The following is a 54,791-nucleotide window of genomic DNA, read 5'->3' on the forward strand; positions in this document are numbered from 1 at the left end:
GGAACACGCGGCAGCTCTATGAGCTGCATCCTTACGAATATCTCTATTACAACCGGCTGGTTGGCGGCGTGCACGGCGCGGCGCGGCGCTATGTGATGGATTATTGGGTCGAGACGATGCCGGCCTCGGTCGCGCAACTGGCCGCGTTCCTCAACCGCACCGAGGGCAACCGCAAGCCGGTGCCGCCGGTCTACAATGTCGATGTCTGCGGTGACCGTCACGCCTTTGAGCGCGAACTCAGGGTGCAGCATTTGACCCAGCGTCTGCGCTGGACCGACGACTGGGACCACGCCGACTTCTTCATCGCTCCGACCCACGGCAATTGCGACGAGCTTCTCAAGGGCCGGACCATCGCCACCATCGAGCGAGACAACACGCTGATCGGCTTGGTGAAGGACCGCCGCCGCATCACCCGGCCCGCTTTGGTGGAAGCCGAATAATAGCCTCCATTGGAGGCCAACACAGAAAGGCCCGCAAACCGGGCCTTTTCCACTTCCGATATTGAATGCTTCTTAGCCGCCGCTTTCGAGGCGGCGCAAAATCTCGTCCAGCTGGTCGAGGTCGCGATAGGCGATATGCACGCTGCCGCCGGGATTACGGTGATCGACGCTGACCTTGAGCCCGAGCACGTCGCTGATGCGCTTTTCCAGCGCCAGCGTGTCGGCGTCTTTCTTCGCAGCACCTGACGATTTGCCGCGCGCCTTCTGCGCCCCGCGCGAGGGTACGCCCTCCTCATGCGACAGCGCCTCGACCTGACGCACCGACAGGCCCTGCTCGACCGCCTGCTTCGCGGCGGCCGCCGGGTCTTTGGCGTTGATCAGCGCGCGGGCATGGCCGGCCGAGAGCTTGCCTTCCGAGATCAGCGCCTGCACGCTATCCGGCAGCTTCGTGAGCCGCATAGTGTTGGCGACATGGCTGCGGCTCTTGCCGACAAGCTTGGCGATGTCGTCGGCGCTGTGATTGTAGGTGGTGGCGAGGGCGTGATAGCCGAGGGCCTCTTCCATCGCGTTCAGGTCTGAACGCTGTACGTTCTCGATGATCGCGATCTCGAGTGCGGCACTGTCGCTGGCCTCGACGGTGACGATCGGCACCTCATGCAGACCTGCGCGCTGCGAGGCGCGCCAGCGCCGCTCGCCGGCGATGATCTCGAACCGGTCCGTCGCGCCCTTTACCGTGCGCACCACGATGGGCTGGATCACGCCGTGCTGCCTGATCGAAGCCGACAGCTCATCGAGCTCGGCATCGGCAAACGTCCGGCGCGGATTGTTCGGATTGGCCTTGATGAATTCGATCGGCACCTTGCGCGCGGCGCGCGAGGGACGCTCGACATGCGCGGCTTCCCCGCCGACATCGCCGATCAGGCTTGCCAGACCGCGACCCAGTCGCGAACGCTCCTCGGCCATCGCTGCCTCCCTCGGACTCATCTCACGCACTCCTTGCACCGTCATTACGGACAATCCGCACCCTTGCGGATCAATCCGGAATCTCGCGGCGACATCAACGCTTCCAAATTCACTTTCGAGTTTCCGGGTTCGCTCGCGCAGCTCGCGCCCCGGAATGACGTCGCATTGTCGCTCAATGCACCCGCAGCGCGCGCTCGCGCTGGATCACCTCGGTCGCGAGCTTGAGATACGCATCGCTGCCGACGCATTTCAGATCGTAGACCAGCACCGGCTTGCCGTAGGACGGTGCTTCGGAAATGCGCACGTTGCGCGGGATCATGGTGTCGTAGACCTTGTCGCCCATGAACTGCCGCACGTCGGCGACAACCTGATTGGACAAATTGTTGCGCGAGTCGAACATGGTCAACACGATGCCATGGATCGACAGCGTCGGATTCAGCGTTGAGCGTACCTGCTCCACGGTCTGCAGCAACTGCGACAGACCTTCGAGCGCGAAGAACTCGCACTGAAGAGGAACCAGGATCGCGTGCGACGCCGCCATCGCGTTGACGGTGATGAGGTTCAGCGACGGCGGGCAATCGACCAGCACATAGGTGTAGTCGGCTCCCTCAGGCGCATCGGTGTTGAGATCGGAGATCGCATCGCGCAGGCGGAAGGCGCGGTCGCGCGCGGTGCCGAGTTCAAGCTCGAGGCCGGACAGATCCATCGTCGAGGCGGCGATATGCAGGCGAGGAACGGCGGTCGGCACGATGGCCTCGCGGAGCCTCGCTTCGCCGATCAGCACGTCATAGGTCGAGCAGTTGCGGTTGCGGCGATCGATGCCGAGGCCGGTCGAGGCGTTGCCCTGCGGATCGAGATCGACGATCAGCACCCGCTCGCCGATCGCGGCGAGGGCGGTGCCGAGGTTGATCGCGGTCGTGGTCTTGCCGACGCCACCCTTCTGGTTGGCGAGGGCGATGATTCGCGGCTGCCCGGCGCGATCCGATGGCGTGTCCTGAAAAATCCCGTCGATCCCGTTCATCTCGCCCCTCCCGTCGCAGCTATGTTGCGACGCACAATTCCCGTCACCTCGACCACACACCCATCGCCGCCGGTGCGGCTTGGGTGCAAGGCACTTTTAATTGTCCAATATTTAGTGGCTTCAGTCAATTCGCTCTCTACATCTTGACCCTTGAGAAACAAGGCTTTGGCACCGTTCCGGACCAAGGGTTCCGCGAAGCCGAGCAACTGATGTAGCGGGGCCAGCGCCCGTGCGGTGACGCAATCGACAGGGGCGGTGCGGCTATCCACGTAATCCACGATGTCCCTGTGGTGAACTTCACCGGCACCGCCGGTGATTCGCAACGCCTCCCGCAGGAAGGCCGCCTTCTTGGCGTTGCGCTCGACGAGATCGATCCGGGCACCAGGCCGGTCCGCCAGCACGCAGGCCAGCACGATGCCGGGAAAGCCGCCGCCGCTGCCGAGATCGGCGAAGGTTTTGGCGTTGGGAGCAAGATCGAGAAGCTGCAGCGAATCGGCGATGTGCCGGGTCCACAGGGTCGGCAGCGTGGAGGGCGCAACCAGATTGGTCACGGCCTGCCATTGCAGCAGCAGATCGACATAGGCTTCCAGCCGCGCCTGTGTTTCACGTGAAACAGGCATCAAAGCCAGCGCGGCAGCCTTGTCGGCGGGATCGGACATCGGGAGCCTGGCCTTGCTCACGGCAAACCCCTATCCGGCTTTGGCGTCACGCCGATGACGGGACTGCCGCCGCAGATAGGCGGCGAGAATGCCCAGCGCCGCCGGGGTCATCGCCTCGATGCGCGCGGCCTGCCCGATGGTGCGCGGTTGCGCGGTTTGCAGCTTCTGCCTCGCCTCGTTGGATAGCCCCGGCACCTCGGCGTAATCGACGCCAGTCAGGACAAGCGCCTCATCGCGGCGGAAGGCGCTGACATCGGCCGCCTGGCGGGCCAGATACACGTCATATTTCGCATCGATTTCAACATGTTCGGCGATGGCGGGCGGCACTTCGGCCAACTGCGGCCAGATCCGCGCGACATCTGCCCAGCCGATCTCGGGATAGGCCAGCAATTCAAAGGCACTGCGGCGCTGGCCGTCGCGGTTGAGCGAAAGACCATGGCGGATGCCTTCGGTCGGCGTCAGCGAGAGCGACTTCGCGGCGTCCTTGGCGGCGTTGAGCGCCTGCATCTTGGCAGCAAAGCTGGTTTCTCGTCTTGAACCGACGATGCCGAGCGCGATACCGCGCTCCGTCAGGCGGCGGTCGGCATTATCGGCCCGCAATGTCAGGCGATATTCGGCCCGCGAGGTGAACATCCGGTACGGCTCGGTGATGCCGCGCGAGGTCAGGTCGTCGATCATCACCCCGAGATAGCCATCGGCCCGGTCGAACACCGCGCCCTCGCCGCCTCCGGCCATCCGCGCCGCATTCAGGCCCGCAACAAGGCCCTGCGCTCCCGCTTCCTCATAACCCGTGGTGCCGTTAATCTGCCCGGCCAGGAAAAGGCCCGGCACGCGTTTTGTCTCCAGCGTCGGTGCGAGTTCACGTGGATCGACGTGGTCGTATTCGATGGCGTAACCCGGACGGATCATCCGCGTCCGTTCAAGCCCCGGAATCGTCGTCAGAATAGCCTTCTGCACCTCTTCCGGCAGCGAGGTCGAGATTCCGTTCGGATAGACCGTGGAATCCGTAAGCCCCTCAGGCTCCAGGAAAACCTGGTGGCTGTCGCGGTCGCCGAAGCGGACGATCTTGTCCTCGATCGACGGGCAATAACGTGGGCCCGTGCTCTTGATCTGGCCGGAATACATCGGCGAGCGGTGCACATTGGCCCGGATCAGCTCATGGGTCGCTTCCGTGGTGCGGGTGATGCCGCACTCGACCTGCGGGATCGTGATCTTGTCGGTCAGGGTTGAGAACGGCTCGGCCGGATCGTCGCCGGGCTGCCGCTCCACCGCGTCCCAGTCGATGGTCGTGCCGTCGAGCCGCGCCGGGGTGCCGGTCTTCAGCCGCCCGAGCGTAAAGCCGATCCGCTCGAACGACCCCGAAAGCCCCACTGCCGGGGCCTCGTCGATACGCCCAGCCGGCCAGTTCTTTTCGCCGAGGTGGATGATTCCGCGCAAAAACGTGCCGGTGGTGATGACGACCGCCCTGCAGGCGAATTCCCGGCCGTCGGCCAGTTTCAAGCCAGCAATCCGGCCATTCTCCAGCAAAAGCTCGTCCGCCTCACCCTCGATCACTGTGAGATTGGGCGTTTCGCGGATTTCCCCCTGCATCGCAGTCGCATAGAGCGCGCGGTCGATCTGGGCGCGGGGGCCGCGCACCGCCGGACCCTTCCTGCGGTTCAAAACCCTGAACTGGATACCGCCTCTGTCCGCCATCCGCCCCATCAGGCCGTCCAGCGCATCGATTTCCCGGACCAGATGGCCCTTGCCGAGCCCGCCGATCGCCGGATTGCACGACATCGCCCCGATGGTCGCGAAACGATGGGTCAAAAGCGCAGTTTTGGCGCCAAAGCGCGCGGAAGCCGCCGCCGCCTCGCAGCCGGCATGCCCCCCTCCCACCACAATGACGTCGAGTGTCGCGCGCATGGCGCCCTTCTACAGCGAGAGCGGAAAACCGTCCAAAACAATATTGATTTCAGGAGATAGAAGCCTGTTTCACGTGAAACGAGGGTCCGGTTCCATCTGTTTCACGTGAAACAGGGGGCAGTTCCCACTTGTCACGCATGAATCAGCCCCAGGACCTTATATCGTTTCACGTGAAACAACCCTTCATTTACCAATGCAGAACTCCCGAAAGATCGAATCCAGAATCTCCTCGACGTCAACGCGGCCCAAAAGCCGTCCCAGTGCATGAATCGCGATTCGGAGCTCCTCCGCGACGATCTCATCGCCCTCGCCCCCCCGCTGGCCCGCCCGCTCCAACGCCTCGACCGTTTCCGTCAGCAAGGCGCGGTGCCGGGCGCGGCTGACCAGCGCCGCCTCACCGCCGCCGAAAGTATCCCGCGCAAAATCGACCAGCGATCCGACCACCGCATCGACGCCCTGCCCGGTCGCCGCCGAAATAGCAAAGCCGCCCTCGCCCTTGGTTGGCGTTGCCGCCAGGTCGATCTTGTTGCGGACCACCCAAAGCGGCGCACCGTCCGCAAGCGGCGGCGGCGCGTCGTCGCCCGCCTCGCACATCCACAAAACAAGATCGGCAGATTCCGCGCGCGCCCGCGCACGGCGCACGCCTTCCTGCTCAACCGGATCGTTGGTCTCGCGCAGGCCTGCGGTGTCGATCAGCGTCACCGGATAGCCGTCGAGATCGAGATGGACCTCGATCACGTCGCGCGTCGTGCCCGCGTACGGCGAAACAATCGCGGCCTCGCGCCGCGCTAAGCGATTGAGCAGAGTCGATTTCCCCGCGTTCGGCGGACCCGCGATAGCGACCTGCAAGCCTTCGCGCAGGCGTTCACTTTGCGCCGATGCCGCAAGTATTTCTTGAATTTCACTTTTCAGCGCAGCAACACGTTGCATGGCTGGCGCCATCAACTCCGCCGACACATCGCCTTCGTCGGAGAAATCGATGCCCGCTTCAACGAGCGCCATCGCCTCGATGATCTGCTTGCGCCAGGTCTGCGCGCGATGGCCAAGCAGTCCTTGCAGATGACGCAACGCCTGCCGCCGCTGCCGGTCGGTGTCGGCGTGAATGAGATCATCGAGGCCTTCGGCTTCGGTCAGATCGAGCTTGCCGTTCTCGAATGCGCGGCGCGTGAACTCGCCGGGCTCCGCCGGACGCAAGCCTTCGATTTTTCCCAGTGCCGCGAACAGCGCCGCGATCACAGCGCGGCCGCCATGCAACTGGAATTCGGCGACGTCTTCGCCGGTCGCGCTGTGAGGCGCGGGAAACCACAGCGCGACGGCCTGATCAATCGGCCCGGTCTCGGGCGAGGTCAGGGTCGTGAGGGTCGCCGTGCGCGGCCGGGGCAGGCGGCCGCACAAACTCTCAAGTGTCGCCGCAGCACGCGGACCCGACACGCGGACGATGGCGATGGCCGAGGGCGGACGGCCCGAGGCCAGCGCGTAAATGGTTGGTAGTTGGAACGGCATGGCTTATTTGTTCGACAGGGCGGAGGAGGGCAACCAAAAACCGCGTTTCGAGGGGTTTCGCCGTATTGCTGCGGCGCAACATATTGCTGAGGGAGCCGCAGCATGAGTGATGTTGCATTGCACACAAACCGTTTGGCCGGTGAAACCAGCCCTTATCTGCTTCAGCACCAGCACAACCCTGTCGATTGGTGGCCATGGGGGCCAGAAGCCCTGGCCGAGGCCCAGAGGACCGGCAAACCCATCCTGCTCTCCGTCGGCTACGCTGCCTGCCATTGGTGCCACGTCATGGCGCATGAGAGCTTCGAGGACGAAACCACCGCGGCGGTGATGAACGAGCTGTTCGTCCCGATCAAGGTCGACCGCGAGGAACGGCCCGACATCGACCAGATCTACATGAACGCGCTGCATCTGTTGGGCGAGCAGGGCGGCTGGCCGCTGACGATGTTTCTCACACCCGATGGCGCACCGGTGTGGGGCGGAACTTATTTTCCGAAAACCGCGCAATATGGCCGCGCTGCTTTCGTTGAGGTCTTGCGCGAACTCGCCCGGATTTTCCGCGACGAGCCCGACAAGATCGCCGCCAACAAGGCCGCGATCGAAAAAAGCCTGAGCCAGCGCAGCAGCGCCGATGCCGCGTCCATCGGCCTCAACGAACTCGACAACGCCGCGGGATCGATCGCGCGTGCAACCGACCCGACCAATGGCGGGCTGCGCGGCGCACCGAAATTTCCGCAATGTTCGATGCTCGAATTTCTCTGGCGTGCCGGGGCGCGCACCGGCGACGAGCGCTATTTCATCACCACCAATCTCGCTCTCACGCAGATGAGCCAGGGCGGCATCTACGATCATCTTGGCGGCGGCTATGCACGCTATTCGGTCGATGCGCGCTGGCTGGTGCCGCATTTCGAGAAGATGCTGTACGACAACGCGCAGATCCTCGACATGCTGGCGCTGGAGCACGCGCGCGCGCCCAATGAACTTTATCGCCAGCGCGCCGAAGAGACCGTCGGCTGGCTCAAGCGCGAGATGCTGACGAAAGAGGGCGGCTTCGCATCCTCGCTCGACGCCGACAGCGAAGGCGAGGAAGGAAAATTCTACGTCTGGTCACAGGCGGACATCGCGCATCTGCTGGGCCCGGATGACGCGACATTCTTCGCCGCGAAATACGGCGTCAGCGCCGAGGGCAATTTCGAGGGCCACAACATTCTCAATCGGCTCGATGACGGAAGCGAGACCGCGACGGAAGCCGAACAATTGGCCGCGTTGCGTGCGATCCTGTTCCGTGCGCGCGAGAAGCGCGTCCACCCCGGCCTCGACGACAAGGTGCTGGCCGACTGGAACGGACTAACCATCGCCGCGCTGGCGCACGCCGCCAACGCCTTCAATCGGCCCGACTGGCTGACGCTGGCCACGACCGCGTTCGGGTTCGTCACCACCACCATGAGCCGGCGCGATCGTCTCGGTCACTCATGGCGCGCGGGAAAATTGCTGCAGCCGGCATTGGCATCCGACCACGCGGCGATGATCCGCGCCGCACTGGCGTTGTATGAAGCCACCGGCGACCATCTGTTTCTCGATCAGGCGATCCTGTGGCAGGCCGATCTCGACACACACTATGGCGACCCGCAGCATGGCGGTTATTTTCTCACCTCGGACGATGCGGAGGGTTTGATCCTGCGTCCGCATTCCACCGTGGACGACGCCATCCCCAACCACGTTGGCCTCACCGCGCAGAATCTCGCGCGCCTCGCCGTGCTCACCGGGGATGAGCGCTGGCGGCGACAACTCGACATGTTGTTCAAGCACATGCTGCCGGTCGCGGCCGCCAACATGTTCGGGCACTTGTCGCTGCTCAATGCGCTCGATCTGTATCTCGCAGGCAGCGAGATCGTGGTGACAGGACAGGGGGAGGGCGTTGAGGCGCTCTTAAAAGCCGCGCGCGCCTTGCCGCATGCCACCACCATCGTCCTGCGTGTGCCCGATCCCGCAAAGCTGCCGCCGCATCATCCGGCAGCCGACAAGGTTGCGCCGGGCGGCGGCGCTGCCTTTGTCTGCCGTGGACAAACCTGCTCCCTGCCAGTGACGGAGCCGGATGCATTGACCGCGCTCGTTCTTCGCGAGGACGCGTCTTCCGCAAATCGTCGTCTGCAATAATCCAAAAACAAAAGGCCCGGCGCGAGGCCGGGCCTTGAGAGCGAACAGCCAGATGCTGTTCAGGTGTTCATTGAATCGAAGAACTCTGCGTTGTTCTTGGTCGAGCGCAGTTTGTCGAGCAGGAACTCGATTGCATCCATCGTGCCCATCGGGTTGAGGATACGCCGCAGCACGTACATCTTCTTGAGAAGCTGCGGATCAGTGATGAGCTCTTCCTTGCGCGTGCCGGAGCGCGCGATGTCGATCGCCGGGAAGGTACGCTTGTCGGACACCTTGCGGTCGAGGATAAGCTCGGAGTTGCCGGTGCCCTTGAACTCTTCAAAAATCACTTCGTCCATACGGCTGCCGGTATCGACCAGCGCGGTCGCGATGATGGTCAGCGAGCCGCCTTCCTCGATGTTACGCGCGGCGCCGAAGAAGCGCTTCGGCCGCTGCAGCGCGTTGGCATCCACACCGCCGGTCAACACCTTGCCGGATGACGGCACCACCGTGTTGTAGGCACGGCCCAGACGCGTGATGGAATCAAGAAGGATCACCACGTCGCGGCCATGTTCCACCAGACGCTTGGCCTTCTCGATCACCATTTCGGCGACCTGAACGTGACGCACCGCCGGTTCGTCGAAGGTCGATGACACAACCTCACCCTTCACCGAGCGCTGCATATCTGTGACTTCTTCCGGACGCTCGTCGATCAGAAGCACGATCAGGTAGCATTCCGGGTGGTTGGTGGTGATGGCGTGGGCGATGTTCTGCATCAGCACCGTTTTGCCGGTGCGCGGCGGCGCCACTATCAGCGCGCGCTGGCCCTTGCCGATGGGGGCGACGATGTCGATCACGCGCGGCGACAGATCCTTGCGGGTCGGATCGTCAAGCTCGAGCTTGAATCGCTCGTCCGGGAACAGCGGCGTCAAATTGTCGAAATTGACCTTGTGCTTGGACTTTTCTGGGTCTTCGAAATTGAGGGTGTTGACTTTGAGCAGCGCGAAGTAGCGTTCACCTTCCTTCGGCGAGCGAATCTGGCCCTCGATGGTGTCGCCGGTACGCAGGCCGAAACGACGGATCTGCGATGGCGAGACATAGATGTCGTCCGGGCCGGGCAGATAGTTGGCGTCGGAGGACCGAAGGAAACCGAAGCCGTCGGAGAGAATTTCGACGACGCCTTCGCCGATGATGTCGGTTTCCTGGCTCGCCAGCAGCTTGAGAATGGCGAACATCAGCTCCTGCTTGCGCATTGTGCTGGCGTTTTCGACCCCAAGTTCTTCGGCGAACGAGACGAGTTCAGCCGGCGTCTTGGCCTTGAGGTCCTGAAGTTTCATTTCCCGCATGGGAGTATCCTGATGAAGAAGTAGAGAGAAGAAGGGGGTTTTCGCCTGCGAAATGCGAAAGGAAAGGTCTCGGTTAGCGCAGGGCCTGTCTGAAAGACTTGGGCTGAGAAAGGTGCCGGGCGGCTTCGAGCTTGATGTGGCGGCCGGCGAGAACCGGAGCGCGTCACATCCGCCTGCGTTCGGAAGGATGGGACGAATATAGAAAATCAGTCCCCGCCGCGCAAGAACATCCTTGAGGCAACAGAGCCACGGATTTGCGCAGGATGAAGGCGAAAAGGCGGAGAAAACCTTAAAATGGCTTCACCACCACTAGAATGACGATAGCAATCATCAAGGCGGCCGGCACTTCGTTGATTATCCGGAAATATCTGGCGCTGCGCGTATTGCGGTCGGCGGCGAAATCCTTCACCCGGCGCACCAGAATGCCGTGGATCGCCGACATCACGATGACGAGAGCGAATTTAACCTGAAACCATCCCGACATGTACCAGCTCCCTTGCCAGACCAGCCATAATCCAGCGAGCCAGGTGACCACCATCGCGGGGTTGATGATGATCTTTAGAAGCCGCCACTCCATGACCTTGAAGGTTTCGGACTGCTTCGAGCCGATCTCGGCAGCACAATGATAGACCATCAGCCGGGGCAGATAGAGCATCCCGGCCATCCAGGAAATCACCGCAAGGATATGCAGCGCCTTGATCCACTCATACATCGGGACAGCCTTCGTCGGGAGAGCAGGGTTTGATATCGCCAAAAATCCGATGCCCTGCAACCGCTCATCGTGATTTTCCAGGATGATCCCATCGCAAGACCGTTACGGAGGGAGCCGCAAAACAGCTCTTTCCGTATCCACCCCTTCCTCTATCAATCTTTTAGATTCTTAAGGTTTGAGTCTGCGTAACAGTGGATTGCGACGGTTCAAAACCGTCCCGTGTTTCTTGGTCTGTTTTCAACACCCGCAAATATTATCCCCGATTCCAGCGTTATCGGTAGCGGTTGATAAAACAGTATTCATCGCAAGGCTTTGCGAGATTATTCCAACCGCATTGTTCGAGACAAATCCACATAACCCCGTTACACTTTTTCAGGCCGGCCGGTTACATCCCGAAAACAGTGGTGTGAACAACCGGCAGGGTTTTACGCAGGCCCTCTCGGGTGACCAACCAACAGGCCGATCTGCCCACACGGATTCACAGCAATGCACAGAGCGAAAACCGCGAACAGGGTGGGGGCCTGAAACACGATGCCGGCGACCGCCAATAATTATTTTCATCTTCATATGATCTCGGACTCCACCGGCGAGACGATCATCATGGTGGCGCGTGCGGTGGCTGCTCAATATTCCAACGTCACGCCGGTGGAGCATGTCTACCCCTTGGTGCGCAGCCAGAAGCAGCTCGACCGTGTGCTCGCCGAGATCGAGGAAGCGCCGGGCATCGTGCTGTTTACGCTCCTGGAAAAGGATCTGGTGGAGCGGCTGGAAGCCAAGTGCAAGGAAATCAACATTCCAAGCTTGTCCATCATCGGGCCGGTGATGGAATTGTTCCGCGCCTACCTTGGACGCGAAACGTCCCAGCGCGTCGGCGCGCAGCACATGCTCAATGCGGATTATTTCAAGCGCATCGACGCCTTGAACTACACCATGATGCATGATGACGGACAGCACGTCGAAGGCCTGGAGGAGGCCGATGTCGTGCTGGTTGGCGTGTCGCGCACGTCGAAGACGCCGACCTCGATCTATCTCGCCAACCGCGGTATCCGCACGGCCAATGTGCCGCTGGTGCCCGGCATTCCGATTCCGCCGCAGCTCGAGACGCTGGTAAAGCCGCTGGTGGTCAGTCTGCACGCCACGCCGGAGCGGCTGGTGCAGGTCCGGCAGAACCGACTGCTCGGCATGGGCGCGGCGGGCGGCCTCGGCCGGATCGGCGAGGATGCCTATGTCGAGCGTCAGTCGGTGGCAGAGGAGGTTGCGTTCGCACGCAAGCTCAGCGCCAAATACGATTGGCCGCTGCTCGATGTCACCCGCCGCTCCATCGAAGAGACGGCCGCCGCGGTGATGAAGCTTCACGCCGACCGGCAGCGTCAGCGCATATAAGACATGAGTGCACGTAAGATATGGCGGACAATCCATCATCCCGGCTGATCCTCGCCTCGCAGAGTGCCGCGCGACAGGCCTTGTTGCGCCGCGCGAAAGTCGAATTCGAGGCGCTGCCCGCGAACATCGATGAGCGCGCAATCGAGCAATCGTCCCGACTTGCCGATGCGCCCGCCGTTGCCGCATTGCTTGCAAGAGAAAAGGCGCTCCATATCAGCCGCGCGAATCCTGGCGCTTACGTGATCGGAGCCGATCAGACGCTGGCGCTTGGGTCACAGATTTTTGCCAAGGCCGAAGATCGGGCGCAGGCGCGCGCGCAGTTGAAATCCATGTGCAGCCGCACGCACGATCTGCATTCGGCGGTGGCTGTCGCGAAAGGCGATCAGATCCTGTTCGAATCCATCTCGACCGCGCGCATGACCATGCGGCCCCTGAGCGATGCGCAGGTGGAAGCCTATCTCGATCTTGCGGGCGAAGCGGTCACCGCCAGCGTCGGCGGCTATCAGCTTGAGGGTGCAGGCGTGCATCTATTCGAGCGGATCGAAGGCGATTACTTCACCATCCTCGGCCTGCCGCTGCTGCCATTGCTCGGTTTTCTGCGCGGGCTTGGCCTCGCGCCGCTGCCCTGAGGTTCACCGATGTTCGTGCTCGGATTGACCGGATCGATCGGAATGGGCAAGTCCACCACGGCGCAGTTGTTCACTGAGCTGGGCGTGCCAGTCTATGACGCGGATGCGACCGTGCATCGCCTGTATGAACGTGAAGCAGTTGCGGCGATCGAACAGGCTTTTCCAGGCACGACGGGGGCAGGCGGTGTCGATCGCGAGAAACTGTCGGCGTATGTTGTCGGCAACGCACCGGCGATGAAACAGCTCGAATCGATCGTGCATCCGATGCTGCGCGCGCACGAAAAAGAGTTCCTGACCGGTGCAGAACAGGCCGGCGCGCCGGTTGCGGTGCTGGATATTCCGCTGCTGTTCGAGACCGGTGCCGAAAATCGCGTCGATGCGGTGCTGGTCGTGAGCGCGCCGGAAGAGGTGCAGCATGCGCGCATTCTTGCGCGGCCGAACATGACGGCTGCCAAGCTCGAGACGATTCTAGCACGGCAGATGCACGATGCCGACAAGCGGGCGCGTGCGGATTTTGTGGTGGATACGTCGAACGGGCTTGAGTCCGCGCGCGAACAAATCCGCCATGTGCTTGCGAAAGTCGCTACCATGCCGCGACGGCGTTCCTGATTCCAAGAGATATTGAGAGATGCGCGAAATCGTTCTCGATACCGAAACCACCGGCCTCGATGCGCTGCGCGGCGACCGGCTGGTCGAGATCGGCTGTGTCGAGATGTTCAACCACATGCCGACCGGGCAGACCTATCACGTCTACATCAATCCCGAGCGCGACATGCCGCAGGAAGCTTTTGCGGTGCATGGCCTGTCCTCCGAGTTTTTGTCGGACAAGCCGTTGTTCGCCGCCGTGGCGGAAGACTTTCTGACTTTTATCGGCGACGCGCCGCTCATCATTCACAACGCGTCATTCGATATCGGTTTCATCAACATGGAACTGGAGCGCGTCAAGCGCGCGGCCATTCCGCGTGAGCGTCTGGTCGATACGCTCCTGCTGGCGCGCCGCAAGCATCCCGGCGTCTCCAACAGGCTCGATGATCTTTGCTCGCGCTATGCGATCGACAATTCGCGGCGCACCAAGCACGGCGCGTTGCTCGACGCCGAACTGCTTGCCGAAGTCTATATCGATCTGATCGGCGCGCGGCAGTCCTCGCTCATTCTCGCGGAAACGCGAACCACATCGATCCGCGTGGTCGAGGTCGAACGGCGTGTTCGTGAGGTACCGCTGCCGCCGCGCATGACGCCGGAAGAGATCGAAGCGCATCGCGCCTTCGTTGCCACGCTGGGCGATAATCCGATCTGGCGGGAATTTTCCGACGCGGAATAAAAAAGCGGGCCATGTGGCCCGCTTTTCTTCAGCCTGGTTAGGCTTAGTTCGGTTTGGCCTGCTCGGCCTGCCGCGCCATGTTCTGGCGATAGAGGCCGACGAAATCCACCGGATCGAGCATCAGAGGCGGGAAACCGCCATTGCGGGTTGCGGTCGCGACGATTTCGCGGGCGAACGGGAACAAAAGCCGGGGGCATTCGATCATTACAAACGGATGCAGGCTGTCCTGCGGCACGTTCTCGATCCGGAACACGCCGGCATAGGCCAGCTCGAATGCGAACAGCACCTTGTCGCCATTCATGGCCTTGCCTTCGATGGCGAGCAGAACCTCGAAATCGGTGCCGCCGAGATTGGTGGCGCCGACATTGATCTGAATCGAGATTTCCGGCTGCTTGTCCTGCTGCGACAATGATGCAGGTGCATTCGGATTCTCGAAGGAGAGATCCTTGATATATTGCGTCAGAACGCCAAGCTGCGGAGGACCGGCGGCCTCGGCCGGAGCGGCATTGGTGTCAGTCATCGATCTCTCCTGCAATCTCGTTTGGGAAGCTGGTTTGGGCGCAGTGGCTATCATAGGGCTGCCGCTCTCGACAAGGACGGCTGTCCGAATCAGGGCCAAAAGCTTGGCTGGGAGCAAGGGATTGGGCTAGAATCGCAACAATTACCGCAATCGGGAGCCGGACGGCCGCCACGTTAAGGGTTTAAGACACGGTGGCGCGGCTATCTTTCGTGCTTACATAACCCCGTACCGGACGGGAACACGCCAGATCGGAAGTGACGTAACGTGGACATTTACACCATCATCTTTTTGGCCTTGGCCGTCTTTATTTTCCTGCGGCTGCGCAACGTTCTTGGACAGCGCACCGGCAGCGAGCGGCCGCCTTATGATCGCGTGACGCGCGATGTCGCACCGACGGGCAACGACAATAATGTGGTCCGCATGCCCGGCACCGCCGTCGATCAAGCGACCCTGGCACCTTCCGCCGATCCGGTTTCGCCCCGCGAGCGCTGGAAGGGCATCGCCGCTCCCGATTCGGAGCTGGCCAGCGGCCTCGATCAGGTTGCCGCCGCCGATCCGTCCTTCAATGCGCAACATTTCATTTCCGGCGCAAAAAGCGCCTATGAGATGATCGTGCTGGCCTTCGCCAATGGCGACCGCCGCACGCTGAAGGACCTGCTGTCCTCCGATGTCTATGATGGGTTTGAAGCCGTCATCAAGGGCCGCGAACAGCAGGGTGAAAAGGTCGAGACCAAGTTTGCTTCGATCGACAAGGCCGAACTCGTCAGCGCCGGCGTCCGGGACAAGCTCGCGCACCTCACCGTTCGGTTTGTTTCGCAGATGATCACCGCCACGCGCGACAAGGACGGTGCGGTCATCGATGGCAACCCTGAAAAACTCACCGATGTCACCGATGTCTGGACGTTCTCACGTGACGTTTCCTCCCGCGATCCGAATTGGAAGCTGGTTGGAACGGAAAGCGGACACTGACGGACGCTTCCCTTACGGCTCCGCCGCGGCACTGGTATTCGCGGCGGCGGTTCTGACATGCAGCGCGGTCGCGGATGCCCGCAGCCACCGTCGCGCTTCCCGGCCAGAGGTCGAGGCCACGCACCATGTGCGACTGCGGCCCGAAAACATCCACTGGCCGCTTGCCATTCCGGGCGTGCAATATAGTCCCGTCGCCTGGAGCGATCTGCGCGGCTGGGCGGATGACGACCAGTTCAAGGCGTTCAAGACATTCAAGGCAAGCTGCGCGCCTGTCCTCGCGCGCAAGACGAAGAAGCCGGAAGATATCCCCGACAAATTTCTGGGCGATGCGCTGCGCGAGCCTTGCCTTGCCGCACGCGGAGCGAAGGCTCATGATGCCGCATCCGCGCGCGCATTTTTCGAGGAGCAGTTCGCGCCGGTGACGATCTCGCGTCTTGGCGAGGATGCAGGCTTCGTCACCGGCTATTACGAACCCATCGTCGAAGGCTCGCGTACCAAGACCGATGTCTACGCGGTGCCGGTCTATCGCCGTCCCTCGAATCTGTTCGTGCGCGGATACAGTCAGGCCTCGCCGAGCCTGCCAAACAAGGGCGATGTGTTCCGCAAGATCGGCCGCCGCAAGCTGGTGCCGTATTATGACCGCGCCCAGATCGAGGATGGCGCGATTGCTGGCCGCGGGCTGGAGATCGTTTGGCTGAAGAGCCAGACCGATCTTCTGTTCATCCAGATTCAGGGCTCGGCCCGGATCAAGTTGCCGGATGGTTCGATGGTGCGGATCAATTACGATTCGCATAATGGTTTTCCCTATACGCCGATCGGGCGCGTGCTGATCGAGCGCAACATCATTCCCAAAGACCAGATGTCGATGCAGCGCATCCGTGAATACATGGAGCAGAATCCCGGCGCGGCGGATGAATTGCGGCGGCAGAACCGCTCCTACATTTTTTTCCACGAAGTGCCGCTGAAGGCGGATGATGAGGCGATCGGCGCGCAGGGCGTACCGCTGACGGCAGGCCGCTCGATTGCGGTCGACAAGGCGCTGCATGTCTATGGCACGCCGTTCTTCATCGACGGCGATCTGCCGATCGAAAGCGACACCTCGAATACGCCGTTCCGCCGGCTGATGATCGCGCAGGATACCGGCTCGGCGATTGTCGGCCCCGCGCGCGCCGATCTCTATTTCGGCGCGGGCACGGAGGCGGGCAAGATCGCGGGTCGCATCAAGAACGCGGCGCGTTTCACCATCCTGTTGCCGAAGTCTCTGGACCCGGTCGCGCACGGCAGAACCGTGCCGCTGCCGGATGCCCGCCCGGCCGAGGAGAAGCCCAGGCCCAAACGGCGCGTCCGCCGCCAGGCGGACAACTCATGAAGCGCTCTCGCCCGCCGGACTTGTCGCCACCGCCCTCGCGCCGCCGCCGCGCTCTCGATTCCGAAGAGCGCGAATTGTGGGAGACGGTGACAAAACAGATCAAGCCGCTGCGCCGGCCGCCCAAAGTCGAAAAGTCCGAGAGTAGTGCGCAGGGCGAAGAAGACGCCGTCACAAAAGAAGTCGCGGGTCGCCCGTCAGGGCCTGCTGCTTCACCGAAACAAACCACAGTCGCGCCTCGGCCGAAGAATTCACCGCCGCCGCTGGCTCCGTTCGGCCGCCGCGAGCGATCGCATCTCGCGCGTGGCCGCAAGGAAATCGAGGCGCGGCTCGATCTGCACGGTATGACGCAAGCGCGCGCGCATCGCGCGCTGATTGCGTTTCTGTCGCGCGCCAGCGAGGATGGGCTGACCTTCGTGCTCGTGATTACCGGCAAGGGCCGCAGCGGCGCGCTTGATTCCGAGCGCGGCGTGTTGCGGCGTCAGGTGCCGGAATGGCTGGGCCTGCCGGAATTCCGCAGTCTCGTCGTCGGCTTTGAAGAAGCCTCCATCGGCCATGGCGGCGCAGGCGCGCTCTATGTCCGGTTGCGGCGGGCAAGGTAGGCTGCCAACGCAGGCGTCATTCCGGACATCCCGCGGAGCGGGATGATCCGGAACTTTGTATTGTTCGGGAGAGATTCCGGGTTCGCACGTTTTACGCGCGCCCCGGAATGACGTGCCTCACAAAATAAATCTTGAAAGATCCGCGTTCTTCGCGAGGTCCCCGATGTACTTCTGCACGTAAGCGGCATCGATGGTGACGGTCTGGCCGTGCATGTCGGGCGCGTGGAACGAGGTCTCGTCGAGCACCCGTTCCAATACGGTCTGTAACCTGCGTGCGCCGATATTCTCCACGCTCGCGTTCACCGCGACCGCGACATCGGCCAGCGCGTCGATGGCATCGTCGGTGATATCGAGCGTCACGCCCTCGGTGGCCATCAGCGCCACATATTGCTTGATGAGCGAACTTTCCGGCTCGGTGAGGATACGGCGGAGATCGTCCCGCACCAGCGCCTGCAACTCGACGCGGATCGGCAGGCGGCCCTGCAATTCCGGCAGCAGGTCGGACGGCTTGGCGATGTGGAACGCACCCGAGGCGATGAACAGGATGTGGTCGGTTTTCACCGGGCCGTGCTTGGTGGACACCGTGGTGCCTTCGATCAGCGGCAGCAGGTCGCGCTGCACGCCTTCGCGCGACACGTCACCGGTGCGCGCACCCTCGCGCACGCAGATCTTGTCGATCTCGTCGAGGAACACGATGCCATTGTTCTCGACCGCATGGATGGCGTCGCGCGTCAGCGCTTCGTCATCCAGCAATTTATCGGACTCTTCGTTGACGAGCACTTCATAGGAATCGGCGACCGTCAGCTTCCGCATCTTGGTGCGCCCACCCATCTTGCCGAAAATATCGCCGAGCGAGATCGCGCCCATCTGCGCGCCGGGCATGCCAGGAATCTCGAACATCGAAGGCCCGCCGCCGGCCTGCGTCTCGACTTCGATTTCCTTGTCGTTGAGTTCGCCCGCGCGCAGCCTGCGGCGGAACGAATCCCGCGTGCTCGCGGAGGCATTGGCGCCGACCAGCGCATCGAGCACGCGTTCCTCGGCGGCCAGTTCGGCACGCGCCTCGACATCCTTGCGCTTCTTCTCGCGGGTTTGCGCGATGGCGACATCGACAAGGTCGCGCACGATCTGTTCGACATCGCGGCCGACATAGCCGACCTCGGTGAATTTCGTAGCTTCCACCTTGATGAACGGCGCGCCTGCGAGTTTCGCGAGCCGCCGCGCGATCTCGGTCTTCCCCACGCCGGTCGGGCCGATCATCAGGATGTTTTTCGGCAGCACCTCCTCGCGCAGGCTTCCGGTGAGTTGCAGCCGCCGCCAGCGGTTGCGCAGCGCGATGGCGACCGCGCGCTTGGCGTCGTGCTGGCCGACGATGAAGCGGTCGAGTTCGGAGACGATTTCGCGAGGAGAGAAGTCGGTCATGGCATTTCAGTTAGGTTGAATGATCGGTTTCGCAAGCGAGCTAGATAATCGGCGGGCCGCCCTGCCACTGTTTGATTACCTCAAACGGGTGAGTCAGCATGATGATATTCAGCGTCAGGTTGTCGCGAATGTGCAGGCCGACCGCGATTTCGAACAAGATGGCAATGGCGACTGTCGCCATGAGAGGCATTGTCCGTGCGGCCACAAAGCCCAGAACCATCGCCAGCGTGTCCGACACCGAATTGACGATGCTATCGCCATAGTAGTCCAGTGAAATCGTGCCTGCGCGGTAGCGCTCGATGATGATCGGCGAGTTTTCCAGAAGTTCCCAGCCGCCTTCAACGACCATTGCGATCAGAAGCCGCGCGATCCAGGGTGTCTTTGGCAGCATCAACCATGTCAGGGCATAAAACAGGAAGCCATGAATGAGGTGCGAGAAGGTGTACCAGTCGGCGATGTGCTGGGAGTTCTCCGAACTCTGCACCACGCCGTGCCACAGCTTGACATAACCGCAGGTGCAGATCGGCACGCGGCCCATCGCGTAAAGTCCTGCCGCCTGCAGAGCGAGTAGAAGCGCGCCGAGAAGGAGTCCCTGACGTATCGACAATCCGACTGTCGCAGACGTCGTTGCGACTTTCGCCGCGCTCATGCGAGGAGTGTTTCGATGGTCAGGTTACGGTTGGTGTAGACGCAGATGTCGGCTGCAATCTCGAGCGAGCGGCGCACGATGGCTTCGGCATCATGTGAGGAGTCGGACAATGCCCGCGCGGCGGCAAGCGCATAATTGCCGCCGGAGCCGATCGCGATGATGCCGTCTTCGGGCTCCAGCACATCGCCGGTGCCGGTGAGCACCAGCGAGACATCCTTGTCGGCGACGATCATCATCGCCTCCAGTCGCCGCAGGTAACGATCCGTGCGCCAGTCCTTTGCGAGTTCGACGCAGGCGCGCGTCAGTTGTCCCGGATATTGTTCGAGCTTGCTCTCCAGCCGCTCGAACAGCGTGAAGGCGTCGGCGGTGGCGCCGGCGAAGCCGCCGATCACGTCGCCCTTGCCGAGCCTGCGCACCTTCTTGGCATTGGATTTGATGACGGTCTGGCCGATCGAGACCTGGCCGTCGCCGCCCACCACCACCTTTCCGCCTTTGCGGACGGTGAGGATCGTGGTGCCGTGCCAGCTCTCGGCTTGCGAATTCTGCATATGATCTATCCCCTGACAGGCTCCCATTTAGGAAGCTCCAGCCTTGGATGCAAACGGCGGCCAGGGAAGCCCGGAATCCGGAAAAATCCGGTCACCATAGACGCGATTGGGAGGCCTCCTGGCCACTGTTGCAGTAGCGAAGGCGTCATCTGCCTGTTAAAAGGCGCTCAAAATTGGGTTCTGGAGCGAATTTCATGCGCACGGCCACGATCAAGCGCAAGACCAAGGAGACCGATATCGCCGTCAGCGTCAATCTTGACGGCAAGGGCGTCTCCGATGTTGCGACCGGCATTGGTTTCTTCGACCACATGCTGGATCTCTTGGCGCGCCATTCGGGCATCGACATCTCGGTGAAGGCGCAGGGGGACTTGCATGTCGATCACCACCACACCACCGAGGATGTCGGCATCGCGCTCGGCCAGGCGGTGAAGCAGGCGCTGGGCGACATGGCGGGCATCACCCGTTATGCCGGCGTGCACCTGCCGATGGACGAGACGCTGTCGCGCGTCGTGATCGATATTTCCGGCCGCCCGGTACTGGTGTTCAGGGTGGAGTTTCCGCGCGACAAGATCGGCGAGTTCGACACCGAGCTGGTGCGCGAGTGGTTCCACGCGTTCGCGATGAATGCGGGCATCACGCTGCATGTCGAGACCTTGTATGGCGAGAACAGCCATCACATCTCGGAGTCCTGTTTCAAAGGGCTTGCGCGCGCGCTGCGCGCCGCGGTCGCGATCGATCCGCGCGCCAACGGCGCGGTGCCCTCGACCAAGGGTCAGTTGGGCGGCTAGCGCGACAAGCGCGCCGCCGGAGAGGTGAGATGCCGGTCTACACAGTTCACGCCCCGAAAAGCCTCGGCAACGATGTCCGTGCCGCGCCGGAAAAGGTCGTGTTCGTGCGCGACGGCTTTCACGTCTGGGCTTTCCTGCTCGGTTTCATCTGGCTGATCTATCGCAGGCTGTGGCTGGTGCTGCTCGGCTACATCGTGGTGCAGATCGCGGCCGAGATCATGCTGCGTCTCGCGCATGCTTCCAGCTTCGCGCATTTCGTGGTGATGCTGGTGATCGCGCTGTTCCTGGGCAGCGAAGCAGGCTCGCTGCGCCGCTGGACGCTGTCGCGCCGCAAGTGGCAGCAGATCGGTCTTGTCGCGGCGGATGACGAGGAAGCCGCCGAGCGGCGGTTCTTCGAGCAAATTTCGCAGGATGGCTTTGCCTATCCCGCAAAGACATCCTCCGCCGTCCCGATGCCACGCTCGTCCATCGTCGCGCAGGACGCGGCGGGATTCTTTCCGATGCCGGATGGTTCACGGTGAGCGTCGCTCTGATCGATTACGGTTCCGGCAACCTGCACTCGGCGGCGAAGGCTTTCGAGCGGGCCGCGCGTGCGCTTGAATTGCCGGAGAAGGTCGTCGTCACCCGCGATCCGGAAACGGTCTATCGTGCGGATCGTATTGTTCTCCCCGGCGTTGGTGCTTTCGCCGATTGCCGCAAGGGGCTCGATGCGCTCGATGGTATGGTCGATGCGATGACGGAAGCGGTGCGCAGCAAGGCGCGGCCGTTCTTCGGTATCTGCGTCGGCATGCAGTTGATGGCGACACAGGGCAAGGAGCATGTCACCACGCCGGGCCTCGACTGGATTTCCGGCGATGTCGAAAAAATCGCGCCACGGGATGAGAACCTGAAGATCCCGCACATGGGCTGGAACACGCTCGACCTTATCCGCGAACACCCGGTGATGGAAAACTTGCCGCTCGGCGACAAAGGCCGCCACGCCTATTTCGTGCACTCCTATCACCTCAACGCCACGAGCGAGGGCGATGTGATCGCGCGCGCCGATTACGGCGGGCCGCTCACCGCGATCGTCGCCAAGGACACCATGTTCGGCACGCAGTTTCATCCCGAGAAGAGCCAGCGATTCGGGCTCGCTCTGATCGCCAATTTTCTGAAGTGGAAGCCGTGATCCTTTTTCCCGCCATCGATCTGAAGAACGGCCAGTGCGTGCGCCTGCAGCAGGGCGACATGGCGCGCGCCACCGTGTTCAACCTCGATCCGGCCGCGCAGGCGGCGACGTTCGAGCGGCAGGGTTTCGCGTATCTGCATATCGTCGATCTCGACGGCGCGTTCGCGGGCAAGCCGCAGAACGCTCAGGCGGTCGAGGCGATCCTGAAGGTCGTGAAAATGCCGGTGCAGCTTGGCGGGGGCATTCGCGACATGGCGACTCTTGAGGCCTGGCTCGGCAAGGGTATCGCGCGCGTGATCATCGGTACCGCGGCGGTGCGTGATCCTTCCTTTGTGAAGGAAGCTGCGAAAAAATATCCCGGCCGCGTCGCGGTCGGGCTCGACGCGCGCGATGGCAAGGTCGCGGTGGAGGGTTGGGCGGAAACCTCGACCGTCACCGCGCTCGAGATCGCGCAGCGGTTCGAGGATGCGGGCGTTGCCGCGATCATCTTCACCGACATTGCGCGCGATGGCCTGCTCAAGGGCCTCAACCTCGATGCGACGATTGCGCTCGCGGAAGCCATTTCAATTCCGGTGATTGCCTCCGGCGGTCTCGCTTCGATTGATGACGTGAAGGCTTTGCTCACGCTGCGCGCCAAAAAGCTCGAAGGCGCGATTTCCGGTCGTGCGCTTTATGACGGGCGGATCGATCCGGCGGAGGCGTTGGCGTTGATCGCGGCAGCAAAGGCGGCCTAGATGTTCAAGGCCCGCGTCATTCCCTGTCTCGACGTCAAGGACGGCCGTGTCGTCAAGGGCGTCAACTTCGTCGATCTGCGCGACGCCGGCGATCCGGTGGAAGCGGCGATCGCCTATGACGCGGCGGGTGCGGACGAGCTTTGCTTTCTCGACATTACCGCGACGCATGAGAACCGTGGCACAATTCTCGACGTCGTGAAGCGCACGGCGGAAGCCTGCTTCATGCCGGTGACCGTCGGCGGCGGCGTGCGCACGGTGGATGACATCCGTACGCTGCTCAATCACGGCGCCGATAAAGTGTCGATCAATTCCGCCGCCGTCAGCCGTCGCGAATTCGTAAAAGAGGCGGCGGAGAAGTTCGGCAATCAATGTATCGTGGTCGCCATCGACGCCAAGCGCGTGCCGCGCGCGGGCAATTCCGACCGCTGGGAAATCTTCACCCATGGCGGGCGCAAGGCGACCGGCATCGACGCCATCGAATACGCGCAGGAAGTGGTTTCGCTTGGTGCTGGCGAAATCCTGCTGACCTCGATGGACCGCGATGGCACGCGGCAGGGCTTCGATATTCCGCTGACACGGCAGATCGCCGACAGCATTTCCGTGCCGGTGATTGCCTCGGGCGGCGTCGGCAATCTCGATCATCTGGTGGAAGGCGTCCGCTCGGGTCACGCCACCGCCGTGCTCGCCGCTTCGATTTTCCATTTTGGTGAGTTCACCATCCGGCAGGCCAAGGAGCACATGGCTCGCGCCGGGCTGCCGATGCGGCTTGACCCATGAGCGCCGTCGGGTCTTTGCTAGGATGGCAGACGGTAAAATGAGATTGGCTGGCCGGTCGGACACCGGGAAAGCCCCAGGGATAATGCGATGAGCGGTTTCACCATTCACGATCTGGCTGGCGTCATTGATGCCCGCGCCGCCTCCAGCGGAGACGTGTCCTATACGCGCAAGCTCTTGGACAAGGGGCCCGAGCACTGCGCCAAGAAGCTCGGCGAGGAGGCGATCGAGGTGGTGATCGCGTCGGTCGAGAGTGGCGGTACGCGCGAACATATCGTGGCGGAGAGCGCCGATCTGCTTTTCCATCTTCTGGTGCTGCTGAAGTCGCGCGGCATCGCGCTGTCCGAAGTCGAGGCTGAGCTTGCCCGCCGCACACAGATGTCGGGGCTGGAAGAAAAGGCGTCGCGCAAGCCGGACCGATAAGGCTGAGTGAAGCGCGCCAAACTTGTTTGCGTATCCGTCGCGGCTCGCCGTTCCGGAATGAGAGAGAAAAGAGACCGGGGCCATGACGACGGGGGCCGAACTACAGAAATACGATCCTTATCGGTCGTTCACGCGCGCGCAATGGGCGAAACTGCGTGACGATACGCCGATGACGTTGAAGGCGGCGGAGATCGAGCGGATGCACTCGATGCTCGACCGCCTCGACATCAAGGAGGTCGAGGAAATCTACCTGCCGCTGTCGCGGCTGTTGTCCTATTACGTCAGCTCGGCCCAGCGGCTATTTGAATCCGAACGCCGCTTCCTGCGCATCCGCGATCGCAAGATGCCCTACATTATCGGCGTTGCGGGCTCGGTTGCGGTCGGCAAGTCCACCACCTCACGTGTGCTGCAGGCGCTGCTGGCGCGCTGGTCGCCGAAGCCGAAGGTCGATCTCATCACCACCGACGGCTTCCTTCATTCCAACGCGTATCTTGAGCGCGAAGGCTTGATGGACAAGAAGGGCTTTCCCGAAAGCTACAATCTCGGCGCACTGCTGGCGTTTTTGTCCGACATCAAGGCCGGCCGCCCCAACGTGCGCGCGCCGGTCTATTCGCATCTGACTTATGACATCGTGCCGAACAAGACCGTCGAGATCGACCAGCCGGATATCCTGATCGTCGAGGGACTGAACGTGCTGCAGACCGGCCGGCTGCCCGCGGACGGCCAAGCGATTCCGTTCGTGTCCGACTTCTTCGACTTCTCGGTGTTTATCGATGCCGACGAGGACATGCTGCGCGAGTGGTACGTCACGCGCTTCCTGAGGTTGCGCGACACCGCGTTCAACGATCCGCGATCCTATTTCCACCGCTACGCGGGACTGAACGACGAGGAGGCGCGCAAGAAGGCGCTCTCGATCTGGAATACGATCAACCGCGTCAACCTGCATGAAAACGTGTTGCCGACACGGCCGCGCGCGACGCTGATCCTCAAGAAGGGCAGCGATCATGTGGTGGAGAAAGTCTCGCTGCGGCGGCTTTAAGCCTCAGGCCGCGTGACGGCTCGCATCCATGCCGAAATGGCCGATGTAGCGCGAGGCGATCGCGGCGACCGGCATCACCACCAGCACGTCAGTGGTGCCGAACTGATGATCGATCACGGCGCCGTCGCCGATAAAGGCGCCGAGCCGCAGATAGCCCTTGATGAGCGGCGGCAGTTCGCGCAACGCCGCCTTGGCGTCGATCGCATCCTTCGCCATCCGGTTCATCGCGACATAGCGCGAAGCATGCGCCCGCGCGCGCCATTCCTCGGGTGCTGCCGCATGGTGATGCAGGAACGACAGCGGCAGCGCCAGACGGTTCGGATCGGTGCCGGGCAGGCTCGCGCAGCCGATCATCACATCCATGCGGTGGCGGCGGACATAGGTCCAGATGCCGTGCCACAACAATTCCACCGTGCGCTTGGTGCGATAGGGCGGCAGCACGCAGGAGCGGCCGAGTTCAAGAAAGCGCAGCCCCGCATGGCGTTCCATCAAAGCGGAGATGTCGAATTCCTCGTCGGTGTAGAAGCCGCCATGGGGCCGCGCGATCTCCTGGCGCAGTAGGCGATAGGTGCCGACCACCTGCTGTTTACCGCGCCGCGTCAGCGGCGCGTCGTGATCGATAACAAGGACATGGTCGCAGATCTTGTCGAACATATCCTTGTCACGTCGGGCCAGCAGCGTCGGTGCATCCGCGATCGCGGTGCCGTCCCGGTAGAAAACCTTGTAGCGCAGTTTCTGTGCGCGCTTGATGTCGTCCCGCGATGTGGCGAGCCGGACCTCAAGCGAGCCGAGGCGCCCGAGCGTATCGAAGTGTGGTGCCGCGAAATCGGGGCGGAGGATGTCGATGCTGCGGCGGGCGGGTTTCAGCCAGTTCGCAGCGGCTAGCGCCGCAGTGCGCGCGAGTTCAGGCTTGAGCCAGTTTTGCACCGCGCCGGGTATCAACCCGGCATCATTGTCGCCACGCATCCTTCTTCCCCGCGACGCTTCGAATCGGTCAGAAGCGGTTTCGCGGCGGATTAAGCACGCCTAGCCCAATGGTTTTATGACAGCGGCGGGCAAGTCCGCATGCGACGTTTCGATGACGTTTCAGGCCGCGAGATGTGCGGGTGATATATCGCTTAGTGCCTGCGCAAGTTTCTCGCGATCCAGCGGCTTGACGAGGAAGCCGTCCATTCCCGCCTCGAAGCAGGCATAGCGATCCTCGACCAGCGTGTTGGCGGTCAGAGCCAGGACTTTCGTGCGCGACAGGCCGCGCTCTGATTCGCGGGCGCGGATCATCCGCGTCGCCGTGATGCCGCTCATCTCGGGCATCTGCACGTCCATCAGCACGACGTCGTAACGCGCGCCCGCCGTCTCCGCCGCGATCCAGGATTCCAGCGCCTCGCGGCCGTTAATGCAGATCACCGGCTGATGACCGAGCTTGGTCAGCAGCGAGCGCATCAGCAGCGCGTTGATCTCGTTGTCCTCGGCGACGAGAATCGAAAGTTTCTTGGCCGCGGCAGGCGTGCGAGTCACGTCGGAATCGTCCGGCAGCTCCGGCGCAAGCGGTGCTTCCGGCAAGAGCCGCGCCGCCAGCGAGGCCGCGCGCACCGGCTTGACGAGATAGCCTGTGAAGGCCGCCATTTCGGCGGGCCGCAGATCGTGGCGCTCCGCGGGCGTGAACATCGCAAGGCGGTGCGTGGCGTGGGGGATCGCGCGTTCGCCGAAAGCCTGCACGGCGTCTGCGCCCAAGGCATGATCGATGATCACGGCGTGCCAGGCGCGCTCGGGCAGCAGCGCTTCGGCGACGGTGAGATCGGATGTTTCGCAGGTCTGTGCGCCCCAGCGCCCGAGCCGCCGCGTCACCAGCGATGCGCCGATTGTCTGCGGCATCACCACCATCACCGCCTTGCCGGTGAGGTCCGGCGTGCGCCATGTGGTTATCGCCGAGGTGTCGGAAGCCTGCAATGGAATCGAGACCTCGAATGTCGTACCTTCGCCGGGCACGCTTTCCAGCGCAATGCGGCCGCCCATCCGGCGCACGATGCGTTCGCTGATGGCGAGGCCGAGCCCCGAGCCGCCATATTGGCGGGCGATGTGTTCGTCGGCCTGCTCGAATTCGCGGAAAATCCGTTGCTGCGCATCCGGCGCGATGCCGATGCCGGTATCGCGCACCATGAAGCTGATTTCGTTCGGCCAGATTCCCGGTTCGACGATCAAGGCGACCCCGCCGCGCGAGGTGAACTTCACGGCGTTGCTGGCGAGGTTCAGCAGCACCTGCCGCAGCCGCGCTGCATCACCCGCCACTTCGAGCGGCAGGCGTTCGTCGATATAGCAGGCAATCTCGATCTGCCGTGCCTGTGCGCGCGGCGCCAGCAATTCGGTGATCTCCTCGATCATGCCGGCGAGATGGAAGGGGCGATGTTCGAGATTGATCTTGCCCGCCTCGATCTTGGAGAAATCCAGTAGCTCCTCGACGAGCGACATCAGCGCTTCACCAGAGGTCTTCACCGCCTTGGCGTAGGCGGCCTGCTCGGGGTTGAGCGGGGTGTCGAGCAGCAAGGTGCTCATGCCGAGAATGCCGTTGAGCGGCGTGCGGATTTCGTGCGAGGCGACCGCGAGGAATTTCGACTTGGCGCGGTTGGCCGAGACCGCATGATCGCGGGCAAGGCCGAGTGCGTGCTCACTCTCGGTGCGGTCGGTGACGTCGCGGCCGACGCACTGGAATTCCGCGGGCTCGTTGGCATGAGGGCGGACGAGAGTCTCGCGCCAGGCGATCCAGCGCGGGCCGAACGCGGTCTGCGCTTTCTGGTCGTGGATGCGGGTGCCGCCCGACTCGGTGGCGTCGTCGCCCTGTTCGATCACTGGCAGAAGATAGGGGGTGCCGATCAACTCCGCGCGCGGCTTGCCGGCATAGTCGCAGAAGGTATCGTTGACGAAAGTGAGACGCTGGCTCGCGTCGCGCAGCACGACAAGATCGCTTTGCGATTCGAACAGGCTGCGTGCGCGCTCTTCGGCTTCCTTCAGTTCCCAGTTGCGGTCGATCAGCGCTTCGTTGTGAAGCGCGACTTTGCGCATGCTCTTCTTCAGCCAGCGCATCCGCATGCTCAAGGTGGCGAGCGCGAGGCAGGCGAGCGCGAACAGAAAACTGATGCCGACAGCGAACGTCTGTGGGTCGTAATTCGCCGATGGCGAGAGGCTGCCGCGCACGAAGCCGTAACCGCCGCCGAAAGTCGCAGAGAAGATCAGGAATGAGCGGATGGCGCTCACGATCCGGCGGTGGCGGCGGGAAAACCGGCGCAGCCGCGCTTTCAAACGCTTCATCCCGCCCATCGCAGTGTTCATGGCAGCATCCCCGTTTTGTCACCCCGATCACCCGGTGAAAGACTGCCGCTCCTCTCTTGCGAATGGCTTGAGGCGGCAGACTCCCGCTACGCGAGATGAGAAGATGGCTAATGAAGTCTTAAAGCTGGGACAGGACCAGCTTGCCGGGGCGCGGCGCGGCTCCGACCAGAAGAGCGGCGGCATCACGGACCGAGATCTTGGCCGAGTTCACGTAGAGGCGATAATCGCCGGGCTGTTCCGACAGATAGATGACCGGATCGGATGATTTTTCATGGGCTGCGATGGTGACGTAACGCGTCGCCGCCGTGATCGGGCAGCCCTTCCGTGTTGGTGCGGCATCATCGGAGGCGTCGACATCGTCGGCCACCGTGAAATCCGCAAGCTCGGGGCGGTCGACAAGCTGCACGCGCACGGTGGCGCGGCTTGCATCGTCGGTGAAGGAGACATGCTGCGGTGACTGCCATGGCCCGGTGGCGAGCTGCACGGAGGAACGGCCGAGCGCGATACAGGGCTGCGAGGCGGAGGTGAACTGCCCGCCAGCCAGAATGCCGACGGCAAGAAGGGGAATGGCTGACGCCAGCATCCGGAAGTGCAACATGACGCTACTCAACGCTTACAAAACAACAGGCCGGACTGCGGCCATGGTTGGCAAACTGTAAAGAGCGATCGTTACTTTCGCGTTATCAGGCGGCGCGCTGCAGATCTTCGGCCAGCATGCGGTACGACAACGCTTCGGCGAGATGCACGCGGCCGATTTTGTCCGCGCCGTCGAGGTCGGCGAGCGTGCGCGCCACCCGCAGCACGCGATGATAGCCGCGCGCGGACAACCGCATGCTGTCGGCGGCTTCGCGCAGCAGCGTGCTACCCTGTGTATCGAGCGTCGCGATCTCCTCCAGCACGGACGCGGGCGCTTCCGAATTGGTGCGGATGTGCGGCAGGCCGAGCGCCGCATAGCGCTTGAGTTGAATGTCGCGCGCGGCGGCGACGCGGGCCGCGACCTCGCGCGATCCCTCCGCAGGCGGCGGCAAAATCAGATCGGCGGCGGTCACCGCAGGCACTTCGATGCGCAGATCGATGCGGTCGAGCAGCGGCCCCGACAGACGTGCCTGATAATCGGCGCTGCAACGGTCGACGCGCCCGCGCTTGCAGGAATAACCCGGCTCATAGGCATGGCCGCAGCGGCACGGATTCATTGCCGCCACCAGCATGAAGCGGGCGGGATAGGTCAGGCGATGATTGGCGCGCGACACCGAGACTTCGCCGTTTTCCAGCGGCTGACGCAGCGAGTCGAGCACGCGCGCGTCGAATTCCGGCAACTCGTCGAGAAACAGCACGCCGTGATGGGCGAGCGAAATCTCGCCGGGCTTCGCGCGCATGCCGCCGCCGGTGAGGGCTGCCATGCTCGCGGAGTGATGCGGCGTGCGAAATGGCCGTTTTGAGGTCAGCGCGCCGCCGTTGATCTGTCCGGCGACGGAAGCGATCATCGAAATTTCCAGAAGCTCGGATGGCGACAGCGGCGGCAGGATCGAGGGCAGACGCGCGGCGAGCATCGACTTGCCCGCACCGGCGGCGCCGATCATCAGCAGGTGATGGACAAATAATCCGAGAGTTATTGGGCATCATATCAATATATGTTGGATGATTAATCCAACTTTATAACGTGGAAACAATCGCTTATAATAATACAATGAAATTCAAGGCCTACAGCTATATCCGCATGTCCACGGAGACTCAGCTCCAAGGGGACAGTCTTCGGCGGCAGACCGAAGCTTCCCGACGCTATGCTGAGGCTCATGGGCTGGAGCTGGTCACCGACGTTGATCTGCATGACATCGGTGTTTCCGCGTATTCCGGCGACAATGTCACCCACGGAAAGTTTGGACGCTTTCTTGGGGCTGTCCGGGCAGGGCAGATCGAGAAGGGCTCGTACCTGCTCGTCGAATCATTTGACCGAATCAGCCGCCAAACGCCCCTGACAGCACTGGAATCCTTCAAGGCGATCGTCGAGGCGGGACTGGTGCTGGTGACGCTCGACGATGGGCAGGTCTACCGAGACAACATCCGTACAGACCAGTTGCTGCTGTCCATCCTCAAGATGGTGCGGGCGAATGAAGAGTCTTCGCTAAAGGGAGAACGCGTCGCGAAGGCGTGGGCGAATAAGCGCGCTAACGCCGATTCAAAGAAGCTGACCGCTCGTTGTCCGAGTTGGCTGCGATTGACGGCCGACCGCTCGAAGTTCGAGATCATTGAAGAACGGGCGCAGATCGTTCGACGCATCTTCAACGAGGTCAACTCGGGTCTTGGCGTATATACGATTGTTCGCCGATTGAACGCTGAAAAGGTACCAACTTTCACTAGCCGGGCAAAAGGATGGGCGCATTCGACGGTCAATAAGGTCGTCAACAGTCCTGCTGTCATCGGTAATTTCCAGCCGAACAGGTTGGTCAACGGCAAACGTGTACCCGATGGTGAGATTAAGGTCGGATACTATCCCCGGATCATTTCGGACGCGACGTATGAGGCGGCCCAGCGAATTCGCTTCAGCAGGCTGACGCGACCATCGGATGGTCAGAAGGGGAGCGGCGGCAGGAAGGGTAAGCACTATGCAAACCTGTTCTCCAAGCTCGCCGTCTGCTCTCATTGCGGACAGGCAATGACGTATCTGAATAAGGGAAGGCCACCAAAAGGTCAGGCATACCTCACATGCTCCGATGCGCTACACAACCGTGGTTGCTCGATTAATGGGCGGTGGCGCTATGACCATTTTGAAGATGCATTCCTGAAGTTCGTTGAGCGCCTTGACCTGGCGTCAATCGTGTCGTCCGAGGAACATCAGAGCAAGCGCACGGAACTTGTTAGGCAGCTTGATGCACTGGAAGGTCGTCAGAAAATTCTTGAGAACGAAATCAAGACACTGCTCGATACCAGCCTAAGGATGTCGGGTGCGAGTGATATTCTTGCGCGCGAACTGACTAAGCGTGAACCCGCGCTCGCGGAAGCCAAAGCGAATCAAGCAGGAATCCGCCAGCAGATTGCGCAACTCGATGAGGCTGCGCTCGCCTATTATTCGAACCCGGACCAGATGTCGGAGCTCATCGGAAGGGTACGCGCAACGCGTGGCGAAAACGTCTTCAAAGTTCGGGCGCTGATTGCATCGAGACTACAGGCATTGATTAAACATGTCGTCTTGACACTCAACTATAATAAGGACGAGCGAGCATTTGAGGTCGATTTTCGGGATGGAGCAAACCTGATGGCATTCGTAAGTCAGGATGATCCGACGAAAATCACACGCGTCGTTCGAAGTTATGCGGACGAATTCACGGTAAAGGATGCCGATGGAAATCTACTCGACACGGTCTCTATGGACGAGTGGGAGTGATCTGCGGCCGAGCACTATTCGAATAGTGCTGACGCGTAGGGAAATATCCACGACCTCAATGCGTCATTTTTCGATCTTTTATTTCCCAGCGGCGAAATCACGAGGCTGGATCAGATGATGTACTGCAGGGTCTGCTTTGATCGCGATGGCAGCTTCAATAGCAAGACCGTGCAAGTGATGTGCACTAACGAGAAGACTGGCGTTCAGTTTAAGGCGTGGATTTGCGAGGGGTGTCAATCGCTAGGATACGAGACACGGTTACTTGCCGGACGTTCTTTAAAGTAATGCCAGAACGATAGCGCGTCCATTCAAGTTTCTTAGATGGATAGACGAGCTCGCATCTCAGCCATATCACGCTGTTGTAGCATTTCGGTCACTGCATTTATTCTGTCGAGTACATCGAACATTCTCATCTGGCCAATAGACCAAATAGCTAAACCGCGATTTCCCTTAAGGTCGATATCGGAACATTTGCAAGCCAGCTCAAAAGCGTCGTCGTCGCTAACCGAACGGTGAGTCCGCGCGCAAAGGTAGAGATAAGTAGCCGGATGGTTCTCGTGAATCTTCTCCCACGTAAGTCCATCAGCCCCGCCGACTCGAACGACAGCCTTAGAAATGATCCAGCCTTCTGCGCAAGTGCTAACTAGCTCGTCTAAAATGTCAGCCAGTTCATGGACGGTCGCTTGGTTAGCGAGACTTTTGGCCGCTCGAACGTCACCACTTGCACGCCAGTAGCTAAGAGCAACCGACGCCTCAAACAAACTTGGGCATTCTTTCGACGCTTTAAGCCATCGAGCCATTGCTCCTCGCGTCCCGCGGTCCTTCCATCGATCTAGAAGCTTATGTTGTTGCCGAAGAGGAAGGTAAGCAAAAATTGCGCTATGAAGCGCATCGGCGGCCTGCCGAACATTTCTATTCAAATCGGACGCAGCCACGGTAGCGTCGACCAGAGCTCCCAGGTTTTCGCCGATTGGTATATTTGCAGGATCGCGAAGTAGTCTTAGCAGCCTATTACGCAGAGCCAATCGGATATGCGTTTGGTCATTAAGTGTCATCGATATAGCGGTACAGAGGTCGTCAATCGACAGACAAGCAATATACGCATGAAGTAAGCTGCGTTCGCATGGTTCAACAGCGACGCCACTCAGTGCACCTATTCGGGTCAATACATCGCTTAATGCGAAGCTCATGCGCAAAATATAGCATAGCTAGCGTTATTATTATGATAGCCGTGTCAGGTAGTTTTTGACGGTTTGCGGATAGAATTTCTTGCCGGTAGTAGTTTGAACGCCGATCGTATTCAGGCGTCTTGCGATCTCGCTATAAGACCGCCGCATTAAGTCGGCATCGAGTTTTCTCATAAGTTGAAATGCAAAGTCGTCGGCAGCCTTGCGATTTTTCGCAGCCAAATTCTTTCCATTTGCACCGAGAACTTTGCCTCGACGCCTGGCCTCAGCTAGCGCCGCTTTCGTGCGCTCGGATATGAGTCGCCGTTCTTCTTGAGCAAGTGCAGCAAAGATGTGCAGCTGAAAATCCGTGGCGTTGGGCATTTCGGCGCAAACAAGACTTATGCCTTGTTCCAGCATATTTGCGATGAAACTCACCCGGCGAGAGAACCGATCGAGGCGGGCAATAACAAGCTTTGCTCTTTCGCGTTTGGCTAGAGCAAGTGCTCTGAGAAGCTCAGTTCGGTCGTTATCTCGTCCAGATTGCGTATCGCAGAACTCCCCAATCAAAATACCGGACGACGCGACGAAGTTCGCCACTTTATTTTGTTGGGCTGCTAATCCCAAACCGGACCTTTGCTGTTTCGATGTCGAAACTCTATAGTAGGCTACATACCTTTGCATTTGCGCGATATCTTAAATCCAGGACAGAAATTCAACGAGGAAGTAGGCCTCTTTCTGTTCAAGAGGTTGGAGTACCTCGGCAGATTTATTTGCACGTCAAGGATACAGCAGCCTGATGGCAGAGAAGCTCCCTTTCATCGATGATGGATCGCAATTTGGCGTCTCGCGCACGAGTTTCCGGCGGATGCGCAACGCGGACAAGCGCGAGCTAATGGTGCAATGGTTTCACCAGAACTTCGAGGATCCCGCACAGCGAACTTCTTATGTTTCGGCAGAGGGCGGATATATCTGGAATCACGGTGGCCCCTGTGATGCCAGGGACGAACTTTATAACGCATTCGGGGACATGGTCTCAGAGAAATTAATAGAAGAGGTGGCACAAGAAGTCGAAGCAGACGGATTGACCGATTGGGCCCCCACGCCAAAACGTGATGACTACGATGACCATTACAACTCATCTGAAGACAAGCGTGCGAGTTTTCATAATTTTAGTGATGAGCCAACTGCGGACTACGGGTCGGCGAGCGACCTTGAAGCTCGTGAGCGAGCGCGAACTGTCCTACGAGGGTTACTCGATATATTGGATGCTCCGAGAGCGGTCGGCATAGGCCACAATAATCCGCCTGATGAAATCGACGACAGCGACGTCGTCGCAACTTTACGCGAACCTGTACTCTCCTTGTATCTGGAATTGGGCAAGGCTAGCCCATCTATCTCACGTGTGAGGAAGTTCGGTGCTGCGCTTAGTCACGCAGCAATAGTATCGATTAAATGGGTTGCAAAGAAAATCGATTTAACTATCGACACTACAATTAAGGCCGGAGTACCTGTGGTCGGCACAATCGTTGCGGCGACCTATAACGACGAAATACATAAAGCCATAGACGCTGCGATAACTTGGCTATCTATCGTCGCTCGAAAATTATAGTCCGACGCCTTAGTTTGGGAATACAATCCCACGTCATCCTTTTTAGAAACAACCTCTGAATTCGATGGCGAATAGCCATCTTCAGCCTTCAGTCGTCATTTTGTATGCGGAGCAATCCGCCGCTCATAAGCAAAATTAATGGATTCCCTCAACTCTTGGTTTAAGGTAGTTCTTAATAAATCGAATTGGGACAAAACAGCGACTGTGACACCTACATCGGCTGAGCTGTCATCACTAACGCGGTTGTTTTCGTCAGCGGTCTTTCATGACTTGGCGAAGCGCGGACGTTCGGCCTTGTTCGCACGGTTAGTCCGCAACAGCAATCTCCCGCTCAAAGGCGGCGCAAGGGCGACTGTCGGCGACGCTTTCGAGGTCGCCTTTTCGATGTTGACCACACTCGGACGCCGCGACGAATATGTGTATCGGGCTGCCATCACGCACAAGATTCTGATGGGGACGCATTCGCTTCGTACTGCTTCGATGTTGAGCGAATTTCGAGCGGGGGAATGCAAAGCCGATTTGGTGATCTTGAATGGCACCTCAACAGTTTACGAAATCAAATCAGAGCGCGATTCCCTCGCCCGGCTTGCCAAGCAAGTCGCGAATTATAAGAAGGTTTTTGCGAGCGTAAACGTCATCGTGGGTGAAGGCCATGTTGACAGTGTTATACTGACGGTGCCGAAAGATGTTGGAGTAATTTGCCTATCTCGGCGCTATCAAATCTCAGTCGTCAGAGACGCGGCAAATCGACCTGGCCGGATATGTCCCGACACAGTTTTCCAGTCACTGCGCTCTGCCGAAGCCAAGTCGATTTTGAAAGCGCTGGGCGTGGATGTGCCGGATTTGCCCAATACTCTTCGATACGCGGCAATGCGCGATCTCTTCCACCAGCTTCGCCCATCGGACCTGCATGCGCAAATGGTTACGACTCTCAGGCGTACTCGCAATCTTGAACCCTTAACGTCTCTTGTCGATCAATTGCCGCAATCACTCCATGCTGCAGCTCTGTCGGTTCCTGTTAGGCGCGGGGATCATCAACGGCTGGTCGATGCTGTTGCGACTCCGCTGCGCGATGCGATGGCATGGGGTTAGCGCGAGATGTATCACCCGTACTTTCGCGGTAAACAGTTTGAACTAATTGCAATTCGCGAAACGGCGCATCTTCTCGCGAAATCCAATTTTGTTCCTATCATTGAGCCTGTGCGAGAATCCCTGGGAAATCTCCAGAAGACGCTCGAAGCCATCTGTGATGCCGGTGGACGGGCGATCGTCATCGTTAATCCGTATCACGGGGATCATCACGAAGACGGCATACCCATCTCTAAATTGCTGGCGGACGGGTATCTCGGAAAAGCAATATCGGCTGGGATTCTGCTGCGAAGCGATTTGACATTGGAAGACGCCACCAAATGCTACTCGGCGCACTTGAAGCACGATCCGACAATCGTGCATGCGGGGTTCAATCACCCGAAGGCTCTTGCGGATTATCTAGGAGGGGGTTTAACGAAATCGCGGCATGTGTTCATCGATGATCACGCCAAGGTACTGTACCGGAAACATTTTGAGGGGAGTACACGCATCCTCGTACGTGACGGGTTTAAACGTCAGCGAAATGCGGATTATCCTCCGCTTGAAGAATTTTCTGAATTGCATGTGACTTTTGGTGACGTCGGCATGGATGGGTTCGGCGACTTTCTGATTGTCGGGGACGCCTATTCGGAAGGCGGCGGGCCAGCGTACGCGGTAGCAATTCATCTAACCTTCATCGATCCCGACAAAGACGATGTGATGTACATCTATCATTTCGTGTCCACCACAAAAGACACGCCAGCAGACGCCGCCGGTAAATTCGCTCAAGCATTGAAGAAACTTATTGCCAAGCTCGACACAGGGAAATCTCATATTCTAGAGACAAGCGCAGTCGCGGAATTTCGTGAGATGCATGCTAAGGGGCACTTTCCTGGCTTGGGTTACATCAAAAAACTCTCGATGAAGCACCACATCGAGACGCTTGCCGATTACTTCGGCTAGACGTAGATGCCAAAGAAATGTTGCCCGGAGTGCTTCGATGATCGCGGTCTTCGAAAGGATATATTCCCCTCGCTGAATCCAAACAGAGGTACTTGCAGTTTCTGCCACTCAACGGATGTCGATCTTGTAGAGCCAGCTCAACTCAGCGCTTATTTTGAGCTGCTGGCGAATGTTTATGAGCCTCATGCCGAAGGGCAATCTCTTGTTGAGTGGATGAAGAGCGATTGGCAATTGTTTACGCATGCGAAAATGGACGTCGCTCACGCAAAGGAATTACTCGGAGAAATTCTGAACGATGGAGAGATCGTCAGGCGACCTTTCGTTCCGTCGACCGCATACAAGAGCGCAGGCCTTCTTCAATGGGAGACTTTGCGCGACGAAATGATGTATCGCAATCGCTGGTTCTTAGATATGACCATCGATACAGATCGGTTGCGCCATCTCATAGACTTTTTGCTGGCTGATGATTTGCCGAAGGTCTGGTATCGGGCGCGCATTAGAGGCGGTGACGATAACTTCCCCATCGATAAAATGGGCGCTCCGCCTAAGAGGCTCGCCTCACACGGACGAGCAAATCCGGCGGGAATTCCCTATCTTTATCTGGGATCAAAACCAGAAACCGCGACCGCGGAGGTGCGACCACACACTGGCGAAGTCGCGTGTGTCGCGGATTTTACCATTCCAGATATTCTTGCAGTCGATCTTCGCGATCCAAGGAAGATCATTTCGCCGTTTATCCTGGATGACGCTGCGGCTATCGGCCAATTGCGTGCAGATCTTCCATTTCTTGAACGATTGGGCGACGAGCTCACACGTCCCGTACTACCTCAAGGCGCAGCGATAGATTACATCCCAAGCCAGTACCTATGTGAGTTTATTAAGAAAAGCGGATACGATGGTGTGATCTATCGGAGCTCAGTAAGCGACGGAATCAACCTTGCGCTTTTCGATCCAACCAAAGCAATTGGAGGTAAAGTAAGCCTCTATAACGTTGAGCGCGTGTCAGTGAAGGTTGCGGCAATTTAAGTCAACGACCTGCAACACCGCGAGGCCGCCATTAAAAAATATACCAGCGTTTATGTTTTACGACGTGATTGATTTTTCGGTCTGAGATTGATTTTTGTCTCAGAGCTATGCAGCACTTAGAGCTTCGATAATTCGGCACTCAGCTACGCGGGCGTTGCCACAGCCATCGATCATTCGCTTTAGTTCGCCGCGTAGCACTTTCAACTGCAAAATCTTGCTCTCAATGGCAACTAATTGAGCAGCAGCAATCTGAGTGGCCTTCTCGCACGTCGCATCGGGGTGCCCTTGAAGGGTTAGCAAGGTCCGCACGGTCGAAAGTTCGAATCCAAGTTCGCGGGCGTGGCGGATGAAGGCTAGCCTTTGAACGTCGCTTGTTCCGTATGTGCGACGACCATTCGAGGTCCGCGCTGCTTTCGGCAGGATTCCTGAGCGCTCGTAATAGCGCACTGTTTCGATATGGACGCCGGTTCGCTTTGACAATTCGCCAATCGTAAACATTGGCTTGCTCCTGTAGTCGCTACAGGAGGCAGTATTAGCAAAGCTGCTTCAACCGGGGAAGTTCCATGACTGATGCGACGTTGCAAAACAACAATGCGGTTCGTTACCGCATCACCGGCATGGATTGCCCTTCATGCGCGGCGAAGATTGAAGGGACCACACGCAAGCTGCCCGGCGTCACGGCGGTCCAAGTCTCCCTCGCTTCGCAGGAAATGACGATACGTGTCGATGACGCGGCGCGACGTTTGCCGGAAGTCGAGCGCACCATCGAAGGGCTAGGCTATGAAATTGCTCGCGTCGATAGGGAAGCCAAGACGAATTCTGAAAGCCGCGATCTGTCGCACGTTAATCCCGCCTATAAGCGGGCGCTTTGGATCGTGGTGCTTCTCAACCTCGTTTACGGCTTGATTGAAATTGTCGGAGGGTTTCTCGCTGGTTCGCAAGCTCTCAAGGCCGACGCGCTGGATTTTATTGGCGATGGCGCAATCTCGTTTCTTGGTCTTGTCGCTATAGGATGGAGTCTGCGGGCACGCTCCCAAACGGCATTACTTCAAGGTTTATTCTTGGGGGCGCTCGGTCTGGCAGTCTTTGGGAACACGATCTATCGCATTTTTGTCCTTAACACGCCGGAGGCCGAGTTGATGGGAGCTTTCGGGGCTGTTGCGCTGGTAATCAATATTGCTTCTGCGCTTGTGCTTATCCCTCACCGGAAGGGCGATGCTAACGTGCGAGCGGTATGGCTATTCAGTCGCAACGATGCGATTGGAAATGCTGCCGTTGTTGTTGCCGCAGGCCTTGTGGCGCTAACAGGGAGTCAGTGGCCTGATCTTGTCGTTGCTGTCGTTATCTCCGCGCTGTTTCTGCACTCGGCATGGGCGATCATTAAAGATGCGCGCCGAGAGTTGATGCGGGATCGATAAGGCCGCCGATATGCTCGCACAAATGAAGCAATGGGCACGTCTTATTAAACGTGACGTTCATGCCATCTATCTCGCTAGCCGTGATCCGCGAGTGCCTTGGTATGCAAAGATACTCGGTATCGCTGTCGCCGCCTATGCCTTGTCGCCGATCGATCTGATACCCGATTTCATTCCGGTCTTGGGCTATCTAGACGACCTGATCATCGTGCCGCTGGGTGTCGCGCTCGTGGTGAAGCTGATCCCACCGGACGTCATGGCCGAACATCGCGAGCTAGCTAGCGCTGCGCAGGATCAACCCGTGAGCGTGACAGGGGCGACAGTGATTGTAGCAATCTGGATTTTGGCTGCGCTATCGGTCGGGTGGCTGATCTATAAGCGGGTTTAATTTAAGACCGATCTTGTAACGACCTATCAAATCCCGTCAAAACTTCGGCTTGTCGGTCTGTCCCATGAGCTCGGCAAGCTCCCCGATTGTTTCACCGCTTGGCGTTGGATTGTCGAGCAACTCCAAAATTCTTGCGTCTCGCTCACGCTCGGAGAGAGGCTTTTTATCTTCTACACCTTCGGAACGAGTCTTAGTTCCCACATTGCTGGTGTAGGGTGACCAGATGCGCTTGATGAAGGTTAGGAGAAGCATATGAGAAGCCTACAGCCAGTGAGCGAAAATCAACAACAATTATGAATAGCAAAATCGCTTTAACCGCTGCGCCACTCCTCTTATTAGCACTGCCCCCGACATACGCTGCTCAGAACAATATCGGCCAAGCGTCAGTTATCGACGGCGACACTATTGAAATTCACGGCCAGCGCATTCGGCTGTGGGGCATCGACGCTCCGGAATCCTCCCAGCTTTGTCGTAACGGCAACAGCGATTTGTATCGATGCGGAGCCGAGGCAGCCAACACGCTCTCTGCGTTCACATCGGGCAAGGTTGTGAACTGCGAGTCAGTTGATCGTGATCGGTATGGCCGAATCGTAGCGCGATGTTCAGTGAATGGTGTCGATATCGCGGAATGGCTGGTCAGGAACGGCCTAGCGTTGGATTGGCCCCGGTACTCACATGGCCGGTACGGTTCGGCTCAAGATGGTGCTCGTAGAGAAGAGAAGGGCATCTGGGCTGGGACGTGGACACCGCCATGGGAATACCGAGCTTGTGTTACCGGGGGCGGTCGTCCCTCAGCTTGTTCTGATGGGGAGAGGTGATGGAGAGATCATCCTCAAGACCGGCTACAGCAGAACATCAACCGCAATTCCAAATCGGTCCAATAGGTGTTCGCGTCCAGCAAGGACCGAAAGTCCCACCGTTGTATCGCCCCCTGTAAAAACCCGGTCTGCCGAAGTAGTGCCATTCAGCATCGTACCCGTAATAACTAGGCACAGGGTCGATATACCAAGGGCGGCGGCGGCGTTCACGGGCAATGCGCTGCAACGCTTGCTTTTGCATGTAGAGCGGCATGCTGTTGCTGAGTGGTTGCTGATAGCCCGGCAAGAAGCCATAGCCGTGCCCATGTGATTTAGGTCGTTTATGAGCTGGCGCAGCCAATGATGCGACCGATATCGACGTCAAGAGAACGGCAGCTATTAGACCGGCGAAGCGCGACATTCACGTACGATAGGCAGCAGGCTGTGAAATAGCCATTCAAATTCAAGTGCAAAGGCTCTTCAGCGCCCAACCCAGGTATTGCGGAGTGATGCTTGGGTCAAAACGAACTTCCGGTGACGCGCTATTCCTTTTCAATCCTATCGATGTTCAGTATCGTCCCCGATAGTAACGCTCGTCACACTCCGCAACATAGACGCTACCGTCCGGTGCACGATAGCGACACATCGGCGGACTATTTCGGTAAGGATTGGTAGAGTCGGCGACCGCTGCTCCAAGCAAGGCACCGGCTCCGGCCCCAAGAAGCGTACCGCCAACACCACCGCCGACAGCATTGCCGAGAAGAGCACCGGTTGCGCCGCCCAATACAGCGCCGGTCGCCGTTCGCTGCTCCGGTGGAGTATTCGCACAACCGGACAGCACGGTTGTAACGACTGCTGCTGCGATGATGGCTCTAAGTAGTTTCATTTAAACGCTTCCTCTCCCGTGAGGCGTGGCTTCCCACGCTTCTCGTCATCAATATTGGGTGGTCTTCGTAAGACAGGGCGATGGCTTGTCGCTCAGTATCCGTACCAACCACGGCGCCAGCCACCACCATAACCGTAGCCATAGCCGCCGTAATAACGGGGACGATAGTAGCGACGGTATGGCCGATCATAGCCGTATCCATACCCATAGTAACCGTAGGGCCGGTAATAGTCCGGCCGCCGCCAACAGCGTCCCCATTCGTCACAGACCAGTCGAACCTGTTCGATCGTTGATGCGACCGGCGCAGCTGACCCAATCGGCATCGCATTGGCGTCAGCAACCGTGGCGAGTGTGCCGACAGCCATAAAGCCCATGAAAGCGAGAACAACCTTCCGCATAGAAACCTCCATCGTAGATGCGGAAACCTAGGCTTCCTAAAATTAATGACGATTGAATGAATTGCGGACGGAACATGGCCGAGAGTCTGGTAGGGATACCACGCATTCCGCGTTAGCTACAGTATGGACGTGACAAACCGATCGATGCGCGTTCCCTCCCGATATAGCTGGTGGACCAGAATCGCAGCGAATATACCTGTCGCGGCTCCCCCGAGAACATCGCTCACATAATGCGTCCCGATATAAACGCGGGAGATACCCACCAGAACAGCGGCCACAAGGAACCAAAATCCCATTTGCTCCATCTTGTGTAGCAGAAACGCCGCCGCGATGGCGAAGGTCGCTGTCGCATGGTCGGAGGGAAATGACGGATCCGCGCTGGGGCTAATCAGCAGATACGAGATACCGCCGTCATAGGGCCGTATCCGATGAATGAACATTAAAATGATCTGGTTAATCGTTAGACCAAGCAGGAAGGAGAGCCCCGTCGCGACAAGAACGTGTCGGGTATGTGTTCTGTCCGGTCCTCGCCACCATTGCACGGCGACCGCCAGCACTAGAAGCGGCACGCTGATGGCAGATATCCAGATCATGAGGAAATCGACTGCGGTGCTCGCCCCGGTAAGGCCGTTGATGGCGCGAGTTGCGGCTACATCAAGATCGTATAGCGACACTTCAGTATCCTTTTCTTGCGGACGCCCAACGCGAGTTGGTGGTGGGCTAGCGATCTTGTCCCGGGGAGACATGGTAGGTTTTTCCAGCCGCCCTCGAATACAAATAAGGATCAGTACAGCCAGCATCGCGAAGGTCGCTTATTGTCACGACGGATACGATCTAACGTAGTCGGGAATTTTTGGCTAAGTCGAGACTCTCTCCAAATAGGGCGGGTAGTCACTTCCACACCAATGTAATAGTCAACAACGATTGGTGTTGCTCCAACAATCTACTTCCCGGTTATTTTTCGATTCAACGTTTCTCTTGATGATTCTCATTTTTAATCGAGCTGACCAAAAAGTGGTCCCACGTTTGATCCATAGCGACGGTCCGACTTCCGAGCCACGGGAAATGTCCGAATCTGAAGGATAATTGAGTCCCGGCAACTAATGCTGAGCGACCCGCCACTATTAACTCATACATCGCTGCAGCTAGACCGGCTCTATCTGCCCCGCCTTCGCAGTGAATTAATATCGGTTTCGGTGATTTGATTAATATATCCGAGAGCCGAGAGAGTTGCTGATCGGACAATTTCCGATTGGCGGATAGTGCGAGATCAACGTGTGTAATCCCTGCCTTATGAGTTGCCTCGATTTCCGCATCGTACCAATTTTTCCCGCCGTTATACCCGCGGAGATTTATGACGGTCCTTATCTTTTTATCGCCGATCAATTTTAAGAGCGCATTCGCAGACAGTTGGGCAGAACGATAGGCTTGTCCTTCTTCTATTGTATGAACATTGCCTGTCATTCGCAGATAACCAGCCCAAAGCAGCGCGCATACCGCCCCAAAAACGATCAAGCGAAGACATATTTTTCCAACCGCAATCCACGGACGGAAAGTTACTTGCTTTGTCGTTACGCTTACTTGGCCAAGATACCACAGACTCAACTGTGGTTTTGTGTGGGGTTTGATTTGATCGTTAAGCGAGGTCATCGACGCTTCGCTTTAAAAACTGTGGCTCCAAGGATGAGGGGGCAGCCGAATAAAAGGATTAACCCGCCGACCAAGGGAAATGCAGGGAGAAAATGAAGGATACTTGCGACGAATATAACCAATAACAAAGTGGCTAACGCTAAGTGCCCATCTGCGAAGGACGCGTTCGCGATACTGTGCACTACATCTGTAATGATTTTCATTCTGCTCGCCCCTCAATGGCCGCACCAAGGGTTGAGGCGGTGAGCAATGCTGTTCCGAAAAAAAGACAGACAAATGACAGGAGGGAGATGTCGTCGCTAGGCCACCAAACACCGATCCCCTGGCCGGTCCAGAGCACGCCGAAAGCGGAGAGAATAGCCCCCACACAAAATGTCAGAGCGTTATCAGATGCCGGGGCTATACGCTTACGAACACATAGCCAAACTATCAAAATCAACAGACACGAAGCTATGGCACCCAAAGCCGCGGAGAGAAAATGGCCGTGGTTCACCAGCCCCACCGCAGCGACAATGAAAGCAATCTCGACGCCTTCAAGCAGTACGACTTTGAACGCTGCCGCCGCTCCAGCCCATTTACTAAGAGCTCGTCTTGGATGGGTGTTTGATTGAAACGTGGTGTTCTTAAAATTTAAAACGATAGATTCATCGTCGCGTGAGGAGGTGCCAGCGAAACGAAGGATGGCTTTGCGAAGCGCTTCCATCCCGAGCAGCAAAACGAGCACACCGACGAGGGTTTGGAGATAATGAACTGGAGCTTTTGTAAGAAGTGGTCCGCAAAATAGGATCAAACATATCAATAGTAGGAGTGCGCAGACCGCACCGAAGAATGTCGGCATCCATCCTTTGAGGGTGCTGATCGCGAATACGATAGTGAGTCCTTCAACGACCTCAACGAGGGACGTTAGAAACGCCGATTCCAGAGCAGGAATGGCAAAAGCCAAAGTCGATGTCTCAACCATTCGGGTCTGGTGTCCGTCTTGCGATACATACTTGGCGTAAGCAAAGACCACGGCAGACTTAGTTATGTCTTAGGTGACAAATACTTGTTTCGATTGCTCCGTCATTTGCGATGTTCAAGCGGAGAGATGACGGTAATCCGTATTGCCGCCTTGCTTCCTCATTCTACTCTAAGTTTCGACTGCTTAGGTTTGGCAAGGAACGAGAGCATAATGGTAGGTAGCGATAAGGTATCTGCGAGAGTGGCCGATCTTGGCCAAGCCATCGTTCAGGCTCTCACCATGGCGTGTTCTAGCGCAATGCTAGGGCTTCTCGTTCTGATACCTACATTACTATCCTCTCCCGCTTGCGCCGAGACAGGGGCCGTCCGCTTTAAATTCTTCAAGGCGGGCTGGTTCGTTGGGGCGCAAACAGGTGCTGGGATTTTGGAGTTTCATGAGAAGATCTACCCCTTCCACATTAGCGGTATTAGCGCCGGATTGACGTTTGGCGGCTCCGCGACGGATTTGGTAGGAACTGCACGAAACATGCAGAAGCCGTCCGACATCGAAGGAATTTATACGGCGCTCGGCGCAGGCGTGGCAGTCATTAGAGGGATGCGGGCTATCCAAATGCGCAACGCAAAAGGAGTAATATTGACCTTAGAAGGCAAGCAACTAGGGCTTCAGTTTGATTTCGATCTAAGCGGAATGAGCGTCTCTATCAGCAGAGATTAATTTGACAGCCCATGGCTTGTCACAAATGACGAGTGATGCTGAATCCGAATCTGCCACCACAACTCTCAAACTACTTTTTTGTGCGAGCAAGCCTGGCGCTTCATTTGCAATTAAGTGATGCCCGGGGTCGTTACGATATTCGAGTTTGCTATAGGCATAGCGAGCGCTACTGATGACATCAGGGGTGTTGTTGCGCCAAATGACATGGCCTTGTTCGGCCGGCTTGATTGAAGCTGCGCGGCACGCCGTCCGCCAAGACATGCTCAGTCTCTAAGCCTGTACTAAGAATAGCACCGTAATCGCGCATCGAGTTGAGTTTCGACATTAGTCCAAAGCACGAATAAGCCATCGTTTTCACAGTGCGCAGGAACGTGCGCTGGTTAGTCGCTGCTCGTGACAAGGCTAACTTATACGGGCGCGCCAACTGTGTTCAATGTCGAAAAACAAAGCCAAATTACAGACACACTCCGGCTATTTTACACCAAGCAAAATTCCCTTCCAAATTGGTGTAGTGCGATACTGGTCGCCTGGCTTGATCGAGCGAATACGATCATCTACTTGCTGCCATTCCTATGCGCGTATTTGATCTTTGCCTCTGTGTTTTTCTGCGTCGCATACGCAAATTCCGATTTGCATTTTGACGTTCTCGAGACGTGGAACGTAGGCAGGTCATTTAATTGGGGCTTTTGGAAGCATCCTCCTTTGATGGGATGGATTGCTCACATTTGGAGCACGGTCTTTCCTCAAACGACTTGGTCGTTTCGTTGGCTTGCTATGGCCAATTCGACTGTTGGTCTCTTTTTTGTGGATCAGATTGTCCGGCGATTTGCACCTAATAATCGCCGGCTAATAGTTCTAATCTTGCTACTCCTGACCCCGGTCTATGATTTTCACGCTGAGAAATTCAATGCAAACGCTGTCCTCCTGGCAACGTGGCCTGCGGCAACTTACTGTTTCCTCCGATCGTTTGAAGAACGAAGCAATCCAATCTGGTCGATCGCGACAGGAGCTTTGTCGACACTCGCAATGCTCGGCAAATATTACTCCATCTTCTTAATTGTGGGATTTATCGTCGCGTCCCTGTTGCATCCAGAACGACGGCGGTACCTGCTGTCCTACCGTCCCTGGCTCGCAGTTTTGATTGGATGCCTTACGATTGCTCCGCACATCTTGTGGCTCGTGCGAACAGGCTTCAGCCCGTTTCAATATGCGCTCACTGAACACACTGGCAGGGGTCTCAATGTATCTCTCTGGAACGCAGTCCTGTTTTGGTTGACTAATCTTGGGTATCTCGTTCTGCCAGCCATTGCGTGGCAACTTATCAGACCGGGAAGAACAGCATTTTGGACTGATTTGCGTTCATTGGAATCAGGTCTCCTTCTCATCGCTATTATCTTCCTCACAGGAATATTGCTTCCTCCACTCATCGTATGCCTTATTGGGTCTGACTTGCCGGCGGCCTGGCATCTTCAAGCCCTCTTTATGCCGGTGGTGGTGGTCGTCTGCTCGTATAAGGGAAATGTGGCACCCCGCGAGTACATCCGGTTCATTCGAAATTTTAGCTGTCTTGCGCTCTTCGCGCTTGCGATGGCTCCTATCCATGCATTGTATAGGAACTACCATCCCTTACCTCGCGGACGTCAGTTTTATCATCGCGCAGCAGATCGCGTGTCTGCCATTTGGCAGCAAAACAACATGGGGCGATTAGCTTATGTAACTGGCGACGACGGCTTGGCTTTTGGCATGGCATTTTACGGCAAAGAACATCCGATCTACGAGCACGACATAATACCGACCGAAAATAGAAAATCTCTTTCAACTGGTGGCTTAGCGGTCCTCTGCTTTAGTGATGATGCATCCTGTGTTGCGCGGTTAAACGACGAGCATGCTCGCTATCAGAACGCCAAAACACAAAGCTTTATGGTTGGGTCGTCCCTATGGGGGCTTAAGGGGAGCACCAAAAGAGTCACGGTATTGATGATTCCTCTCTCCAATTCGCCTTAGCGGCATCGGTCCGTAACTCTTGTTGGTATTGGAAGTAGTCAAGCAGGCAATGGCCGACCGACTGCTTCGATTGCTTTTAATTAAGCTGTGGCCATCAGTTCATGACCGACATGAGGTCTGACAGCGTTTTCTTGCATTTGACTTGGTTTGGCGACGTCTCTCGCAGGGCGGTCAGTGCCCTATCGATCGCCTTATCGACGGCATGCCACTCAGCTGGTGCGCGAGGTTTGAGGCCTGCTTCAGCCTCATCCCATTGCAATTCAAGATCCTTGATTCGCGCTTTGGCGGCATTCAGATCGCCTTTGTCTACTAATGACGCTGTATCGAAAACGATGGCTTTGAATTTTGAGAGGTCACCCAATGTCGCCGTCGCTGATTTGGCTTCAATGGCATGCGCAGATTGACCTGAAAAAATAATCGGAAGTCCGACCCCCAAGAATAATACAATTAGGAAGGCTGCAAAAAGGACATATCTCATTTCCATTTCCCTTCTCGTGTCGCAGAATTATCGGGAGATTTGACGGGTGGATGCGGTGTCACGATCAGCCAGACTCAACCACGCGACGGCGGCGACTATGATTGAGAAGAACACGAGGCTGGTTGCTGACGCGCCAAATCCGAGCCCGCCATATTCCGTAGACTGAGAAAGCAGGTCGCCCAGAGAGGCGCCAAGCGGTCTGGTCAGGATGTAAGCAACCCAAAAGCAGAGCACTGGATTAAGCCCGATTACATAGACCGCATAGATTGCTATGATGAGGGCGGCGAATACGATCACGCCCAATCTAAAGCCAAGCCCGAGTGCTTCAGTACAAAGATCGCCGGCCGCAGTGCCGAGCGCAAATGTGAGAAGTATGGCACCCCAATAGAACGTCTCACGCCGGCGCGTATTAATGGTGTGAATTGAAAGTGTTCGCTCGGATCGATACCAAATGCTGAAAGCGGCAGCTAACAGGATCAAGAACGTCGCCGTACTGGCATACAAACTCACCCCAAGATTGTCGGTCAGGAGATCGGTGATTTGAGTGCCAACAATACTGACCAGTACGACGGTGGTCCAATAAAGTACGGGAACATAACGCCGGGAGATGAGCTGGCCGGCAAAGACGATCGTTAGAATCGCCATCATGAGGGTCGCGGTTCGTATCGTACCCAGCCCGACGTGAACGGCAAAATAGTCCGCTGCTGTCTCGCCAACGGTCGTTGAAAGAACTTTAATGATCCAAAAGGAGAGAGTGACCTCAGGCACCTTGTTAAGCAGAACTTGTAATGTGTTTTGTTTGTCCATCGTTCTAACCTCGGTAGCTTGCCTCCTGGGTTCTGATCGATGGGACTTAGACGGCCCTTAGGATTTTGGCAGCCTTTGCAATCACTAAGTGATTTCTAAGTCTACTAACGGACCGTCACTGTTCTCGCAGTGGAATAACGTGATGCGAACTCTTCTAATCGAAGATGACAAAATGATCGGCGAAGCCATAAAGCAGGCTCTGCAAGATGTCGCTTACGCTGTAGACTGGGTTCGAGATGTTGAGACCGCGTTGCTGGCGGTCAGATCAGAGCGCTATGCTATTGCTTTGCTTGATCTTGGATTGCCCGTGATAGATGGCCGACAATTTCTTCGCGATCTTCGCAGCCGTCAGATCGCGCTTCCAGTAATCGTCGTGACCGCCCAGGACAATGTCGAGAGCAGGATACAAGGCTTAGATCTGGGCGCTGACGACTACATGACCAAACCATTCGAGATGCGGGAACTTCTCGCAAGGATGCGTGCGGTGCTCCGTCGAGAGGGAAGTGGTGCCACCAGTCAGCTTAGTAACGGCACGCTACACCTCGATCCTGCTACGCACGAAGCGACATATAATGGTAAAACAGCTTCATTAACATCGCGGGAATTTTCTCTGCTTTATGCGCTGCTGGTTAGGCCTGGTGTAATCGTATCTCGGAGTGATCTCGAAAAAGAGATCTATGGGTGGAACGAAGAGGTGGAGAGCAACGCCATCGAATTCTTCATTCATTCTGTTCGTCGTAAATTTGATGCCTCGATAATTCGCAACGTTCGAGGCATCGGTTGGATGGTTGATCGGCAGTGATGACAAGATCGCTACGACAAAACCTGTTCATCGGAATCGTGGGAGCAGTTATTCTTACCGGGGGCCTGGCTGGGTATCTGGTCTATAATTGGGCCTACGATGAAGCAATCGAGATGCAAGACTCGGTTCTGTTACAGATTGCTTCGGTGGCGCGGTCTCACGATCAGGACGTTACAACGGTAACTGAATTGAACGGGGTAGACGCTGATACGCACACTGTCCTCGTTCAGGAAGGGAAGGACGCGAACTCCACGCAATTTCGTTCTCTTTGGTCGCTATCTTCAGGCTTGCAAGATACAACCATTGAAGGGGTCTTTTATCGCGCGTTTCTGTCTGAACGATCATCTGGACCACGTTTTGCAGTGCTGCAGCAAACATCGGTTCGGGAGGAAATTGGTTCTGGTATGGCATTGAGGGTTATCGGGCCCATGTTGGCCCTGATACCGGTTATGACCATTCTTATAGCTATTGTGGTGGCGCAATCATTCAAACCGCTTGTACAACTCTCGCATCAGGTTGATGCGCGCAATGCAAACGAATTGAATCCCCTGCCTCTCGTGCATGCTCCAAGCGAATTGCAGCCGTTTCTCATTTCATTAAATCGGCTATTTGAGCGCGTCCGAGAGCTTTTGGATAAGCAGCAGAAAATAATTGCAGACGCCGCTCATGAGCTTCGTACCCCCATCACCGCACTTAGTATTCAGGCAGAAAATCTAGACGCTACTGCGCTTCCTGAAGATGCACGCTCTCGCGTAGAAGCATTGAAGTCTGGTGCCATCAGAACCAAGCATCTGCTTGAGCAGCTTCTTGCCATGGCAAGGCAGGAAAACGGCGCCTCCTTAAATCAAAAAATAGAAATCGGAGAGATCGCAAAGACTGCCGTCATCAACCTTATCGAATCTTCAAATCGGAAAGAGATTGACCTTGGGCTAGAGCAAGGTGAACCAATTCAAGTTTGCGCAGAGAAAATCACGATCGAAGTTTTGCTCAGGAATATTATTGATAACGCAATCAAGTATACGCCGAAAGGCGGAAAGATCGATATTCGGTTACGCCGGAAGAATGATCTCGCAGTGATTTCAGTAGAGGATACAGGCCCAGGCATTGTCGACGATGAACTTGAGTCAGTATTTGCTCCCTTTGTGAGGGGCGGGTCTAAGGAAGGCGATGGAAGCGGCCTCGGCCTTTCGATCGTTCGACGCATTGTGGACCAACTAGGTGGGACCGTAACGCTATTAAACAAAGCCGGGCGAGGCGGCTTAATCGTAACCGTCGAGATTCCCATTGAGATCAAATCAGCAGTGAACGTTGCAAACTTGGCTTGAAGAGTCTTTTTTGTGCCAGCGGTCAACATGGCCGGAACTTAATATGGCCGTTTTAGAATCATCAAATTTGGTTCGAGAGAATTTCCATCGCGCTTCGTGCCTAACTCCTTTCTAAGTTTTCTGGACCAAAGCAGCGCAAGATCCCTGCAAGTCATATGATGGCTTGTTCTTGTCGCTCTTTAGGAAAGCATAGCCACATGCAACCAGAAGCCATCAAGAATTCGTATGTTAAAGTCCCTGCGGTAACGTTAGGGTTTTGGATTATCAAGATTCTTGCGACGACTCTTGGAGAAACTGGCGGCGACGCAGTTACTATGAGCGTCTTCCATGCCGACACCAACGCGCACAACGGCGGATACTTAATCGGTACCGGGATTTTCCTTGCCGTGTTTGTCGCGGCGGTTGCGGCTCAGATCTTCGCGAAGAAATTTAATCCTTGGATCTACTGGCTTGCCATCGTGGCGTCGACGACCGTGGGCACGGCCTTGGCGGATTTCTTCGACCGTTCGTTGGGAATCGGATACACGGGCGGAGCATCGATCCTCTTCCTTTGTGTTATGGCGTCCCTGGCGGTCTGGTATTTTGCCATGGGAAGCATCGACGTTCACACCGTCACGGCTCCCAAGGTCGAGATATTCTATTGGATCACGATCACGTTCTCGCAGACTCTCGGCACGGCCCTCGGCGACTGGCTCGCCGATATGGGTGGGCTTGGCTATGACGGAGGTGCGCTGGTTTTTGGGGCCGCGCTCTTGATCGTCGCAGCCCTGTATTATTGGACGAACGTTTCACACGTGCTCCTTTTCTGGGCTGCATTCATATTGACTAGACCGCTCGGAGCCACCGTCGGCGATTTTCTGGACAAGCCATTGGCGCACGGCGGCTTGGCGTTGAGTCGATACACAGCATCGGCAGCCCTTGCCGCATTCATCGTCGCCTCCATAGCTCTGCTGCCACAGCGGGCGGGGCGACATCCAACATAATCACGGTCAAGCTCCCACAACGGCTAAACCGCGGGGACGTCGTGAGCGAAGTTTTGGGAGGAACCATTTGGCGTCGGATTGGCCTCGCTACTTTGGTGGTGAGCCTAGCCATTATGCGATCGCTCCCGGCGATCGCTGGTCCACCCTATCAGTCGGACGATCCGGAACCGACCGACTATGGTCACTACGAAATTTACGCTTTCAATAAAGGTACCAGTTCCAAAGGTGATCTCTCGGGAGCAAGCGGCATCGATTTCAATTACGGCGCGGCACCCAATCTACAGATCACTGCAACGCTTCCGGTCGGATTTGACTTTCCTTCGAATGGGACGACCGCTTTCGGACTCAGCAATATAGAGATTGCCGCCAAATACCGCTTTCTGCATCAGGATACATTCAGCCTTGACGTCGCTGTGTTCCCACGAGTCTTTCTACCCAGCGGGTCCCAACAGGTTGGCGACAAGCAGGCCTCCTTTCTACTTCCAATTTGGGTACAGAAGGACTGGGGCAAGTGGTCGGCGTTTGGAGGCGGTGGGTGTCAGTTCAGCGCCGCCGGGCGCTCCCATGATTTCTGCATTTATGGTGCTACCTTGACTCAACAGGTCTTGCCCAAGTTACAGCTAGGCGTCGAACTGTTTCATCAAACCGCTGATCGGGTAGGCACCGCCTCGACCACCAGCCTAGGGATCGGAACAAAATACGATCTGAATGAGAACATCCATCTGCTCGGCTACGCCGCAAAGGGAATTCAGAATACACAGACTGTGAATCAGTACTCATGGTACGCTGCCGTTTTATTCACATTCTGACCACGGAGTAATCCTCCGAATATTTCGCTCGCAGGACTGAACCTCGATCATCGACGGCGACACTATCGATATCCACGGCCAGCGCATTCGGCATGTGTTGCTGCCGGTGGCCGTCCCGCACCCTGCTCTGATGGAGAGAGGTAGGAAGCTTCATTGAAGAAACTGATCCTTGATATAGCCCGCCACACACCATCCAGCAGATATCGCGGCAAACGCGAGCATCAGCTGAAGGATATATTCCATCGCGGTAGCTATCGGCTTCGGTCGTCCTCTCCGTTTCGACCAAAGAGCAAATACCCAATAACGGCAATGATCGCGCTGCCAGTGAAGAGCTGAAGCACTGTCACACTGCAAGTAAGTGAGATGTTGCTGGTCTTTTTCCAATTTAACCAAGCACACCACACGGCAGCAATGAGATAGATCAGCGCCATAGCGGCAAACGTAGCAGAGGTACCGGCGTTCGCTGCCGCGTCGTTATGTGAGTTAACAGCGCTGAGAGCGAAGAGCCCTCCGAGCATGTAAATCAGGAGTGCTCCCGCACAGAGCGATAGGGCAATGTACGTTGACGACAATCGCCAGAAGTAAAGATCGACGGCACGCAAGCCGCGAACCGTCGCTACAATCCATCCAGTAAACGAAGCTGGGATGATGAGGATGCCGATAGCACGAACCAGCGTGTTCGGCGTTGCAATAGCTGAAATTGCCAATGGTGCAGAGGCGAGGAATGCGAATAGCATCACAATGCCTGACCAGTCGGCGGCATTTCTTGGTGCAGCGCCATGAAGAGATTTGAGCGCTGCATCTTTCAAAGTGACATTCGCTCCGTCAGTAACCTGTAGGGCGACTTGCTTGTTTAGCCTGAATATCCAGAAGGCAATCGCCACCAAACCGGCAATCAAGATTGACATCCAAATAGTGAGCGTTGAGTTCGCTAGTATGGTTGAAGTCGCAGTGTTGGCGTTTCGAGGCTGATAGTCAGCGGCCTGCGCTTGGCGTTGCCGTTCTTGCTTTTGCTGAATCCGGGCTGGTCTCTCGGCCCGGAATTCATCGGCGGATGGCTGAGAGGCAGCGCTACCCGGCGAAGCCAGCGATGGCGGTACGGCTGGCTGGGTGGGTACAGGCGTTGCGACGTTAGGGGCGTTGGCAGAGTTGTCTGGGAAATAGTTTCCCATCTCAGATCGCCGGTGCCTCGCGGGACCTTGACCGTTCTCTACGGTGTTTTCTGCACATCGCGATATGAGAGGCTTAACGCGAGAATCTGAGGGCAATATTGCTTGATCGACCAGGTAGCGGATACTCAAGCCGTTCTGAGCCAATTGCGCGCTGACGCATCGGAACGTCGTCGGAGATAGCTGGTGCCAGGCAAAGTTGGCGACAGCCACAGGCTCGGAAATCTGCTGGGCTTCAGTCGCGGATATAGAGGAACCAAACAGTAGTACGGCGACGGCAGCAGCAATGCGCATGGAACCCCCAAAGATAAAATATAATGACGGTTTAAGACGACATACATTTGTCGGTTTAAACCGGTGTCGCTATAACCGACAACAGATTTTTCTTGGCGCATGGATTTGCGCCGTACCTTTGCAGCCAATGTGGTTAAGCTGAGAGCCGAGAGGGGCATCTCTCAGGAGGAATTGGCCCATCTGGCCGAGATTAACCGGTCGTATCTGAGCGACCTTGAGACCGGTAAAACGTACGTCGGCCTCGAGATAATGGGCAAAATAGCCGACGTTCTCGGGGTGGAAGGGGCCGACCTTCTGAAGAAGATCAAGCCCTCCCCCAAGCGCAAGTGACTCTTATCGCCCGGCCTTTTTATCCTTGGCAGCCTTGAAGTTTGCTCGTACAGCGTTCGCACATGCGGTCAGGGCTTCATCCAGACCTCCGGCGACTGCCACGGCTTTCACTTCGTCCAGCTGCGCGACCAGATCGTCAAACGTCGCTGCCTTGAGCGTGGACATACCCTTCTTCATCTCCAGCGGCTGTTTGCCGTACCGAAGCTGGAAATAGATCGTGCCATTCCCATCGACCCAGAACTGCTCGCGGGAAATCCGCTTTCCCTCTCGGAAGAGTCCGATCTTGTTGATCTGCTGATCGATGCTGGCGGCAAGCCTGTTACGGCGCTGCAAAATCGGATTGCTGGTCGTCGGCTTCTGAACAGAGACAAGTGAAAGTGCAGACATGGCATTTGCTCCGGTTGAATTGACGGAGCCCGCGTCACTCAAAACTAGACCCAAGACAACGGCTCGAAAATCACCCGCTGACACACGCGGTTAGGTTGCAGAGGCGGGAATCCCACCGATGAGGATTCCCATGATCGATCTCACCCGACGATTGTTGTTGCAACTTTCGCTCGCTGGCACGGCATCTGCCTGCTCCGATAAAACAAGCGCCCGCTCCCCACTTGAGGAATTGTGGATGCAACGAATTCCGCTGCTGCGAGAGCGTCTCGCCATCGAGGGTCGAAGTGATCTCAATTCAACACCCGCCCGAACAGCAGAAACCGGACTTTCATGGGATGCGATCAAGCTGGCAATGGACGCTATCGAGCAGCAGATTTGGACTCTGCCTCCCGATCCAGACACGATCGCTGCACGGCTTCTTATCGACTATGAGAATTACAGCTTAGAAACCGCGACCGAGATTGGCTCACCCAGAGATAGCCTGCGATGGATCGCCGATGCGTATCTTCGCGTTCATTTCAAAGATTTAAGCAGCTTTATTTTTCGATCGACCTGAAGTTGGAAGCTCGATCTTTCGTTTCTCGATGATGACCCGGAATGCTGCATCTTTCGCTGCGAGCCGCTCGCGTTCCTGCTGTT

The 54,791-nt window shown here is 57.8% G+C and carries 60 protein-coding genes and 1 pseudogene (2 of these 61 only partly in view); 32 read left to right on the forward strand and 29 right to left on the reverse strand.

Features of this window, described 5'->3' with window-relative positions; genetic code table 11:
- Nucleotides 1-440: the 3' portion of a glycosyltransferase family 39 protein gene (locus tag AFIDRAFT_RS07560; RefSeq protein ID WP_009338573.1), read on the forward strand. It extends 1,264 nt beyond the left edge of the window; the window shows 440 of its 1,704 coding nt (coding positions 1,265-1,704); the start codon falls outside the window, past its left edge; it ends in the stop codon at nt 438-440.
- A gap of 72 nt (nt 441-512) precedes the next feature.
- Here the strand turns inward: AFIDRAFT_RS07560 and AFIDRAFT_RS07565 are convergent, their stop codons facing one another.
- The 5 genes from AFIDRAFT_RS07565 to mnmE all read right to left on the reverse strand — a co-directional run bounded on the left by AFIDRAFT_RS07565 (nt 513) and on the right by mnmE (nt 6,491).
- The gene (locus AFIDRAFT_RS07565) at nt 513-1,403 is read right to left on the reverse strand and encodes a ParB/RepB/Spo0J family partition protein (RefSeq protein ID WP_009338576.1); all 891 of its coding nucleotides are present in this window, start codon (nt 1,401-1,403) and stop codon (nt 513-515) included.
- Nucleotides 1,404-1,575: 172 nt separating this feature from the next.
- Nucleotides 1,576-2,424 (reverse strand): ParA family protein, encoded by an 849-nt coding sequence (locus AFIDRAFT_RS07570; RefSeq protein ID WP_009338579.1) that lies wholly within the window; start codon nt 2,422-2,424, stop codon nt 1,576-1,578.
- Complete coding sequence (rsmG, locus tag AFIDRAFT_RS07575; protein WP_009338581.1) at nt 2,421-3,083, reverse strand: 16S rRNA (guanine(527)-N(7))-methyltransferase RsmG; 663 nt, start codon at nt 3,081-3,083, stop codon at nt 2,421-2,423. Before rsmG ends, AFIDRAFT_RS07570 begins: the two co-directional genes overlap by 4 nt.
- A 30-nt stretch (nt 3,084-3,113) precedes the next feature.
- Nucleotides 3,114-4,988: a tRNA uridine-5-carboxymethylaminomethyl(34) synthesis enzyme MnmG gene (mnmG, locus tag AFIDRAFT_RS07580; protein ID WP_009338583.1), complete on the reverse strand. Its 1,875-nt coding sequence runs from the start codon at nt 4,986-4,988 to the stop codon at nt 3,114-3,116.
- Between the two features lie 183 nt (nt 4,989-5,171).
- Nucleotides 5,172-6,491, reverse strand: coding sequence for a tRNA uridine-5-carboxymethylaminomethyl(34) synthesis GTPase MnmE (gene mnmE / locus AFIDRAFT_RS07585; protein WP_009338585.1), 1,320 nt, complete (start codon nt 6,489-6,491; stop codon nt 5,172-5,174).
- A 102-nt stretch (nt 6,492-6,593) separates the two neighbouring features.
- Here mnmE and AFIDRAFT_RS07590 point away from each other — a divergent pair, with 102 nt between their 5' ends.
- On the forward strand, nt 6,594-8,645 hold the full coding sequence (locus AFIDRAFT_RS07590; RefSeq protein WP_009338587.1) for a thioredoxin domain-containing protein: 2,052 nt from the start codon (nt 6,594-6,596) through the stop codon (nt 8,643-8,645).
- A gap of 59 nt (nt 8,646-8,704) precedes the next feature.
- On the opposite strand, the gene rho is transcribed toward AFIDRAFT_RS07590, so the two are convergent.
- On the reverse strand, nt 8,705-9,970 hold the full coding sequence (gene rho, locus AFIDRAFT_RS07595) for a transcription termination factor Rho (RefSeq protein ID WP_009338589.1): 1,266 nt from the start codon (nt 9,968-9,970) through the stop codon (nt 8,705-8,707).
- A 289-nt stretch (nt 9,971-10,259) separates the two neighbouring features.
- Complete coding sequence (gene hemJ, locus AFIDRAFT_RS07600) at nt 10,260-10,682, reverse strand: protoporphyrinogen oxidase HemJ (RefSeq protein WP_009338591.1); 423 nt, start codon at nt 10,680-10,682, stop codon at nt 10,260-10,262.
- A 531-nt stretch (nt 10,683-11,213) separates the two neighbouring features.
- Between hemJ and AFIDRAFT_RS07605 the strand changes: the two genes are divergently transcribed.
- Genes AFIDRAFT_RS07605 through dnaQ form a run of 4 tightly spaced genes read left to right on the forward strand, consistent with a single transcriptional unit; the run spans nt 11,214 to nt 14,015 of the window.
- Entirely contained in the window at nt 11,214-12,065 is an 852-nt protein-coding gene (locus tag AFIDRAFT_RS07605) for a pyruvate, water dikinase regulatory protein (protein ID WP_009338593.1), read from the forward strand.
- A gap of 20 nt (nt 12,066-12,085) precedes the next feature.
- Nucleotides 12,086-12,694, forward strand: coding sequence for a Maf family protein (locus AFIDRAFT_RS07610; RefSeq protein ID WP_009338595.1), 609 nt, complete (start codon nt 12,086-12,088; stop codon nt 12,692-12,694).
- A 9-nt stretch (nt 12,695-12,703) separates the two neighbouring features.
- Complete coding sequence (coaE, locus tag AFIDRAFT_RS07615; protein ID WP_009338597.1) at nt 12,704-13,303, forward strand: dephospho-CoA kinase; 600 nt, start codon at nt 12,704-12,706, stop codon at nt 13,301-13,303.
- 19 nt (nt 13,304-13,322) lie between these two features.
- Nucleotides 13,323-14,015, forward strand: coding sequence for a DNA polymerase III subunit epsilon (gene dnaQ, locus AFIDRAFT_RS07620; RefSeq protein WP_009338598.1), 693 nt, complete (start codon nt 13,323-13,325; stop codon nt 14,013-14,015).
- A 43-nt stretch (nt 14,016-14,058) separates the two neighbouring features.
- On the opposite strand, the gene secB is transcribed toward dnaQ, so the two are convergent.
- Complete coding sequence (gene secB / locus AFIDRAFT_RS07625; protein WP_009338600.1) at nt 14,059-14,535, reverse strand: protein-export chaperone SecB; 477 nt, start codon at nt 14,533-14,535, stop codon at nt 14,059-14,061.
- A gap of 264 nt (nt 14,536-14,799) precedes the next feature.
- Here secB and AFIDRAFT_RS07630 point away from each other — a divergent pair, with 264 nt between their 5' ends.
- The 3 genes from AFIDRAFT_RS07630 to AFIDRAFT_RS07640 are packed head-to-tail and all read left to right on the forward strand — an operon-like array spanning nt 14,800 to nt 17,472.
- Nucleotides 14,800-15,504 (forward strand): Tim44/TimA family putative adaptor protein, encoded by a 705-nt coding sequence (locus AFIDRAFT_RS07630; protein WP_009338602.1) that lies wholly within the window; start codon nt 14,800-14,802, stop codon nt 15,502-15,504.
- Nucleotides 15,482-16,873, forward strand: coding sequence for a murein transglycosylase A (gene mltA / locus AFIDRAFT_RS07635; protein WP_040297895.1), 1,392 nt, complete (start codon nt 15,482-15,484; stop codon nt 16,871-16,873). The genes AFIDRAFT_RS07630 and mltA overlap by 23 nt, the downstream gene beginning before the upstream one ends.
- On the forward strand, nt 16,870-17,472 hold the full coding sequence (locus tag AFIDRAFT_RS07640; RefSeq protein ID WP_009338606.1) for a Smr/MutS family protein: 603 nt from the start codon (nt 16,870-16,872) through the stop codon (nt 17,470-17,472). The genes mltA and AFIDRAFT_RS07640 overlap by 4 nt, the downstream gene beginning before the upstream one ends.
- Before the next feature lie 117 nt (nt 17,473-17,589).
- Here AFIDRAFT_RS07640 and hslU read toward each other — a convergent pair whose 3' ends face one another.
- From hslU to hslV, 3 genes are read right to left on the reverse strand one after another with little or no spacing between them, the layout of a single operon-like run.
- Nucleotides 17,590-18,891 (reverse strand): ATP-dependent protease ATPase subunit HslU, encoded by a 1,302-nt coding sequence (hslU, locus tag AFIDRAFT_RS07645; protein ID WP_009338608.1) that lies wholly within the window; start codon nt 18,889-18,891, stop codon nt 17,590-17,592.
- Nucleotides 18,892-18,931: 40 nt separating this feature from the next.
- Nucleotides 18,932-19,540 carry a DUF2585 domain-containing protein gene (locus AFIDRAFT_RS07650; RefSeq protein WP_009338610.1) on the reverse strand — a complete coding sequence of 203 codons (609 nt, stop codon included), beginning with the start codon at nt 19,538-19,540 and terminating at the stop codon, nt 18,932-18,934.
- A complete protein-coding gene (gene hslV / locus AFIDRAFT_RS07655) occupies nt 19,537-20,088 on the reverse strand; it encodes an ATP-dependent protease subunit HslV (RefSeq protein WP_040297897.1) in 552 nt (183 codons plus the stop codon). The genes AFIDRAFT_RS07650 and hslV overlap by 4 nt, the downstream gene beginning before the upstream one ends.
- Nucleotides 20,089-20,282: 194 nt before the next feature.
- On the opposite strand from hslV, the gene hisB reads away from it, so the two are divergent.
- From hisB to coaA, 7 genes are all read left to right on the forward strand, one after another.
- Nucleotides 20,283-20,876 carry an imidazoleglycerol-phosphate dehydratase HisB gene (gene hisB / locus AFIDRAFT_RS07660; protein WP_009338613.1) on the forward strand — a complete coding sequence of 198 codons (594 nt, stop codon included), beginning with the start codon at nt 20,283-20,285 and terminating at the stop codon, nt 20,874-20,876.
- Nucleotides 20,877-20,905: 29 nt separating this feature from the next.
- Nucleotides 20,906-21,397, forward strand: coding sequence for a DUF2628 domain-containing protein (locus AFIDRAFT_RS07665; RefSeq protein WP_009338615.1), 492 nt, complete (start codon nt 20,906-20,908; stop codon nt 21,395-21,397).
- Nucleotides 21,394-22,044: an imidazole glycerol phosphate synthase subunit HisH gene (hisH, locus tag AFIDRAFT_RS07670; protein WP_009338617.1), complete on the forward strand. Its 651-nt coding sequence runs from the start codon at nt 21,394-21,396 to the stop codon at nt 22,042-22,044. Before AFIDRAFT_RS07665 ends, hisH begins: the two co-directional genes overlap by 4 nt.
- Nucleotides 22,041-22,778, forward strand: a complete 738-nt coding sequence (gene hisA / locus AFIDRAFT_RS07675; RefSeq protein WP_009338620.1) for a 1-(5-phosphoribosyl)-5-[(5-phosphoribosylamino)methylideneamino]imidazole-4-carboxamide isomerase — start codon at nt 22,041-22,043, stop codon at nt 22,776-22,778. The genes hisH and hisA overlap by 4 nt, the downstream gene beginning before the upstream one ends.
- Entirely contained in the window at nt 22,779-23,555 is a 777-nt protein-coding gene (gene hisF / locus AFIDRAFT_RS07680; RefSeq protein ID WP_009338622.1) for an imidazole glycerol phosphate synthase subunit HisF, read from the forward strand.
- Between the two features lie 87 nt (nt 23,556-23,642).
- Nucleotides 23,643-23,975 carry a phosphoribosyl-ATP diphosphatase gene (locus AFIDRAFT_RS07685; protein ID WP_009338623.1) on the forward strand — a complete coding sequence of 111 codons (333 nt, stop codon included), beginning with the start codon at nt 23,643-23,645 and terminating at the stop codon, nt 23,973-23,975.
- A gap of 82 nt (nt 23,976-24,057) precedes the next feature.
- The gene (gene coaA, locus AFIDRAFT_RS07690; protein WP_009338624.1) at nt 24,058-25,014 is read left to right on the forward strand and encodes a type I pantothenate kinase; all 957 of its coding nucleotides are present in this window, start codon (nt 24,058-24,060) and stop codon (nt 25,012-25,014) included.
- A 3-nt stretch (nt 25,015-25,017) separates the two neighbouring features.
- Here the strand turns inward: coaA and olsB are convergent, their stop codons facing one another.
- From olsB to AFIDRAFT_RS07710, 4 genes and pseudogenes are all read right to left on the reverse strand, one after another.
- On the reverse strand, nt 25,018-25,980 hold the full coding sequence (gene olsB / locus AFIDRAFT_RS07695) for a l-ornithine N(alpha)-acyltransferase (protein WP_009338625.1): 963 nt from the start codon (nt 25,978-25,980) through the stop codon (nt 25,018-25,020).
- A gap of 120 nt (nt 25,981-26,100) precedes the next feature.
- Nucleotides 26,101-28,338, reverse strand: a complete 2,238-nt coding sequence (locus AFIDRAFT_RS07700) for an ATP-binding protein (protein ID WP_009338626.1) — start codon at nt 28,336-28,338, stop codon at nt 26,101-26,103.
- A gap of 118 nt (nt 28,339-28,456) precedes the next feature.
- Complete coding sequence (locus AFIDRAFT_RS07705) at nt 28,457-28,936, reverse strand: hypothetical protein (protein ID WP_009338627.1); 480 nt, start codon at nt 28,934-28,936, stop codon at nt 28,457-28,459.
- A gap of 85 nt (nt 28,937-29,021) precedes the next feature.
- Nucleotides 29,022-29,930, reverse strand: a pseudogene (locus AFIDRAFT_RS07710) (YifB family Mg chelatase-like AAA ATPase); the annotation flags it as partial.
- A 95-nt stretch (nt 29,931-30,025) separates the two neighbouring features.
- On the opposite strand from AFIDRAFT_RS07710, the gene AFIDRAFT_RS07715 reads away from it, so the two are divergent.
- Complete coding sequence (locus AFIDRAFT_RS07715) at nt 30,026-31,720, forward strand: recombinase family protein (protein ID WP_009338629.1); 1,695 nt, start codon at nt 30,026-30,028, stop codon at nt 31,718-31,720.
- 317 nt (nt 31,721-32,037) lie between these two features.
- Here the strand turns inward: AFIDRAFT_RS07715 and AFIDRAFT_RS07720 are convergent, their stop codons facing one another.
- Nucleotides 32,038-32,775 carry a hypothetical protein gene (locus AFIDRAFT_RS07720; RefSeq protein WP_156786856.1) on the reverse strand — a complete coding sequence of 246 codons (738 nt, stop codon included), beginning with the start codon at nt 32,773-32,775 and terminating at the stop codon, nt 32,038-32,040.
- A gap of 165 nt (nt 32,776-32,940) precedes the next feature.
- Nucleotides 32,941-33,570, reverse strand: a complete 630-nt coding sequence (locus AFIDRAFT_RS07725) for a recombinase family protein (RefSeq protein ID WP_009338632.1) — start codon at nt 33,568-33,570, stop codon at nt 32,941-32,943.
- Between the two features lie 115 nt (nt 33,571-33,685).
- Between AFIDRAFT_RS07725 and AFIDRAFT_RS07730 the strand changes: the two genes are divergently transcribed.
- From AFIDRAFT_RS07730 to AFIDRAFT_RS07745, 4 genes are all read left to right on the forward strand, one after another.
- The gene (locus tag AFIDRAFT_RS07730; RefSeq protein WP_009338633.1) at nt 33,686-34,498 is read left to right on the forward strand and encodes a hypothetical protein; all 813 of its coding nucleotides are present in this window, start codon (nt 33,686-33,688) and stop codon (nt 34,496-34,498) included.
- A gap of 138 nt (nt 34,499-34,636) precedes the next feature.
- Complete coding sequence (locus AFIDRAFT_RS07735) at nt 34,637-35,590, forward strand: sce7726 family protein (protein WP_009338634.1); 954 nt, start codon at nt 34,637-34,639, stop codon at nt 35,588-35,590.
- A 6-nt stretch (nt 35,591-35,596) separates the two neighbouring features.
- Nucleotides 35,597-36,529: a sce7725 family protein gene (locus tag AFIDRAFT_RS07740; RefSeq protein WP_009338635.1), complete on the forward strand. Its 933-nt coding sequence runs from the start codon at nt 35,597-35,599 to the stop codon at nt 36,527-36,529.
- 6 nt (nt 36,530-36,535) lie between these two features.
- Nucleotides 36,536-37,555 carry an RES family NAD+ phosphorylase gene (locus AFIDRAFT_RS07745; protein ID WP_009338636.1) on the forward strand — a complete coding sequence of 340 codons (1,020 nt, stop codon included), beginning with the start codon at nt 36,536-36,538 and terminating at the stop codon, nt 37,553-37,555.
- A gap of 105 nt (nt 37,556-37,660) precedes the next feature.
- Here AFIDRAFT_RS07745 and AFIDRAFT_RS07750 read toward each other — a convergent pair whose 3' ends face one another.
- Nucleotides 37,661-38,053 carry a MerR family transcriptional regulator gene (locus AFIDRAFT_RS07750; protein WP_009338637.1) on the reverse strand — a complete coding sequence of 131 codons (393 nt, stop codon included), beginning with the start codon at nt 38,051-38,053 and terminating at the stop codon, nt 37,661-37,663.
- A gap of 65 nt (nt 38,054-38,118) precedes the next feature.
- Between AFIDRAFT_RS07750 and AFIDRAFT_RS07755 the strand changes: the two genes are divergently transcribed.
- Both AFIDRAFT_RS07755 and AFIDRAFT_RS07760 read left to right on the forward strand, forming a co-directional pair.
- Entirely contained in the window at nt 38,119-38,973 is an 855-nt protein-coding gene (locus tag AFIDRAFT_RS07755) for a cation diffusion facilitator family transporter (RefSeq protein ID WP_009338638.1), read from the forward strand.
- A 10-nt stretch (nt 38,974-38,983) separates the two neighbouring features.
- Nucleotides 38,984-39,358, forward strand: coding sequence for a YkvA family protein (locus AFIDRAFT_RS07760; RefSeq protein WP_009338639.1), 375 nt, complete (start codon nt 38,984-38,986; stop codon nt 39,356-39,358).
- A 36-nt stretch (nt 39,359-39,394) separates the two neighbouring features.
- Here the strand turns inward: AFIDRAFT_RS07760 and AFIDRAFT_RS07765 are convergent, their stop codons facing one another.
- Nucleotides 39,395-39,610 carry a hypothetical protein gene (locus AFIDRAFT_RS07765; protein ID WP_009338640.1) on the reverse strand — a complete coding sequence of 72 codons (216 nt, stop codon included), beginning with the start codon at nt 39,608-39,610 and terminating at the stop codon, nt 39,395-39,397.
- Nucleotides 39,611-39,651: 41 nt separating this feature from the next.
- On the opposite strand from AFIDRAFT_RS07765, the gene AFIDRAFT_RS19405 reads away from it, so the two are divergent.
- Nucleotides 39,652-40,176: a thermonuclease family protein gene (locus tag AFIDRAFT_RS19405; RefSeq protein WP_083801625.1), complete on the forward strand. Its 525-nt coding sequence runs from the start codon at nt 39,652-39,654 to the stop codon at nt 40,174-40,176.
- 547 nt (nt 40,177-40,723) lie between these two features.
- Here AFIDRAFT_RS19405 and AFIDRAFT_RS19415 read toward each other — a convergent pair.
- The 5 genes from AFIDRAFT_RS19415 to AFIDRAFT_RS07785 form a co-directional block, all read right to left on the reverse strand.
- The gene (locus AFIDRAFT_RS19415; RefSeq protein WP_083801627.1) at nt 40,724-41,041 is read right to left on the reverse strand and encodes a YMGG-like glycine zipper-containing protein; all 318 of its coding nucleotides are present in this window, start codon (nt 41,039-41,041) and stop codon (nt 40,724-40,726) included.
- Between the two features lie 92 nt (nt 41,042-41,133).
- Entirely contained in the window at nt 41,134-41,439 is a 306-nt protein-coding gene (locus tag AFIDRAFT_RS19420; RefSeq protein ID WP_009338641.1) for a hypothetical protein, read from the reverse strand.
- Nucleotides 41,440-41,555: 116 nt separating this feature from the next.
- A complete protein-coding gene (locus AFIDRAFT_RS07775) occupies nt 41,556-42,185 on the reverse strand; it encodes a phosphatase PAP2 family protein (protein WP_009338642.1) in 630 nt (209 codons plus the stop codon).
- 220 nt (nt 42,186-42,405) lie between these two features.
- Entirely contained in the window at nt 42,406-43,089 is a 684-nt protein-coding gene (locus tag AFIDRAFT_RS19425) for a phosphatase domain-containing putative toxin (RefSeq protein ID WP_009338643.1), read from the reverse strand.
- Nucleotides 43,090-43,288: 199 nt separating this feature from the next.
- Complete coding sequence (locus AFIDRAFT_RS07785) at nt 43,289-44,050, reverse strand: hypothetical protein (RefSeq protein ID WP_009338645.1); 762 nt, start codon at nt 44,048-44,050, stop codon at nt 43,289-43,291.
- Between the two features lie 210 nt (nt 44,051-44,260).
- Here AFIDRAFT_RS07785 and AFIDRAFT_RS07790 point away from each other — a divergent pair, with 210 nt between their 5' ends.
- Together AFIDRAFT_RS07790 and AFIDRAFT_RS07795 are read left to right on the forward strand one after the other, a co-directional pair.
- Nucleotides 44,261-44,764, forward strand: coding sequence for a hypothetical protein (locus tag AFIDRAFT_RS07790; protein ID WP_009338646.1), 504 nt, complete (start codon nt 44,261-44,263; stop codon nt 44,762-44,764).
- Nucleotides 44,765-45,361: 597 nt separating this feature from the next.
- Complete coding sequence (locus AFIDRAFT_RS07795) at nt 45,362-46,768, forward strand: glycosyltransferase family 39 protein (RefSeq protein ID WP_283804990.1); 1,407 nt, start codon at nt 45,362-45,364, stop codon at nt 46,766-46,768.
- 94 nt (nt 46,769-46,862) lie between these two features.
- Here the strand turns inward: AFIDRAFT_RS07795 and AFIDRAFT_RS07800 are convergent, their stop codons facing one another.
- On the reverse strand, nt 46,863-47,252 hold the full coding sequence (locus tag AFIDRAFT_RS07800; RefSeq protein ID WP_050789581.1) for a hypothetical protein: 390 nt from the start codon (nt 47,250-47,252) through the stop codon (nt 46,863-46,865).
- Between the two features lie 21 nt (nt 47,253-47,273).
- A complete protein-coding gene (locus AFIDRAFT_RS07805; RefSeq protein ID WP_009338649.1) occupies nt 47,274-48,053 on the reverse strand; it encodes a COG4705 family protein in 780 nt (259 codons plus the stop codon).
- Between the two features lie 142 nt (nt 48,054-48,195).
- On the opposite strand from AFIDRAFT_RS07805, the gene AFIDRAFT_RS07810 reads away from it, so the two are divergent.
- The 4 genes from AFIDRAFT_RS07810 (at nt 48,196) to AFIDRAFT_RS07825 (ending at nt 51,972) form a co-directional block, all read left to right on the forward strand.
- Nucleotides 48,196-48,855, forward strand: coding sequence for a response regulator transcription factor (locus tag AFIDRAFT_RS07810; RefSeq protein ID WP_009338650.1), 660 nt, complete (start codon nt 48,196-48,198; stop codon nt 48,853-48,855).
- Nucleotides 48,855-50,180, forward strand: a complete 1,326-nt coding sequence (locus tag AFIDRAFT_RS07815) for an ATP-binding protein (protein ID WP_009338651.1) — start codon at nt 48,855-48,857, stop codon at nt 50,178-50,180. The genes AFIDRAFT_RS07810 and AFIDRAFT_RS07815 overlap by 1 nt, the downstream gene beginning before the upstream one ends.
- A gap of 197 nt (nt 50,181-50,377) precedes the next feature.
- Complete coding sequence (locus tag AFIDRAFT_RS07820) at nt 50,378-51,163, forward strand: COG4705 family protein (protein WP_009338652.1); 786 nt, start codon at nt 50,378-50,380, stop codon at nt 51,161-51,163.
- A gap of 41 nt (nt 51,164-51,204) precedes the next feature.
- A complete protein-coding gene (locus AFIDRAFT_RS07825; RefSeq protein ID WP_245258133.1) occupies nt 51,205-51,972 on the forward strand; it encodes a transporter in 768 nt (255 codons plus the stop codon).
- 251 nt (nt 51,973-52,223) lie between these two features.
- Here the strand turns inward: AFIDRAFT_RS07825 and AFIDRAFT_RS07830 are convergent, their stop codons facing one another.
- A complete protein-coding gene (locus AFIDRAFT_RS07830; RefSeq protein WP_245258134.1) occupies nt 52,224-53,144 on the reverse strand; it encodes a hypothetical protein in 921 nt (306 codons plus the stop codon).
- A gap of 390 nt (nt 53,145-53,534) precedes the next feature.
- On the opposite strand from AFIDRAFT_RS07830, the gene AFIDRAFT_RS07835 reads away from it, so the two are divergent.
- Nucleotides 53,535-53,765: a helix-turn-helix domain-containing protein gene (locus AFIDRAFT_RS07835; protein ID WP_009338655.1), complete on the forward strand. Its 231-nt coding sequence runs from the start codon at nt 53,535-53,537 to the stop codon at nt 53,763-53,765.
- A 3-nt stretch (nt 53,766-53,768) separates the two neighbouring features.
- Here the strand turns inward: AFIDRAFT_RS07835 and AFIDRAFT_RS07840 are convergent, their stop codons facing one another.
- Nucleotides 53,769-54,194 carry a hypothetical protein gene (locus tag AFIDRAFT_RS07840; RefSeq protein WP_245258135.1) on the reverse strand — a complete coding sequence of 142 codons (426 nt, stop codon included), beginning with the start codon at nt 54,192-54,194 and terminating at the stop codon, nt 53,769-53,771.
- Between the two features lie 88 nt (nt 54,195-54,282).
- Here AFIDRAFT_RS07840 and AFIDRAFT_RS07845 point away from each other — a divergent pair, with 88 nt between their 5' ends.
- On the forward strand, nt 54,283-54,708 hold the full coding sequence (locus tag AFIDRAFT_RS07845; RefSeq protein WP_009338657.1) for a hypothetical protein: 426 nt from the start codon (nt 54,283-54,285) through the stop codon (nt 54,706-54,708).
- Here the strand turns inward: AFIDRAFT_RS07845 and AFIDRAFT_RS19750 are convergent.
- On the reverse strand, nt 54,679-54,791 hold the end of the coding sequence (locus tag AFIDRAFT_RS19750) for a hypothetical protein (protein ID WP_156786857.1). Its footprint extends 295 nt past the window's final position; 113 of the gene's 408 nt are visible here — the last part of the coding sequence; its start codon lies off the right edge, out of view; its stop codon occupies nt 54,679-54,681. The genes AFIDRAFT_RS07845 and AFIDRAFT_RS19750 overlap by 30 nt on opposite strands.

The organism is Afipia sp. 1NLS2, assembly GCF_000178995.1.
GTDB lineage: Bacteria > Pseudomonadota > Alphaproteobacteria > Rhizobiales > Xanthobacteraceae > Afipia.

Coding starts and splice junctions, on each gene's coding strand:
- hemJ (WP_009338591.1), bottom strand. CDS start 10,682: ATGTATGAGTGGATCAAGGCGCTGCATATCCTTGCGGTGATTTCCTGG.
- AFIDRAFT_RS07650 (WP_009338610.1), bottom strand. CDS start 19,540: ATGAGCGCGGCGAAAGTCGCAACGACGTCTGCGACAGTCGGATTGTCG.
- hslV (WP_040297897.1), bottom strand. CDS start 20,088: ATGCAGAATTCGCAAGCCGAGAGCTGGCACGGCACCACGATCCTCACC.
- AFIDRAFT_RS07640 (WP_009338606.1), top strand. CDS start 16,870: ATGAAGCGCTCTCGCCCGCCGGACTTGTCGCCACCGCCCTCGCGCCGC.
- AFIDRAFT_RS07760 (WP_009338639.1), top strand. CDS start 38,984: ATGCTCGCACAAATGAAGCAATGGGCACGTCTTATTAAACGTGACGTT.
- AFIDRAFT_RS07820 (WP_009338652.1), top strand. CDS start 50,378: ATGCAACCAGAAGCCATCAAGAATTCGTATGTTAAAGTCCCTGCGGTA.
- AFIDRAFT_RS07745 (WP_009338636.1), top strand. CDS start 36,536: ATGCCAAAGAAATGTTGCCCGGAGTGCTTCGATGATCGCGGTCTTCGA.
- AFIDRAFT_RS07845 (WP_009338657.1), top strand. CDS start 54,283: ATGATCGATCTCACCCGACGATTGTTGTTGCAACTTTCGCTCGCTGGC.
- AFIDRAFT_RS07815 (WP_009338651.1), top strand. CDS start 48,855: ATGACAAGATCGCTACGACAAAACCTGTTCATCGGAATCGTGGGAGCA.
- AFIDRAFT_RS07605 (WP_009338593.1), top strand. CDS start 11,214: ATGCCGGCGACCGCCAATAATTATTTTCATCTTCATATGATCTCGGAC.
- AFIDRAFT_RS07810 (WP_009338650.1), top strand. CDS start 48,196: ATGCGAACTCTTCTAATCGAAGATGACAAAATGATCGGCGAAGCCATA.
- AFIDRAFT_RS07775 (WP_009338642.1), bottom strand. CDS start 42,185: ATGTCTCCCCGGGACAAGATCGCTAGCCCACCACCAACTCGCGTTGGG.
- AFIDRAFT_RS07570 (WP_009338579.1), bottom strand. CDS start 2,424: ATGAACGGGATCGACGGGATTTTTCAGGACACGCCATCGGATCGCGCC.
- rho (WP_009338589.1), bottom strand. CDS start 9,970: ATGCGGGAAATGAAACTTCAGGACCTCAAGGCCAAGACGCCGGCTGAA.
- rsmG (WP_009338581.1), bottom strand. CDS start 3,083: ATGTCCGATCCCGCCGACAAGGCTGCCGCGCTGGCTTTGATGCCTGTT.
- hisB (WP_009338613.1), top strand. CDS start 20,283: ATGCGCACGGCCACGATCAAGCGCAAGACCAAGGAGACCGATATCGCC.
- hisF (WP_009338622.1), top strand. CDS start 22,779: ATGTTCAAGGCCCGCGTCATTCCCTGTCTCGACGTCAAGGACGGCCGT.
- AFIDRAFT_RS07715 (WP_009338629.1), top strand. CDS start 30,026: ATGAAATTCAAGGCCTACAGCTATATCCGCATGTCCACGGAGACTCAG.
- AFIDRAFT_RS07665 (WP_009338615.1), top strand. CDS start 20,906: ATGCCGGTCTACACAGTTCACGCCCCGAAAAGCCTCGGCAACGATGTC.
- AFIDRAFT_RS07835 (WP_009338655.1), top strand. CDS start 53,535: ATGGATTTGCGCCGTACCTTTGCAGCCAATGTGGTTAAGCTGAGAGCC.
- AFIDRAFT_RS07720 (WP_156786856.1), bottom strand. CDS start 32,775: ATGACACTTAATGACCAAACGCATATCCGATTGGCTCTGCGTAATAGG.
- AFIDRAFT_RS07805 (WP_009338649.1), bottom strand. CDS start 48,053: ATGGACAAACAAAACACATTACAAGTTCTGCTTAACAAGGTGCCTGAG.
- AFIDRAFT_RS07750 (WP_009338637.1), bottom strand. CDS start 38,053: ATGTTTACGATTGGCGAATTGTCAAAGCGAACCGGCGTCCATATCGAA.
- AFIDRAFT_RS19420 (WP_009338641.1), bottom strand. CDS start 41,439: ATGCGGAAGGTTGTTCTCGCTTTCATGGGCTTTATGGCTGTCGGCACA.
- olsB (WP_009338625.1), bottom strand. CDS start 25,980: ATGCGTGGCGACAATGATGCCGGGTTGATACCCGGCGCGGTGCAAAAC.
- AFIDRAFT_RS07735 (WP_009338634.1), top strand. CDS start 34,637: ATGGATTCCCTCAACTCTTGGTTTAAGGTAGTTCTTAATAAATCGAAT.
- AFIDRAFT_RS07785 (WP_009338645.1), bottom strand. CDS start 44,050: ATGGTTGAGACATCGACTTTGGCTTTTGCCATTCCTGCTCTGGAATCG.
- AFIDRAFT_RS19415 (WP_083801627.1), bottom strand. CDS start 41,041: ATGAAACTACTTAGAGCCATCATCGCAGCAGCAGTCGTTACAACCGTG.
- AFIDRAFT_RS07685 (WP_009338623.1), top strand. CDS start 23,643: ATGAGCGGTTTCACCATTCACGATCTGGCTGGCGTCATTGATGCCCGC.
- secB (WP_009338600.1), bottom strand. CDS start 14,535: ATGACTGACACCAATGCCGCTCCGGCCGAGGCCGCCGGTCCTCCGCAG.
- dnaQ (WP_009338598.1), top strand. CDS start 13,323: ATGCGCGAAATCGTTCTCGATACCGAAACCACCGGCCTCGATGCGCTG.
- AFIDRAFT_RS07610 (WP_009338595.1), top strand. CDS start 12,086: ATGGCGGACAATCCATCATCCCGGCTGATCCTCGCCTCGCAGAGTGCC.
- AFIDRAFT_RS07590 (WP_009338587.1), top strand. CDS start 6,594: ATGAGTGATGTTGCATTGCACACAAACCGTTTGGCCGGTGAAACCAGC.
- AFIDRAFT_RS19425 (WP_009338643.1), bottom strand. CDS start 43,089: ATGACCTCGCTTAACGATCAAATCAAACCCCACACAAAACCACAGTTG.
- coaE (WP_009338597.1), top strand. CDS start 12,704: ATGTTCGTGCTCGGATTGACCGGATCGATCGGAATGGGCAAGTCCACC.
- AFIDRAFT_RS19405 (WP_083801625.1), top strand. CDS start 39,652: ATGAATAGCAAAATCGCTTTAACCGCTGCGCCACTCCTCTTATTAGCA.
- AFIDRAFT_RS07565 (WP_009338576.1), bottom strand. CDS start 1,403: ATGGCCGAGGAGCGTTCGCGACTGGGTCGCGGTCTGGCAAGCCTGATC.
- hslU (WP_009338608.1), bottom strand. CDS start 18,891: ATGACCGACTTCTCTCCTCGCGAAATCGTCTCCGAACTCGACCGCTTC.
- AFIDRAFT_RS07730 (WP_009338633.1), top strand. CDS start 33,686: ATGGCAGAGAAGCTCCCTTTCATCGATGATGGATCGCAATTTGGCGTC.
- AFIDRAFT_RS07700 (WP_009338626.1), bottom strand. CDS start 28,338: ATGAACACTGCGATGGGCGGGATGAAGCGTTTGAAAGCGCGGCTGCGC.
- mnmG (WP_009338583.1), bottom strand. CDS start 4,988: ATGCGCGCGACACTCGACGTCATTGTGGTGGGAGGGGGGCATGCCGGC.
- AFIDRAFT_RS07705 (WP_009338627.1), bottom strand. CDS start 28,936: ATGTTGCACTTCCGGATGCTGGCGTCAGCCATTCCCCTTCTTGCCGTC.
- AFIDRAFT_RS07755 (WP_009338638.1), top strand. CDS start 38,119: ATGACTGATGCGACGTTGCAAAACAACAATGCGGTTCGTTACCGCATC.
- AFIDRAFT_RS07725 (WP_009338632.1), bottom strand. CDS start 33,570: ATGCAAAGGTATGTAGCCTACTATAGAGTTTCGACATCGAAACAGCAA.
- mnmE (WP_009338585.1), bottom strand. CDS start 6,491: ATGCCGTTCCAACTACCAACCATTTACGCGCTGGCCTCGGGCCGTCCG.
- AFIDRAFT_RS07790 (WP_009338646.1), top strand. CDS start 44,261: ATGGTAGGTAGCGATAAGGTATCTGCGAGAGTGGCCGATCTTGGCCAA.
- AFIDRAFT_RS07800 (WP_050789581.1), bottom strand. CDS start 47,252: ATGGAAATGAGATATGTCCTTTTTGCAGCCTTCCTAATTGTATTATTC.
- AFIDRAFT_RS07765 (WP_009338640.1), bottom strand. CDS start 39,610: ATGCTTCTCCTAACCTTCATCAAGCGCATCTGGTCACCCTACACCAGC.
- AFIDRAFT_RS07830 (WP_245258134.1), bottom strand. CDS start 53,144: ATGGGAAACTATTTCCCAGACAACTCTGCCAACGCCCCTAACGTCGCA.
- coaA (WP_009338624.1), top strand. CDS start 24,058: ATGACGACGGGGGCCGAACTACAGAAATACGATCCTTATCGGTCGTTC.
- AFIDRAFT_RS07740 (WP_009338635.1), top strand. CDS start 35,597: ATGTATCACCCGTACTTTCGCGGTAAACAGTTTGAACTAATTGCAATT.